The 56,847-nt window shown below is 71.9% G+C and carries 51 protein-coding genes and 1 riboswitch (2 of these 52 cut by a window edge); of the genes, 23 read left to right on the top strand and 28 right to left on the bottom strand.

Annotated features, from left to right (window positions below; translation table 11 throughout):
- Window positions 1-811, top strand: partial view of an AMP-dependent synthetase/ligase gene (locus tag DNK56_RS09970; protein WP_111332551.1) — the 3' end only. 986 nt of this gene lie to the left of the window's left edge; the window shows 811 of its 1,797 coding nt (coding positions 987-1,797); its start codon lies off the left edge, out of view; the stop codon is at window positions 809-811.
- A gap of 11 nt (window positions 812-822) precedes the next feature.
- Here DNK56_RS09970 and DNK56_RS09965 read toward each other — a convergent pair whose 3' ends face one another.
- Window positions 823-1,965 (bottom strand): glycosyltransferase family 4 protein, encoded by a 1,143-nt coding sequence (locus tag DNK56_RS09965; protein ID WP_111335643.1) that lies wholly within the window; start codon window positions 1,963-1,965, stop codon window positions 823-825.
- Window positions 1,966-2,079: 114 nt separating this feature from the next.
- Here DNK56_RS09965 and DNK56_RS09960 point away from each other — a divergent pair, with 114 nt between their 5' ends.
- Entirely contained in the window at window positions 2,080-3,387 is a 1,308-nt protein-coding gene (locus DNK56_RS09960; protein WP_111332548.1) for a glycosyltransferase family 87 protein, read from the top strand.
- On the opposite strand, the gene DNK56_RS09955 is transcribed toward DNK56_RS09960, so the two are convergent.
- From DNK56_RS09955 to DNK56_RS09935, 5 genes are all read right to left on the bottom strand, one after another.
- Entirely contained in the window at window positions 3,344-4,585 is a 1,242-nt protein-coding gene (locus DNK56_RS09955) for a hypothetical protein (RefSeq protein WP_111332546.1), read from the bottom strand. The genes DNK56_RS09960 and DNK56_RS09955 overlap by 44 nt on opposite strands.
- Window positions 4,586-4,613: 28 nt before the next feature.
- Entirely contained in the window at window positions 4,614-5,645 is a 1,032-nt protein-coding gene (locus DNK56_RS09950; RefSeq protein WP_111332543.1) for a C40 family peptidase, read from the bottom strand.
- 236 nt (window positions 5,646-5,881) lie between these two features.
- Window positions 5,882-6,907, bottom strand: a complete 1,026-nt coding sequence (locus DNK56_RS09945) for a C40 family peptidase (RefSeq protein WP_199563803.1) — start codon at window positions 6,905-6,907, stop codon at window positions 5,882-5,884.
- A 286-nt stretch (window positions 6,908-7,193) separates the two neighbouring features.
- The gene (locus DNK56_RS09940) at window positions 7,194-8,555 is read right to left on the bottom strand and encodes an NYN domain-containing protein (protein ID WP_199563849.1); all 1,362 of its coding nucleotides are present in this window, start codon (window positions 8,553-8,555) and stop codon (window positions 7,194-7,196) included.
- Window positions 8,556-8,592: 37 nt separating this feature from the next.
- Window positions 8,593-8,835, bottom strand: coding sequence for a hypothetical protein (locus DNK56_RS09935; RefSeq protein WP_111332536.1), 243 nt, complete (start codon window positions 8,833-8,835; stop codon window positions 8,593-8,595).
- A gap of 160 nt (window positions 8,836-8,995) precedes the next feature.
- Between DNK56_RS09935 and DNK56_RS09930 the strand changes: the two genes are divergently transcribed.
- Window positions 8,996-9,742 (top strand): rhomboid family intramembrane serine protease, encoded by a 747-nt coding sequence (locus DNK56_RS09930; protein ID WP_199563804.1) that lies wholly within the window; start codon window positions 8,996-8,998, stop codon window positions 9,740-9,742.
- The gene (locus DNK56_RS09925; protein ID WP_111332534.1) at window positions 9,739-10,020 is read left to right on the top strand and encodes an Lrp/AsnC family transcriptional regulator; all 282 of its coding nucleotides are present in this window, start codon (window positions 9,739-9,741) and stop codon (window positions 10,018-10,020) included. Before DNK56_RS09930 ends, DNK56_RS09925 begins: the two co-directional genes overlap by 4 nt.
- Window positions 10,021-10,088: 68 nt before the next feature.
- Here the strand turns inward: DNK56_RS09925 and DNK56_RS09920 are convergent, their stop codons facing one another.
- The 6 genes from DNK56_RS09920 to ctaE all read right to left on the bottom strand — a co-directional run bounded on the left by DNK56_RS09920 (window position 10,089) and on the right by ctaE (window position 17,214).
- Window positions 10,089-11,468 (bottom strand): aminotransferase class V-fold PLP-dependent enzyme, encoded by a 1,380-nt coding sequence (locus DNK56_RS09920; RefSeq protein ID WP_111332532.1) that lies wholly within the window; start codon window positions 11,466-11,468, stop codon window positions 10,089-10,091.
- 176 nt (window positions 11,469-11,644) lie between these two features.
- Window positions 11,645-11,762: riboswitch (SAM riboswitch) on the bottom strand.
- A gap of 82 nt (window positions 11,763-11,844) precedes the next feature.
- A complete protein-coding gene (gene trpD, locus DNK56_RS09915; protein ID WP_111332529.1) occupies window positions 11,845-12,909 on the bottom strand; it encodes an anthranilate phosphoribosyltransferase in 1,065 nt (354 codons plus the stop codon).
- Window positions 12,910-13,032: 123 nt separating this feature from the next.
- On the bottom strand, window positions 13,033-14,679 hold the full coding sequence (gene qcrB, locus DNK56_RS09910) for a cytochrome bc1 complex cytochrome b subunit (protein WP_111332527.1): 1,647 nt from the start codon (window positions 14,677-14,679) through the stop codon (window positions 13,033-13,035).
- Window positions 14,676-15,734: a cytochrome bc1 complex Rieske iron-sulfur subunit gene (qcrA, locus tag DNK56_RS09905; RefSeq protein WP_111332525.1), complete on the bottom strand. Its 1,059-nt coding sequence runs from the start codon at window positions 15,732-15,734 to the stop codon at window positions 14,676-14,678. Before qcrA ends, qcrB begins: the two co-directional genes overlap by 4 nt.
- Window positions 15,731-16,540 (bottom strand): cytochrome bc1 complex diheme cytochrome c subunit, encoded by an 810-nt coding sequence (qcrC, locus tag DNK56_RS09900; protein ID WP_111332523.1) that lies wholly within the window; start codon window positions 16,538-16,540, stop codon window positions 15,731-15,733. The genes qcrA and qcrC overlap by 4 nt, the downstream gene beginning before the upstream one ends.
- Before the next feature lie 62 nt (window positions 16,541-16,602).
- On the bottom strand, window positions 16,603-17,214 hold the full coding sequence (gene ctaE / locus DNK56_RS09895; RefSeq protein ID WP_111332521.1) for an aa3-type cytochrome oxidase subunit III: 612 nt from the start codon (window positions 17,212-17,214) through the stop codon (window positions 16,603-16,605).
- 210 nt (window positions 17,215-17,424) lie between these two features.
- Between ctaE and DNK56_RS09890 the strand changes: the two genes are divergently transcribed.
- Window positions 17,425-17,826, top strand: coding sequence for a hypothetical protein (locus tag DNK56_RS09890; RefSeq protein WP_111332519.1), 402 nt, complete (start codon window positions 17,425-17,427; stop codon window positions 17,824-17,826).
- Between the two features lie 36 nt (window positions 17,827-17,862).
- Here the strand turns inward: DNK56_RS09890 and DNK56_RS09885 are convergent, their stop codons facing one another.
- The 4 genes from DNK56_RS09885 to ctaC form a co-directional block, all read right to left on the bottom strand.
- Complete coding sequence (locus tag DNK56_RS09885) at window positions 17,863-19,119, bottom strand: L,D-transpeptidase (protein WP_111332516.1); 1,257 nt, start codon at window positions 19,117-19,119, stop codon at window positions 17,863-17,865.
- 125 nt (window positions 19,120-19,244) lie between these two features.
- Window positions 19,245-19,643: a cytochrome c oxidase subunit 4 gene (locus DNK56_RS09880; RefSeq protein ID WP_111332514.1), complete on the bottom strand. Its 399-nt coding sequence runs from the start codon at window positions 19,641-19,643 to the stop codon at window positions 19,245-19,247.
- Window positions 19,640-21,376: an aa3-type cytochrome oxidase subunit I gene (gene ctaD, locus DNK56_RS09875; protein ID WP_111332512.1), complete on the bottom strand. Its 1,737-nt coding sequence runs from the start codon at window positions 21,374-21,376 to the stop codon at window positions 19,640-19,642. Before ctaD ends, DNK56_RS09880 begins: the two co-directional genes overlap by 4 nt.
- Window positions 21,373-22,335, bottom strand: coding sequence for an aa3-type cytochrome oxidase subunit II (ctaC, locus tag DNK56_RS09870; RefSeq protein WP_111332509.1), 963 nt, complete (start codon window positions 22,333-22,335; stop codon window positions 21,373-21,375). The genes ctaD and ctaC overlap by 4 nt, the downstream gene beginning before the upstream one ends.
- A 261-nt stretch (window positions 22,336-22,596) precedes the next feature.
- Here ctaC and DNK56_RS09865 point away from each other — a divergent pair, with 261 nt between their 5' ends.
- Complete coding sequence (locus tag DNK56_RS09865) at window positions 22,597-24,000, top strand: cysteine desulfurase/sulfurtransferase TusA family protein (RefSeq protein WP_111332506.1); 1,404 nt, start codon at window positions 22,597-22,599, stop codon at window positions 23,998-24,000.
- Between the two features lie 23 nt (window positions 24,001-24,023).
- Here the strand turns inward: DNK56_RS09865 and DNK56_RS09860 are convergent, their stop codons facing one another.
- Window positions 24,024-24,998, bottom strand: a complete 975-nt coding sequence (locus tag DNK56_RS09860; RefSeq protein WP_111332504.1) for a carbohydrate kinase family protein — start codon at window positions 24,996-24,998, stop codon at window positions 24,024-24,026.
- A 154-nt stretch (window positions 24,999-25,152) separates the two neighbouring features.
- Here DNK56_RS09860 and DNK56_RS09855 point away from each other — a divergent pair, with 154 nt between their 5' ends.
- A complete protein-coding gene (locus DNK56_RS09855) occupies window positions 25,153-25,350 on the top strand; it encodes a hypothetical protein (protein ID WP_111332502.1) in 198 nt (65 codons plus the stop codon).
- Between the two features lie 106 nt (window positions 25,351-25,456).
- Window positions 25,457-26,908, top strand: coding sequence for a hypothetical protein (locus tag DNK56_RS09850; RefSeq protein ID WP_111332500.1), 1,452 nt, complete (start codon window positions 25,457-25,459; stop codon window positions 26,906-26,908).
- Between the two features lie 114 nt (window positions 26,909-27,022).
- Here the strand turns inward: DNK56_RS09850 and DNK56_RS09845 are convergent, their stop codons facing one another.
- On the bottom strand, window positions 27,023-27,379 hold the full coding sequence (locus tag DNK56_RS09845; RefSeq protein WP_018103583.1) for an iron-sulfur cluster assembly accessory protein: 357 nt from the start codon (window positions 27,377-27,379) through the stop codon (window positions 27,023-27,025).
- A gap of 234 nt (window positions 27,380-27,613) precedes the next feature.
- Between DNK56_RS09845 and nadA the strand changes: the two genes are divergently transcribed.
- Window positions 27,614-28,810, top strand: a complete 1,197-nt coding sequence (gene nadA / locus DNK56_RS09840) for a quinolinate synthase NadA (protein ID WP_199563805.1) — start codon at window positions 27,614-27,616, stop codon at window positions 28,808-28,810.
- 112 nt (window positions 28,811-28,922) lie between these two features.
- Here the strand turns inward: nadA and DNK56_RS09835 are convergent, their stop codons facing one another.
- The 5 genes from DNK56_RS09835 to DNK56_RS09815 all read right to left on the bottom strand — a co-directional run bounded on the left by DNK56_RS09835 (window position 28,923) and on the right by DNK56_RS09815 (window position 35,830).
- The gene (locus DNK56_RS09835; RefSeq protein ID WP_111332495.1) at window positions 28,923-32,081 is read right to left on the bottom strand and encodes an efflux RND transporter permease subunit; all 3,159 of its coding nucleotides are present in this window, start codon (window positions 32,079-32,081) and stop codon (window positions 28,923-28,925) included.
- A 165-nt stretch (window positions 32,082-32,246) separates the two neighbouring features.
- Complete coding sequence (locus DNK56_RS09830) at window positions 32,247-32,936, bottom strand: response regulator (protein WP_111332493.1); 690 nt, start codon at window positions 32,934-32,936, stop codon at window positions 32,247-32,249.
- Window positions 32,933-34,204: a sensor histidine kinase gene (locus DNK56_RS09825; protein WP_111332491.1), complete on the bottom strand. Its 1,272-nt coding sequence runs from the start codon at window positions 34,202-34,204 to the stop codon at window positions 32,933-32,935. Before DNK56_RS09825 ends, DNK56_RS09830 begins: the two co-directional genes overlap by 4 nt.
- Before the next feature lie 136 nt (window positions 34,205-34,340).
- A complete protein-coding gene (pspAA, locus tag DNK56_RS09820) occupies window positions 34,341-34,619 on the bottom strand; it encodes a PspA-associated protein PspAA (RefSeq protein ID WP_111332489.1) in 279 nt (92 codons plus the stop codon).
- A gap of 44 nt (window positions 34,620-34,663) precedes the next feature.
- The gene (locus DNK56_RS09815) at window positions 34,664-35,830 is read right to left on the bottom strand and encodes an IS630 family transposase (RefSeq protein WP_241989748.1); all 1,167 of its coding nucleotides are present in this window, start codon (window positions 35,828-35,830) and stop codon (window positions 34,664-34,666) included.
- A gap of 87 nt (window positions 35,831-35,917) precedes the next feature.
- Here DNK56_RS09815 and DNK56_RS09810 point away from each other — a divergent pair, with 87 nt between their 5' ends.
- On the top strand, window positions 35,918-36,247 hold the full coding sequence (locus DNK56_RS09810; RefSeq protein ID WP_111330414.1) for a hypothetical protein: 330 nt from the start codon (window positions 35,918-35,920) through the stop codon (window positions 36,245-36,247).
- A gap of 63 nt (window positions 36,248-36,310) precedes the next feature.
- On the opposite strand, the gene DNK56_RS09805 is transcribed toward DNK56_RS09810, so the two are convergent.
- Entirely contained in the window at window positions 36,311-37,087 is a 777-nt protein-coding gene (locus tag DNK56_RS09805; protein WP_111335639.1) for a PspA/IM30 family protein, read from the bottom strand.
- Between the two features lie 274 nt (window positions 37,088-37,361).
- Here DNK56_RS09805 and DNK56_RS09800 point away from each other — a divergent pair, with 274 nt between their 5' ends.
- The 3 genes from DNK56_RS09800 to DNK56_RS09790 all read left to right on the top strand — a co-directional run bounded on the left by DNK56_RS09800 (window position 37,362) and on the right by DNK56_RS09790 (window position 39,975).
- Complete coding sequence (locus tag DNK56_RS09800) at window positions 37,362-37,961, top strand: DUF3043 domain-containing protein (RefSeq protein ID WP_111332486.1); 600 nt, start codon at window positions 37,362-37,364, stop codon at window positions 37,959-37,961.
- 134 nt (window positions 37,962-38,095) lie between these two features.
- Window positions 38,096-38,803, top strand: a complete 708-nt coding sequence (locus tag DNK56_RS09795) for a class I SAM-dependent methyltransferase (protein WP_241989831.1) — start codon at window positions 38,096-38,098, stop codon at window positions 38,801-38,803.
- A gap of 80 nt (window positions 38,804-38,883) precedes the next feature.
- Complete coding sequence (locus DNK56_RS09790) at window positions 38,884-39,975, top strand: S1C family serine protease (RefSeq protein WP_111332481.1); 1,092 nt, start codon at window positions 38,884-38,886, stop codon at window positions 39,973-39,975.
- 93 nt (window positions 39,976-40,068) lie between these two features.
- Here DNK56_RS09790 and DNK56_RS09785 read toward each other — a convergent pair whose 3' ends face one another.
- A complete protein-coding gene (locus DNK56_RS09785) occupies window positions 40,069-40,281 on the bottom strand; it encodes a hypothetical protein (RefSeq protein WP_111332479.1) in 213 nt (70 codons plus the stop codon).
- Between the two features lie 127 nt (window positions 40,282-40,408).
- Here DNK56_RS09785 and DNK56_RS09780 point away from each other — a divergent pair, with 127 nt between their 5' ends.
- Together DNK56_RS09780 and DNK56_RS09775 are read left to right on the top strand one after the other, a co-directional pair.
- Complete coding sequence (locus tag DNK56_RS09780) at window positions 40,409-41,611, top strand: bifunctional adenosylcobinamide kinase/adenosylcobinamide-phosphate guanylyltransferase (protein WP_111332477.1); 1,203 nt, start codon at window positions 40,409-40,411, stop codon at window positions 41,609-41,611.
- Window positions 41,612-41,745: 134 nt separating this feature from the next.
- Window positions 41,746-42,819 carry a nicotinate-nucleotide--dimethylbenzimidazole phosphoribosyltransferase gene (locus DNK56_RS09775; RefSeq protein WP_111332475.1) on the top strand — a complete coding sequence of 358 codons (1,074 nt, stop codon included), beginning with the start codon at window positions 41,746-41,748 and terminating at the stop codon, window positions 42,817-42,819.
- Window positions 42,820-42,837: 18 nt separating this feature from the next.
- On the opposite strand, the gene DNK56_RS09770 is transcribed toward DNK56_RS09775, so the two are convergent.
- Complete coding sequence (locus tag DNK56_RS09770; protein ID WP_111332472.1) at window positions 42,838-43,608, bottom strand: hypothetical protein; 771 nt, start codon at window positions 43,606-43,608, stop codon at window positions 42,838-42,840.
- Between the two features lie 78 nt (window positions 43,609-43,686).
- Here DNK56_RS09770 and DNK56_RS09765 point away from each other — a divergent pair, with 78 nt between their 5' ends.
- Complete coding sequence (locus DNK56_RS09765; protein WP_111332470.1) at window positions 43,687-44,478, top strand: adenosylcobinamide-GDP ribazoletransferase; 792 nt, start codon at window positions 43,687-43,689, stop codon at window positions 44,476-44,478.
- Between the two features lie 92 nt (window positions 44,479-44,570).
- Here the strand turns inward: DNK56_RS09765 and DNK56_RS09760 are convergent, their stop codons facing one another.
- Window positions 44,571-45,449 (bottom strand): endo alpha-1,4 polygalactosaminidase, encoded by an 879-nt coding sequence (locus DNK56_RS09760; RefSeq protein ID WP_111332467.1) that lies wholly within the window; start codon window positions 45,447-45,449, stop codon window positions 44,571-44,573.
- A 246-nt stretch (window positions 45,450-45,695) separates the two neighbouring features.
- Here DNK56_RS09760 and DNK56_RS09755 point away from each other — a divergent pair, with 246 nt between their 5' ends.
- The 7 genes from DNK56_RS09755 (at window position 45,696) to DNK56_RS09725 (ending at window position 56,306) form a co-directional block, all read left to right on the top strand.
- Window positions 45,696-47,249, top strand: coding sequence for a leucyl aminopeptidase (locus DNK56_RS09755; protein ID WP_111332465.1), 1,554 nt, complete (start codon window positions 45,696-45,698; stop codon window positions 47,247-47,249).
- Between the two features lie 486 nt (window positions 47,250-47,735).
- On the top strand, window positions 47,736-49,124 hold the full coding sequence (gene lpdA / locus DNK56_RS09750) for a dihydrolipoyl dehydrogenase (RefSeq protein ID WP_199563806.1): 1,389 nt from the start codon (window positions 47,736-47,738) through the stop codon (window positions 49,122-49,124).
- Window positions 49,125-49,184: 60 nt separating this feature from the next.
- A complete protein-coding gene (sucB, locus tag DNK56_RS09745; protein ID WP_111332460.1) occupies window positions 49,185-50,942 on the top strand; it encodes a 2-oxoglutarate dehydrogenase, E2 component, dihydrolipoamide succinyltransferase in 1,758 nt (585 codons plus the stop codon).
- Between the two features lie 145 nt (window positions 50,943-51,087).
- The gene (locus DNK56_RS09740; RefSeq protein ID WP_111332457.1) at window positions 51,088-51,711 is read left to right on the top strand and encodes a GntR family transcriptional regulator; all 624 of its coding nucleotides are present in this window, start codon (window positions 51,088-51,090) and stop codon (window positions 51,709-51,711) included.
- Window positions 51,712-51,979: 268 nt separating this feature from the next.
- Window positions 51,980-54,649, top strand: coding sequence for a pyruvate dehydrogenase (acetyl-transferring), homodimeric type (gene aceE, locus DNK56_RS09735; RefSeq protein ID WP_111332455.1), 2,670 nt, complete (start codon window positions 51,980-51,982; stop codon window positions 54,647-54,649).
- 95 nt (window positions 54,650-54,744) lie between these two features.
- Complete coding sequence (locus DNK56_RS09730; RefSeq protein ID WP_199563807.1) at window positions 54,745-55,725, top strand: helix-turn-helix transcriptional regulator; 981 nt, start codon at window positions 54,745-54,747, stop codon at window positions 55,723-55,725.
- Between the two features lie 62 nt (window positions 55,726-55,787).
- A complete protein-coding gene (locus tag DNK56_RS09725) occupies window positions 55,788-56,306 on the top strand; it encodes a DUF4240 domain-containing protein (protein ID WP_111332450.1) in 519 nt (172 codons plus the stop codon).
- A gap of 15 nt (window positions 56,307-56,321) precedes the next feature.
- Here the strand turns inward: DNK56_RS09725 and DNK56_RS09720 are convergent, their stop codons facing one another.
- Window positions 56,322-56,847: the 3' portion of a GNAT family N-acetyltransferase gene (locus tag DNK56_RS09720; protein WP_111332448.1), read on the bottom strand. 2 nt of this gene lie beyond the right edge of the window; the window shows 526 of its 528 coding nt (coding positions 3-528); only part of the start codon is in view: it crosses the right edge, with 1 base visible at window position 56,847; it ends in the stop codon at window positions 56,322-56,324.

Below are 56,847 nucleotides of genomic sequence, written 5' to 3'. Positions count from 1 at the left end.
CGACCGGCTGGTCTACGGCAAGCTGCGCGGCGTACTGGGCGGGCGCGGCGAGCACGCGATCTCCGGCGGCGCCCCGCTCGGCGAGCGCCTCGGGCACTTCTACCGGGGCATCGGCTTCACCGTCCTGGAGGGCTACGGGCTGACCGAGTCCTGCGCGGCGACCGCGTTCAACCCGTGGGACCGGCAGAAGATCGGCACGGTCGGCCAGCCGCTGCCCGGTTCCGTGGTGCGCATCGCGGACGACGGCGAGGTGCTGCTCCACGGCGAGCACCTGTTCTCCGGCTACTGGAACAACGAGGCGGCGACGGCCGACGCGCTGGCGGACGGCTGGTTCCACACCGGGGACATCGGCACCCTCGACGAGGACGGCTACCTGGCGATCACCGGCCGCAAGAAGGAGATCATCGTGACGGCGGGCGGCAAGAACGTCGCCCCGGCCGTCATCGAGGACCGCATCCGGGGCCACGCCCTGATCGCGGAGTGCATGGTCGTCGGCGACGGGCGCCCGTTCGTGGGCGCGCTGGTGACGCTGGACGAGGAGTTCCTGGGCCGCTGGGCGGCGGAGCACGGCAAGCCGGCCGGTTCGACCGCGCTGTCGCTGCGCGAGGACGCGGAGCTGCTGGCCGAGGTACAGCGCGCGGTGGACGACGGCAACGCCGCGGTCTCCAAGGCCGAGTCCGTGCGCAAGTTCCGCATCCTGGGCGCGCAGTTCACCGAGGAGGCGGGCCACATCACGCCCTCGCTGAAGCTGAAGCGGAACGTGGTGGCGAAGGACTTCGCGGACGAGGTGGAGGCCATCTACCGCTCGTGACCGTACGGGTGTCAGAGCAGTGCGCGCAGCCGTTCGGCAAGCAGGTCCCAGCGCCACTTCTCCTCGACCCAGGCCCGGCCCCGCTCCCCCATGCGCCGGCGCAGCTCCGCGTCACCGAGCAGCGCCGTGATCCGCTCCGCCGCCTCGCCCGGTTCGCCGCCGCGCACCACCCAGCCGGTCTCGCCGTCCAGCACCGCGTCCGGGGCGCCGCCCGAGTCACCGGCCACCACCGGCAGGCCGGTCGCGGACGCCTCCAGGTAGACGATGCCCAGGCCCTCCACGTCGAGCCCGCCGCGCCGGGTCCGGCAGGGCATCGCGAAGACGTCGCCCGCCCCGTAGTGCGCGGGCAGCTCCGACCAGGGCACCGCGCCGGTGAACCGCACCGAGCCGGCCACCCCGGTGCGCGCGGCCAGCTTGCGCAGCTCGTCCTCGTAGGGCCCGCCGCCCACGATCAGCAGCACCGCGTCCGGCTGGGCGGCCAGGATCGCGGGCAGGGCGAGGATCAGGGTGTCCTGGCCCTTGCGGGGCACCAGCCGGGAGACGCAGACCACGACCGGCCGGTCGGTGAGCCCGAGCCGGGCCCGGACCTCCGCGCCGCCGGAGTCCGGATGGAACGTCTTCTCGTCCACGCCCGGCGGCAGCCGCACCATCCGGCGGGCGGCCGCCGGGGTGAGGGCGGCGGCGATCCGGGAGCGGGTGTACTCGCCGAGGTAGGTCAGCGTGTCGGTGCCCTCGCCGATCCGGCGCAGCAGCTGCCGGGACGCGGGCAGCTGGGCCCAGCCCGCCTCATGGCCGTGCGTGGTGGCGACCAGCCGGCGGGCGCCCGCCTCGCGCAGCGCCGGGCCCATCAGCCCGAGCGGGGCGGCGGCGCCGAACCAGACGGACGCGCAGCCGTGGGCGCGCAGCAGCTCCGCGGCGCGCCGGGTGACGCGCGGGGTGGGCAGCAGCATCGTCGTACGGTCGCGGACGACGGTGAACGGCTGTTCGGCGTCGAAGGCGGCGGTGGCGGCCGCGCCCTCGGCCCCGCGCTTCCAGGTGGAGGCGTAGACGACGACCCGGTCGGGGTCGAGCCGCAGCGCCATGTTGTGCAGGAACGCCTGGATGCCGCCCGGCCTGGGCGGGAAGTCGTTGGTCACGATCAGGGTCTTGTCCATCGCCGCCGACAGTACCGGCCCGGGGGCCGGGCGGCCGTGCCGGATGGCCCGCACACCGGCGCTGCGGGCATCATGGCTGTTTCGTACGGCGTCCACGACGGGTGAGGGCAGGTCATGACGGGTTCCAGCGGCGCGCGTCCGGCGGCCTTCTCGGTCTGGGCGCTCACCAGGGCGGTGCTGCTGCTGTGGGTGAGCAAGGTGATCACCCCGCCGGGGCTCGATGTGACCAGCGATGTGTCGGTGATCTACCACGGCTGGTACGAGGTGCTGCGCTCGGGCACGTATCCGGAGTCGGACGTCACCTGGCAGTACCCGCCGGTCGCGGCCCTGGCGATCCTCTCCCCGGCGCTGCTGCCGTTCCTGGACTACGCCACGGCCTTCTTCATGCTGGCGTTCCTGTGCGACGCGCTGGTCATGGGGCTGCTGCTGCGCGCGAGCCGGGGTCCCGGCCGGCGGACGGCCGGGGTGTGGGTGTGGGTGGCGGGCGTGCCGCTGCTGGGCACCACGGCGTACGCCCGGTACGACGTGATGGTGACGGCCGTCGCGGTGGCGGCGCTGCTGGCCGGGCTGCGACATCCGCGGGTGATGGGGGCGCTGGCCGCGTTCGGGGCGCTGCTGAAGGTGTGGCCGGTGCTGCTGCTGGCCGGGACGGCCCGGGGCCGGGGCACCCGGCTGGCGTGGACGACCGCGGCGGCGGTGGCGGCGGGGCTGCTGCTGGCGTGTGTGGCGGCGGCGCCGGGCGCGCTGGCGTTCCTGGGCTTCCAGCGCGACCGGGGCACCGAGGTGGAGTCGCTGGGGGCGCTGGTCTTCCATGTGTGGCGGCAGTTCGGCTGGGAGGGCCGGGTGGAGCTGCACTACGGCTCGCTGGAGTTCCTGGGCCCGGGGGTGGAGCTGGTGAGCACGCTGGCGCTGGGGCTGAGCCTGGTGGCGTTCGGCTGGCTGCTGCGGTGGCGGCTGCGGGCGCGGACCTTCGGGGTGAGTACGGCGGCGGACGCGGCGTTCACGGCGGTGCTGCTGTTCACCACGACGAGCCGGGTGATCAGCCCGCAGTACATGCTGTGGCTGGTCGGGCTGGCCGCCGTGTGCCTGGTGCTGCGGGAGAGCCGGATGGAGTGGCCGGCCGCGCTGGTGGTGGTGGCCACCGGCGTCACGCAGCTGGAGTTCCCGATCGGCTTCGTCCATGTGGTGTCGAGCGACGCGCACGGCCTGACGCTGATGTTCCTGCGCAACGGGCTGCTGGTCGCCGCCTGCGTGCTGGCCGGCACCCGGCTGTGGCAGGACACCGTACGGGCCCCCGAGGCGGAAGCCGAAGCCCCGGCCGGGGCGCAGGAGGGCGTACCGGGCGGGGTCGTGGAGGAGGCGGCGGGTGCGTCCGCGCTCAGCCGAGCCGACTCCGCAGATACAGCCGCCAGCGCGCCGTGAAGTCCTGCGGGGTGGTGCCGAGCACCTCGTGCAGGGCGTCCTCGACGGCCCCGTCGCGTCCCTGGTGGCCTCCCACGGCCCGGTAGAAGGCGAACAGCCTCTCCTCGCCCCAGTGGTCCGCGATCAGCTCGCAGGCCAGCCAGCCGCCCTCGTACGCCCTCGCCAGCCGGTCCGGGTCCCCGGCGAACGCGAAGTCCTCGTCCTCGGGCAGGGCGGCGGGCCCGTCGCCGGAGCGGACCGCGTCGGCCAGTTCCGGCGCGATCTCCTCGGCGGTGCGCTCCTGGTCCCGGTAGGCCGCCCAGTCCGCGAACCCCTCGGAGAGCCAGGTGGGCGTGGCCGCGGAGGTGCGTTCGCGGGTCGCCACATGGGTGGTCTCGTGGGCGAGGACGACGCGCTGTCCGAACGCGCCGAGCAGGGCGTACGCCTCCGGGTTGACGATCACCCGGTCGGCGGGCGACTCCCCCGAGCCGCCGGTCTCGCCGGTGGTGACGGCCGCTATGCCCCGGTAGTTCGACGCGGGCGACCCGAGGAGTTCACCCATGTCGGCGACGCTGTCCGGCACCAGCACCACCACGCGCCCGGCCCAGCGCTCCGGCCAGGCGGCGGTGACCTCGGGCACCGCCGCGTCGGCCGTGCCGGCGATGGCCTCCAGCTCCTCGCGCGGGCGGCCGACGCCCAGGACCAGGCTGTGCGCCCCGCGCACCACCTCGACGTCGCCCTGCTCCCACAGCTGCCGGACGCTGCCGTCCGCCGCCCGGTCCGCGGTGAGGTACCAGCGGCCGTCCGCCGAGTCGCGTTCCAGGTCGATGATCCGGTCCACGGTGACGGGGGCGCTGTCGTAGCCCTCGATCCGGTAGCCGAGCCGCACGTCGGCGGTGGCCCGGTCGGGGCCGTGCGTGGTCACCCGGGTCGGCCGGTACGTCCAGGACTTCAGCGGCACGTCCGCGAGCCGGGCGATTTCCCGGCGCTGGGCGCCGCGCAGGGCCGTGTCGTCCGGATCGACGACGGCGGCGTAGGCCGCCGCGTCGTGGCGCAGCACGGCGTCGGCGCGCCGGTCGAGGGTGGCGCGGATGTCGCGGGTCGTGGTGCCGGGCGCCTCGTCGGCCGGGGCCGAGCAGCCGGCGGCGCACAGCAGCGCGGCGAGCACGGCACCCGCCGCCCGCCGCCGCCCCGCACGCCTGCGCACCTGTTCGACCACATGACGAGCGTACGGGCAGGGCGCGCGGTCAGACGCGGGTGACCGAGGAGACGGGCATCATGCCCACGGGGTCGTAGCGGACCCGGGCGCCGGGGTACGGGGCGTGGATGACCTGCCCGTTCCCCACGTACATGGCGATGTGGCTCGCGTCCGCGCGGTAGGCGACGAGGTCGCCGGGGCGGGCCTCGGACAGCGGGATCATCCGGCCCGCGTGGCGCTGGGCCTGCGAGGTGCGCGGCAGGCTCACCCCGGCCTGGGCCCACGCCCACTTCATCAGCCCGGAGCAGTCGAAGCCGGAGGGCCCGCTCGCGCCCCACACGTACGGCAGGCCGAGGGCCCGCTGCGCGGCCAGGACGGCGACGGCGGCGCGGGGCGAGCCGGCCGGCAGCCCGGCGAGGAGTCCGGTGCCCGGCGCGCGGCCGTCGCGGGAGGCGCGGGCGTGGGCGGCCCGTTCGGAGTCCGGCAGCGTTCCCAGGAGCTGCCTGGCCCGGGCCAGCTTGTGCTGGACGGTGCGCTTGTGGCGGCCCACGGCCTCCCGGCCGCGCTCCAGGCCGGCCAGTGAGCGGGCGGCCTCGGCGCGGGTCTGGGCGAGCGCCCGGCGGGCCCTGCGCAGTTCGTCGAGGGCGTGGGCGCGGTGGGTACCGGCCAGGGTGACGGCGGCGGCCCGGTCGAGGTAGCTGTCGGGGTCGGAGGTGAGCAGCAGCGCGAGCGAGGGGTCGATGCCGCCGGACCGGTACTCCGCGCGGGCGGCGGAGCCCAGCTCGTCGCCCATGCGGTTGATGCGTTCCTGGGTGCGGGCGGCGCGGTCCTGGGCCCGGTTCACCTCGCCGCGCAGCCGGGCCACGTCCTCGCCGGCCCGGTTGTACCGCTCGGTGGCCCGTTCGGCCTCGGTGTAGAGGCGGTCGACGCGGGCGCCCACGGACTGCGGGGTGTCCTGCGGCTCGGCGTGGGCGCCTGCGGTGCCGAGCGTCGCGGCCGCGGTGGCGGCGGCCGCCGTCAGGGCGCCGGCCCGTGCGCCGCGTCCGGCTCCGGTCTTCTTGGAACGGCGATGGGACCCCACAGGACGCCGCGCTCCCTTCCGCTGTACGCAGACGCGCACGGCCCCTGCCGCCCGGACGGGCGGACCGACGTACGGGAGCCGCACAGCAGCCAGACAGTAACCGCGTGATCACACAGCGGACAAAGACGCGCCGCGCGGCGGGGGTCCACACACAGTGACGCCCCGCCGGTGACCTGTGGTCTCCGACGGGGCGGGCGTCAGTACGGGGCGCGGGAATTCGCCCGTTCGGGCGCGGTTCAGATGCGCACGGCGCCGTAGATGCTGCCGATGGTGCTCATCGATTCGTAGCGGACGTACGCGCCGGGGTACGGGGCGTGCAGGACCTTGCCGTTGCCGGCGTAGAGGCCCACGTGCTCGTTGTTGTTGAAGAAGACCAGGTCGCCGGGCTTGAGCTGGCTGACCCCGATCCGGGTGCCCTGGTTGATCTGGGTGTACGTCGTACGGGTGATGTTGGCGCCGGCCTGGGCATAGGCCCACATGGTCAGGCCCGAGCAGTCGAAGGAGTTGGGGCCGGTGGCGGAGGGGACGTACGGCTTGCCCAGGCGGGTGGCTGCGGCGTCGAGGGCGGCGGCGCCGAGTCCGGACGCGGGCGCCTCGTTGCCGAGTTCGACGCGGGCGCCGGCGGCGCGGCTGGCGCGGGCCTCGTCCTGGCGGATCTTCTCCTGCTCGGCCGCGGTGAGGGTGTTCAGGAGGCGGCGCGCCTCGGCGAGCTTGGCCTGCTGCTTCTTCTTCTTCTCGCCCAGCGTCTTGCGGACGGAGGCGAGGTCACCCAGCTTGTCCTGGGCCTCCTTGCGCTGCTGCGCGAGGGCCCGCTGCTTCTCCTGAACCTTGCTGAGGGCCTCGGTCTGCTTGGCCGTCAGCTGGTCGAGCGCGGACGCCTGGTCGAGGAAGCTGTCCGGGTCGGCGGAGAGGAAGAGCTGCACGGAGGGGTCGATGCCGCCGGAGCGGTACTGCGCGGCGGCGAGGGAACCGAGGCCGGAGCGGAGCTGGTTGAGCTCCTCCTGGCCGCGGGCCACCTTGTCCTGGATCGCGCCGATCTGCTTCTCGAGCTTCTTCTGCTTCTCCTTGGCCCCGTTGTACTGCTCGGTGGCCGCTCCCGCCTGGTGGTAGAGCTCGTCGACCTTCTCCTTGACCTCGCTCTTGGTCGGCTTGGGGTCGGCGTGGGCGGCCTGGGAGGAGAGGGCGACGGCCGCGGCGGCGGTCGCGGTGAGCACGGTCACACGAGTGCGGCTCGGCTGCTTGGGACGACGGTGGGACGCCACGGAGGCGAGCTCCTTCTTCCTCGAGCCGCCTACCGGGCCAGCGGGGGAGACGCATCCCCGGCTCCGTACACGTGACGGACTCGGCGGTTCCTTCGCCGCCACCCCGGATGGGTGAGCGACCGCGCGAAGGTTCGATGCCCGACCATAGTGACCATCTTGTGATCAGTTCAAATCCTCACACGTAAAATCTCGTCACACTCGGCACTTCTTTACCCACACCCCACGGCGTGTAGCGGCGACTTGACGGTCCGTTCCGTGAACTCGGGCCAATTGGTCGCAAGAAGCACTAAACCCGCGAAAGCCGCTTCAGGAGCAAGACGGACGCAACGGGCCTGGCCCCCGCCTTCGCCACCCCGTCGGCCACCTCGCGGTCGGTGGAGACCACCACCACGGGCCGTCCCGGCGGTTCCGCGCGCGCCAGTTGACGGATCAGCTCGTCGGCGGTGACCCCTGGCTTGCTGAACAGCACCCGTACCCCGCGCGGCGGCGCGAGCAGCACCGGCGCGGCCAGCTCCGCCCCGTCGAACACACAGGTCATCTCGGCGCCGGTACGCGCCGCCAGCGACGACAGGCCGCCGAGCAGGCGCAGCCGCTGCTTCTCCAACGGCATCTGCGGATAACCCGTCTTGGTGACGTTGTAGCCGTCCACGATGAGATGGGCCTGCGGCAGCGCCAGGAGTTGGTCGAGCAGCGCCGGATCGGTCTCCGAAAGGGCCCTGGCCGCGATGTCCTTGGGCGACATCCGCCCCGGCTCCACCGCGTCCACCCCGTCCGCGGGCCGCATCGTGGAGGGTGGCAGCGCCAGTTCGCGCCGCAGCCCGCCGGCCGCCTCCAGCACCGTGTCCAGGAGCAGCCGCAGCCGCATGTCCTCGACGGAGCGCCCCTCGCGGGCGGCCCGGCGGCTCGCCTCGACCGACGCCTCCGCCTCCCCCAGCCTCGCCCGCAGCCGCCGGGTCTCGCTCTCGGCGGCGGAGACCCGGGCCGCCGCCTCGGCCCGTACGGTGTCGGTCTCGGCGTGGGCGCGCCGCAGCGCCGCCTCGCCGCGCTTCACCTCGTTGACCGCGCTGCGCAGCTTGCGCTGGACGGAGTCCGCCTCCTTGCGGGCGGCGTCCAGTTCGGCGCGGAGCCGTTCGGTCTCGCTCTTCGTCAGGGCCCTGGCCGCGGCCAGTTCCTCGCGCAGCCGCTCCAGTTCCCGCCGGGTCTCCTCGCCGATCCGCTCGGCGTCGGCCCGCTGGACCTCCTCGCCGGCCGCCGCGACGAGCTTCACCCAGCCGTCCGGCCGCAGTACGTACGCCGCGGCCGCCACGTCCACCGGATCGGCGGCGGCGGGCGGCGCCCCGGCCTCCAGCGCGGCGGCCAGTTCCGGCTGGACCTCCCGGAGACGGTCGCCGATGCGGCGCCGGAACTGCGCGTCGCCCGCCACGGCCGCCGCCATGGCGTTCCCGGCGAACTTGGCCCGCCGGGACGCCGTGAAGCGGGCGTACTGCCTGAGCTGGGCGGGCAGTTCGGTGACCGTCAGACCGCCGAACGCGTCGGAGACCAGCGCGACGACCCGGCGCCGCACCCCTTCGGGCAGCGGGCGGTCGAGCGCCTCCACGGCGTCGCCGGCCCCTTCGGCCGACGCGGCGCCGCTCTCGGGCTGCTCCACCATCCGTCACCCCATGTGTTGTCTCCGCACGGCCCCGTCAGGAGTCGGCGCCCGGCCTGTCCACGAGCTCGATCTGGTCCACCGCGTTGCACCAACGACAGCGAACCGACTCGATGGTCTCACTGACCACCTCGCGTTCCTCGACGCTCGACTCACCGGCCAGGTCGAGATGGATGTACTCGACCACCTTGGAGGAGCGCGTCACGTCGAACCGCGTGAGGTTTCCGCAGAGCGTGCAGCGCCAGCGGGTCGTGTCGGTCGGCTGGGGAACGGTCGTCATCGGTGCGTCCTCTTTCGTCGAGCCGTGAGCTGCCGGACAAGGGTCTCGCGGTGCGCCGTCGAACTGCGGGTGTCCACCCGTCACCCTACGGCCTCGGGGCTTCCCCCCGGCACGGCGAGGCGGTCTGTCCCGTTCGCTCCGCTTGCGTCATGCTCTGTTCATGATCGATCGGCGGGGTGTGGCCGGCAGGCTCCTGCGCGCGGCCGCTTCGGGCGGGCCGCCGGTGACGCACGGGCTCATCGCCCTGTGCTGCGCGCTCTTCGTGGTCAGCCCGCTCTCCGGTTTCGTCCCGGTGCGCGGCGGGGCCGACGCGCTGCTCGCCGCCCAGGCCGGTTACTTCGAACGGTGGGGCGTCATCCCGAGCGAGCTGTGGCAGGGCTCGGCGAGCGCCCTGCTCACCCCGCTGACCGCGCTGTTCGTCCACGGCAGCTGGCTGCACCTGCTGGGGAACATGCTGTTCCTGTTCGTGTTCGGCGCGATGGCCGAGGAGCGCATGGGTCATGTGGAGTTCGCGCTGTTCTACGTCGGCTGCGGCTATCTCGCGCTGCTCGCCTACGCGGCCGCGCACGCCTCGTCCGACCAGACGCTGGTCGGCGCGTCGGGGGCGATCTCGGCGGTGCTGGGCGCGTTCCTCTATCTCTTCCCCCGGGCCAGGGTGACGAGCCTGTTCCCGTTCCTGCTGTTCCTGCCGCTGCGCTTCCCGGCCTGGGTGGTGCTGATCTTCTGGTTCGTGCTCCAGTGGCTGGCCGCCGAGGGCGCCGGAAGCGGTCCTGGGGTGGCCTACCTCGCCCATGTCGTCGGCTTCGCCACCGGCTTCCTCTACGCCTGGGCACGCTACGGCCGCGACCCACGACCCCCTAGAGTGAAAGCTCCAGCCACGGCCACCGAGGGAGAAACACAGCCGTGATCACCGCGATCGTGCTCATCAAAACCAGCGTGGACCGGATTCCCGAGATCGCCGAGGCCATCGCCGCGCTGGACAGCGTCAGCGAGGTCTTCTCGGTCACCGGCACCTACGACCTGATCGCCATGGTCCGGGTGGCCAGGCACGACGACCTCGCCGAGGTCATCCCCGGCCGCATCAGCAAGATTCCCGGCGTCGAGGGGACCGACACCCACGTGGCGTTCCGCACCTACTCGCAGCACGATCTGGAGGCCGCGTTCTCCATCGGCCTGGACGCGTAACGACGTACGACGCGCCCGCCGGGCAAGGACCCCCGTACCCTGCCCGGCGGGCGCGCGCCCGTCCCCCGTCAGCCCCGGTCGGCGGCGTCCCGGTCCGGCACGCAACGGCCGTCCTCGGTGCGGTACTGCCACCGCGCCCCGGAGGTCACCAGTTCCCGGACCGCCCGCAGGAACCGCTCGACGTGCTCGTCCGGCGTCCCGGCGCCGAAGCTGACCCGGATCGCGTTCAGCGACTTCTCCCCCGGCGCCGCCTCCGGCGCACCGCACGCCCCGGCCTCGCCCGGATCGCCGCCGAGCAGGGTGCGCACCAGCGGATGGGCGCAGAAGAGGCCGTCGCGCACCCCGATGCCGTACTCGGCGGAGAGGGCGGCGGCGAAGTGCGAACTGTTCCAGCCCGCCACCACGAACGAGATCACGCCGACCCTCGGCGCCTCGTCGCCGAACAGCGAGAGCACCTTCACCTCGGGCACCTCCGCGAGCCCGGTCAGCACCCGGTCGACGAGGTACTGCTCACGGGCGACCAGCCGGTCGAAGCCGGCCTCGGTGAGCACCTTGCAGGCGGAGGCGATGGCGTGGACGCCGATGACGTTGGGCGAACCGGCCTCGTGGCGGGCCGCGGTGGTGTGCCACTCGACGTCCACACCGCCGTCCGCGCGCCGGGCGACGGTACGGGAGGCGCCCCCGCCGGCCAGGTAGGGCTCGGCGTCGCGGAGCCAGTCGGCCCGGCCGGCCAGCACGCCCGAGCCGAACGGCGCGTACAGCTTGTGCCCGGAGAAGGCGACCCAGTCCACGTCCAGCCCGGCGATGTCCACGGGGTGGTGCGGGGCGAGCTGGGCGGCGTCCAGGACGATGCGGGCGCCGTGGGCGTGCGCGGCGGCGGCCAGGTCCCGGACGGGCCACAGCTCACCGGTGACGTTGGAGGCGCCGGTCACGCAGACGAGGGCGGGGCCGTAGGGGTCGCGGTCGGCGAGGGCCCGCTCCAGGGTGGCGACGGCCTGGGCGGGGGTGCGCGGGGCGTTCAGATACGTCACCCGGGCGTCGCGCCAGGGCAGCAGCGAGGCGTGGTGCTCGGTCTCGAAGACGAAGACCTCGCAGCCGGCGGGCAGCGCCCCGGCCAGCAGGTTCAGCGAGTCGGTGGTGGACCGGGTGAACACCACCTGGTCGTCGGGGCGGCACCCCAGGAACTCCGCCACGGTGGCCCGGCCGGCCTCGAACAGGTCGGTGGACAGCTGCGAGAGGTAGCCGGCGCCCCGGTGGACGCTGCCGTAGTACGGGGCGTAGGCGGCCACGTCGTCCCACACCCGCTTCAGCGCCGGAGCGCTCGCCGCGTAGTCCAGCGCGGCGTAGCCGACCTCGCCGCCGGTGACGAGCGGCACGAGGACATCCTCGCCCAGAACCGGCAGAGGCGCACAAATGGACTGGTCGGCGGCAGCGGTGAAGACGGACATGGCGAACTCCCGTGAGAGGCAGGCGAATTCCGCGTGCCGGCGGATACACGGCAGCACGGAGTGAAAGTGAGGAGAGGGGTGCGGAGGAGGGCGTGAAGCCCTAACGCATTCGCTGACTCACAGGAGGCTCCTTGAGGACCAAGGACCCCACGGGTGGACGTCGCACGACGTCGAGGGGTCCGCGCTTGCCGCAGACCTCGCTGCCTGCGGCCCGGTCTTCACCCGGGGCACCCCGCCACGGACGGAGGGTTGCCGGACAGCGGGCCGGGGCCGTAGTCGCTGTCACTCATGACCTGGTCGGTATCTTGCCACATGTACGGGAACGCGCAAGGCGCAGTCCATGATCCGGACTGCGCCTCGCCCCACATCCGTACGCTCAGGCGTTGCTGGCGACCACCCAGCGCTCCAGCGCGCGTTCGGCGGCACCGGAGTCGACGGCCTCGGCGGCCCGCGCCATACCGGCCCGGATCTGCTCGGTCAGCGTGCCCTCGCCCGGGTTCAGGGCGACCAGCGCCGCCGCCGAGTTGAGCAGCACGGCGTCCCGTACGGGCCCGGTCTCCCCGGCCAGCAGCCGGCGGGCCACATCGGCGTTGTACGAGGCGTCGGCGCCGCGCAGCGCCTCGACCGGGACCAGGTCGATGCCGACGTCGCGCGGGTCGAAGGACTCCTCGCGCACCGCGCCGTCCCGCGCCACCCACACCCGCGAGGTCGCCGTGGTGGTCAGCTCGTCCAGCCCGTCGTCGCCCCGGAAGACCAGGGCGGAGTTGCCGCGCTCGGCGAGCACTCCGGCGACGATGGGGGCCATCCGCAGATCGGCCACCCCGATCGCCTGCGAGCGCACCCGGGCCGGGTTGGTGAGCGGGCCCAGGATGTTGAACGTGGTCGGCGCGCCCAGCTCCGAGCGCGCCTTGGCCGCGTGGCGCAGGGCGGGGTGGAACTTCACCGCGAAGCAGAAGGTGATGCCCGCCTCCTCGGCCACCTCCACGACACGACGCGGGGTCAGCTCCAGGTTGACGCCGAGCTTGCCCAGGACGTCGGACGAGCCGCTGGCCGACGAGGCGGAGCGGCTGCCGTGCTTGACGACCTTGGCGCCGGTCCCGGCCAGGACGATGGCGGACATGGTGGAGATGTTGACGGTCTTGGCCATGTCGCCGCCGGTGCCGACGATGTCCACGGTGCGGCCGGGCACCTCGATGGTCGTGGCGTGCTCGTACATCGCGCGGACCAGGCCGGTGACCTCGGTGACCGTCTCGCCCTTGGCGCGCAGGGCCACCGCGAAGCCGGCGATCTGGGCGTCGGTGGCCTCGCCGCTCATGATGCGGTCCATGGCCCAGGCGGTGGCGTCGGCGCTCAGGTCCTCGCCGCGCAGCAGGGGGGCGAGCACGCCGGGCCAGGTGCGGGCCGCCACGCTGTCGCCGCCGTCCGGGGTCACAACGTTCATGGTCCGCTCCTGGGGGTCCACTGCCGATAGGGATCGTGGTCCACCCTATCGAGCGACGGGGACGGCAAAGAGCCCCGTCCATGGTCTGGACGGGGCTCTCGCCGTGGCGATCAGAACGGGTGATCAGTGGTGGCCGTGGCCGCTGGTGATCTCCTTGTACTCCTCGGCGGTGGGCTTGGCGATCTGGCTGTGCTCGCCGTACAGGCTCCTGCTGAGCCGTGCCCGCAGCTTCTGGAGCGCGGAGACCTTGCGCCGCACACCGTTCTCGTCGACCTCGGGGCCGATTTCGAGCGGCTCGTACTGCTCGTGCGCGGTGAGCTTGTGCAGCATCTCCGGCGACAGCGGCTCGTGGACCTCGACGAACTCACCGTGCGGCAGGCGCTTGATGAGCCCGGACTCGCGGCCGTGCAGCACCTTCTCCTTGTCGCGGCGCTGGAGGCCGAGGCAGATCCGCCGCGTGACGATGAACGCCACGACCGGACCGACGAAGAAGGCGATGCGGACGAACCAGCTGATCGCGTTCAGCGAGAGGCTGAAGTGCGTCGCCCAGATGTCGTTGCCGCCGCCGACCAGCATGACGAAGTAGATCGTCACCCAGGAGACACCGAGCGCCGTCCGGGTCGGAGCGTTGCGCGGCTTGTCCAGGATGTGGTGCTCGCGCTTGTCGCCGGTGATCCAGGACTCGATGAACGGCCAGAGCGCCAGGACACCCAGGACCAGGCCGAACAGCACCAGCGGGATGAAGACGCCCAGGACCAGCGTGTGGCCCCACAGGTTGATCTCCCAGCCCGGCATGACGCGGACGAAGCCCTCGGCGAAGCCCATGTACCAGTCCGGCTGGGCGCCCGTGGACACCTGGTCGGGACGGTACGGGCCGATCGACCAGATCGGGTTGATCGTGGCGACCGCCGCCATGATGGCGATGAAGCCGAAGACCAGGAAGAAGAACCCGCCGGCCTTCGCCATGTACACCGGGAGCAGCGGCATGCCGACGACGTTCTTGTTCGTCTTTCCGGGGCCCGCGAACTGCGTGTGCTTGTGGTAGAAGACCAGGATCAGGTGGCCGACCACGAGCCCGAGCATGATGCCCGGCAGCAGCAGGATGTGGATCGAGTAGAACCTCGCGATGATGTCGTCGCCGGGGAACTCCCCGCCGAACAGGAACATCGAGATGTACGTACCGACGATCGGCGTCGCCAGGATCGCGCCCTGGGTGAAGCGGACACCCGTGCCCGAGAGCAGGTCGTCCGGCAGCGAGTAACCGGTGAAGCCGGTGAACATGCCGAGGACGAACAGCAGGAAGCCGAACAGCCAGTTGATCTCGCGCGGCTTGCGGTACGCACCGGTGAAGAACACCCGGAACATGTGCACGAACATGCCCGCGAGGAACACGATCGCGGCCCAGTGGTGGATCTGCCGGACGAGCAGACCACCGCGGACGTCGAAGCTGATGTCCAGCGTCGAGGCGTACGCCTCGGACATCCGGATGCCCTGCATGGGCTCGTACGGGCCGTGGTAGACGACCTCGGCCATGCTCGGCTGGAAGAACAGCGTCAGATACACACCCGTGAGGATGATGATGATGAAGCTGTAGAGGCAGATCTCCCCGAGCATGAAGGACCAGTGGTCCGGGAAGATCTTCCGCATGTTGGCCTTGGCGAGGGAGTAGATCCCCAGCCGGCCGTCGGCCCAGTCGGCCACCCGCTCACCGGCGGGTGCCTTGCGGTTGCCCGACGCGGGGGCGTCGGGTGTGTTCGTCGCAGTACTCATCCGCGCTCCCAGAATGCAGGACCGACGGGCTCTTCGAAGTCGCCGAGCGCTTCGAGGTTGCCCTCGCTGTTCACGCCGATCCGCAGCTGCGGGAGGGCGTGACCGGCCGGACCGAAGATGACGCGGGCGCCGTCGGCAAGGTCGAAGGTGGACTGGTGGCACGGGCAGAGCACGTGGTGCGTCTGCTGCTCGTAGAGGCTGATCGGGCAGCCGACGTGGGTGCAGATCTTCGAGAAGGCCACGATGCCCTCGTGGGCCCACTCGCGCTCGCGCTTGTCCTTGATGTCGTCCGGCTCGATGCGGACGATCATCAGCGCGGCCTTGGCGATCTGCGACTGGAAGTCGTGCGCGTCCTCCTCCAGGCCCTCGGGCATGGCGAAGGTGAGCGAACCGACGACGACGTCCTCGGGACGCAGCGGCTGCATGGTGTTCATGTTGACGAGCTGCTTGCCCTTGGCCCACAGGGTCTTGCGGAGCTTGTCCTCCGGCAGCGGACCCAGGTCGCGCAGCAGCACCACACCGGAGAGCGGCACCAGGGCCAGCGCGCCGAACATGGTGTTGCGGATCAGCTTGCGCCGGCCGAGCGCCGACTCACGGGCGCCGTCGGCGAAGTCGGACAGGACCTTCGCCTTGACCTCGGGAGAGGCCTCGATCGGGTGCCGGTCGTCGGCGACCTCGACGTCGGACATCAGGGTGCGCGCCCAGTGGACGGCACCGGCGCCGATCAGGAAGAGCGCCAGCCCCAGGGAAAGACCCAGGGAGAAGTTGAGCGCGCTCACGTGCCCGATCGGGAAGATGTAGACGATCTTGTCGACCGGGAAGATGACGTAGGAGGCGATGAACGCCACCGTCGCCAGCATGGACAACAGGAACATCAGCGCGACGGTGCGCTCGGAGCGCTTCGCGGCCCGCTCGTCGATGTCCTGGATGCGCGGCCGGTGGGCCGGCAGTCCCGGATCGGCGAACGGGTCGTCGTGCGCCCTGGCCACCGCGTCGTGCGCGGCGTCGCCCTGCTCGTCGGGCAGGTTCTCTTCTGGAATCTCTTGGCTACTCATGACTTCTTGGCCTTAGCGGTGTGGGCCGCGACCCAGACGGCGATTGCGATCAGACCACCCAGGCCGAAGATCCAGCCGAACAGACCCTCGCTGACCGGACCCAGACCACCGAGGCTGAGACCGCCGGGGGATGCCGTGTCGGAGCTGTTGACGGTCTTGACGTAGGCGATGATGTCCCGCTTCTGCTTCTCGGGCATCGTCGAGTCGGGGAAGGACGGCATGTTCTGCGGGCCGGTGACCATGGCCTCGTAGAGGTGCTTCGGGCTCACACCCTCCAGGTCCGGCGCGTACTTGCCGTCCGTCAGGGCCCCGCCCCGGCCGGTGAAGTTGTGGCACTGCGCGCAGTTGGTGCGGAAGAGCTCGCCACCCTTGGCGATGTCCGCACCCGCCGGGTCGACCTGGCTCTTGGTCGGGACGACCGGACCGGCGCCGAGCGACGCGACGTACGCCGCGAGCTGGTCGATCTCGGCCTGGCTGTAGATGACCTTCTTCTTGGGCACCTGGGCGCCCGGCTGCTGCGCGGGCATCCGGCCGGTGCCGACCTGGAAGTCCACGGCGGCGGAGCCCACGCCGACAAGCTGGGGCCCGTCGGTGGTCCCCTGACCGCCGGTCCCGTGGCAGCTGGCGCAACCGACGGAGTACAGCTTCTTGCCCTCTTCGATGGCGAGGGACTGGGCGGTGTCGTCGGCCTGTGCCTTGCTCGCGGGCGCAAACGCGGCGTACAGCCCCCCGGTGGCCGCCAGCGCGAGGAGTAGTACGACGACCGCCGCCAACGGATGGCGTCGTCGTGCGGAGAGCTTTTTCACGGATTACCCCGGTGTCAGGATCTTCTGCGTCGATGCTGGATGTGGTTCGGGCTCGGGCCCGGTTACTTGATCATGTAGATCGTGGCGAAGAGGCCGATCCACACGACATCGACGAAGTGCCAGTAATAGGACACGACGATGGCAGCGGTCGCCTGGTCATGGGTGAACCTCTTGGCCGCGTACGTCCTGCCCAGGACGAACAGGAAGGCGATGAGACCGCCTGTCACATGCAGACCGTGGAAGCCGGTGGTCAGGTAGAACACCGAGCCGTACGGGTCGGAGGACAGCGAGAGGCCGTCCTTCTTCACCAGCTCCGTGTACTCGAAGATCTGGCCTCCGATGAAGATCGAACCCATCACGAAAGTGATCACGAACCAGGCACGGAGCTTCTTCACATCGCCCCGCTCCGCGGCGAAGACGCCGAGCTGGCAGGTGAGTGAGGAGAGAACCAGGATCGTGGTGTTCGTCGCCGCGAACGGGAAGTTCAGGGCGGACGCCATTTCCTCCCAGTGCTCTGGTCCGGTCACCGATCGCAGGGTGAAGTACATCGCGAAGAGGGCCGCGAAGAACATCAGCTCGGAGCTCAACCAGATGATGGTTCCGACGCTGGTGAGGTTCGGTCGATTGACCGACGGGTGCGCGTGCCCGGTATCTACTGTCGTTGCTGTCGCCACGCCGACATTATGTCGGTCGCTTATCCCGCCCTCACTCCGGGGGGTGCCGTTCGGTGTGTCAGGGGTGTGTGTCCTGCCCGAACGGCCCAGGGAAGCCGGGTACGAACCGGTGCTGACACGCTGTCGGTCGGAGTACGATCCGCGCATCGGAGGGTGCCCGTACGGCGGGTGCCCCGAGTGCCCCGAAGACACGGATGTCACGGAGGAACCATGCAGCCGACCGCCACGGTCCTGGTCTACAGCGACAACGCGCACACCCGTGAGCAGGTGAGGCTGGCAGCAGGGCGCAGGCCCGCCGCGGACGTGCCGCAGGTGCAGTTCCTGGAGTGCGCCACCCTGCCGGCCGTCCTGGAGGCCCTGGACCGCGGGGGTGTGGACGTCTGCGTGCTGGACGGCGAGACCGCCCCGGCGGGCGGCATGGGCGTCTGCCGGCAGATCAAGGACGAGATCTTCCGCTGCCCGCCGGTCCTGGTGCTCATCGGGCGCCCGCAGGACGCCTGGCTGGCCACCTGGAGCCGTGCGGACGCCGCTGTGACGCTGCCGGTGGAGCCGGTGGAGTTCGCCGACTCCCTGGCCTCCCTGCTGCGTTCCCGGCTCTCCGTGGGGGCCTGAGCCCCCTCCGCATGCGGTGCGGCGCGCCCCCGGTCGTCAGACGCGGGGGCGCAGCCGTGCCGCCCGGACCTTGTCGACCCTCGGCGCCGTGGTGTCGTTGTGCAGGGCGCTGCCCTGCTGCCACTTGGCCCAGGACAGGTTCCAGTCGCCGTAGCCGTTGTCGAAGGGCGTCATGGTCTCGCCGTCGCTGCCGACGACGCTGACGATGTCGCCCTTGCGCACGGTGTTGTAGAACCACTCGGCCTCGCCGGTGCTCATGCCCGTGCAGCCGTGGCTCACGTTGGCGTAGCCCTGCGAGCCGGTGGACCAGGGCGCCGCGTGCACGTATTCGCCGCTCCAGGTCACCCGCGTGGCGTAGTAGACGTCGAGGTCGTACGAGTCCGGTGAGCCGGCCGCGATGCCGATGGACTCCCCGCGCATACGTACGAGGTACTCCTTCTCCAGTACGACCTTGACGCCGTTGCGCGTGTCGAAGCCCGGTTTGCCGGTGGTGACTGGAATGGTGTTGATCACTTCCCCGTTGCGGAGCACGGTCATGACGTGCTCGGCGGCGTCGGTGACGGCTTCGATGCGGTCGCCGGTGGTGATCTTCAGCGGCTTCGCGGGCGCCCCGTAGAGCGCGTTGGTCACCTTGATGCCGGTGAGGTTGCTGCTGACCTCGATGCCGGCATTCGTCGGCCAGTACTCCTTGGGCCGGTAGTGCAGCGTCTTGTCGTCGACCCAGTACCAGGACCCGGTGACCGCGGGCGTGGAGCGCACCTTGAGGCCGCGCTCGACGGTGGCGCGGGATGCGTTGTCGGTGACCGGGGCGCTGAGCGTGGCCGTGAGCGGCTGCCCGACGCCGTAGGTGCCCGCCTGCGGGCCGAAGGTGACCTTGAGGAACTTGGTGGCGCGCGCCGTGTCGAACGACATCGTGCGGGTGCCCGGGGCCCCGTCGTCGTCCTCCATGCGGACTTTGACGGTGTAACGGGTGCCTGCGGCCAGCGGGGCCGTCGAGTGCCAGCGGAGCCCGTCCGCGTCGAGTTCGCCCGCCAGATGGCGTCCTGCGGCGTCCACGGCCGTGACGTCGGTGATCCGTCCGTCGTCGGCGTCGACCCGGACCTCCAGCGGTTTGTCGGGGTCGACCTTCTTGCCGCCGTCCGGCGTGTTGAAGGAGATCTCGCCGGCCGCGTCGAACGGCTGGGCCGAGAGGGGGTGACCATCGGAATCCCCGCAGCCCGCCGCCCCGGCGACCAGAGTCGCGGCCAGCAGAGTGCAGCTCACTACGGGACGGATGCGTGGCGTGTGGTTCATGAACTCACGCTAAGAACATTCGTCCGTTTCAGCGCGCGGGACGACTGCAAACGGGGGGCCGACACTTCGCGGTGGAAGTGTCGGCCCCCCGTCAGGTGGAGCGGTGTGCTAGTGGCCTCGCGGCCTTACTGAGTGCGGTTCTCACCGTGGTAGTACTCGAACACCCAGCCGAAGATGCTGATCAGGATGATCGGCATCGAGAAGTACATCAGCCACCAGCCGACGGCGATGCTGAGAAAGGCGAACGCGCCGCCGATCGCCAGCGCGAGCGGCTGCCAGCTGTGCGGGGAGAAGAACCCCACCTCGCCGGCCTCGTCGGCCACGTCGGCTTCCTTGTTGTCCTGCGCCATGGCGTCGACCCGCCGGGCCGTGAAGGCCAGGTAGAAGCCGACCATGATGCTCAGGCCGAACGCGAGGAACAGGGCGGTGGTACCGACCGGCTCCTTCGACCAGACCCCGTACGTGATGGCCATGACCAGCATGAACACCGAGAGGCCGAGGAACATCTTGCCCTGGATCTTCACTTGCCCGCCTCCTTGCCGCCGGCGAGGGCCTTGTCGTCATCGGCGGCGTGGTCGAGCTGCTCCAGCGCGGTGATCTCCGGGTGGTGCAGGTCGAACGCCGGGGATTCCGAACGGATGCGGGGCAGCGTGAGGAAGTTGTGCCGGGGCGGCGGGCAGGAGGTCGCCCACTCCAGCGAACGGCCGTAGCCCCACGGGTCGTCGACCTCGACCTTCTTGCCGTACTTCGCGGTCTTCCAGATGTTGTAGAAGAACGGCAGGATCGACAGGCCGAGCAGGAACGAGGAGATCGTCGAGATCGTGTTCAGCGCGGTGAAGCCGTCCGCGGCCAGGTAGTCCGCGTACCGGCGCGGCATGCCCTCGGCGCCCAGCCAGTGCTGGACCAGGAACGTGCCGTGGAAGCCGATGAACAGCGTCCAGAAGGTGATCTTGCCGAGCCGCTCGTCCAGCATCTTGCCGGTGAACTTCGGCCACCAGAAGTGGAAGCCGGAGAACATCGCGAACACCACGGTGCCGAAGACCACGTAGTGGAAGTGCGCCACCACGAAGTACGAGTCGGAGACGTGGAAGTCCATCGGCGGCGAGGCCAGGATGACACCGGTCAGACCACCGAAGGTGAAGGTGATCAGGAAGCCGATCGCCCAGAGCATCGGTGTCTCGAAGGACAACGAGCCCTTCCACATCGTTCCGATCCAGTTGAAGAACTTCACCCCGGTGGGTACCGCGATGAGGAACGTCATGAAGGAGAAGAACGGTAGGAGCACACCGCCGGTGACATACATGTGGTGGGCCCACACGGTCACCGAGAGGCCGGCGATGGAAATCGTCGCGGCCACCAGGCCGATGTATCCGAACATCGGCTTGCGGCTGAATACCGGGATGACTTCGGAAATGATTCCGAAGAACGGCAGGGCGATGATGTACACCTCTGGATGGCCGAAGAACCAGAAGAGGTGTTGCCACAGCAGCGCGCCGCCATTGGCCGCGTCGAAGATATGGGCACCGAACTTGCGGTCCGCCTCCAGGGCGAACAGCGCGGCCGCCAGGACCGGGAAGGCCAGCAGGACCAGCACACCGGTCAGCAGGACGTTCCAGGTGAAGATCGGCATGCGGAACATCGTCATGCCGGGCGCGCGCATGCAGATGATCGTGGTGATGAAGTTGACCGAACCGAGGATCGTACCGAACCCGGAGAAGGTCAGACCCATGATCCACATGTCGGCGCCGACACCCGGCGAGCGGACGGCGTCCGAGAGCGGGGCGTAGGCGAACCAGCCGAAGTCGGCCGCACCCTGGGGGGTGAGGAACCCGGCCACCGCGATGAGCGAGCCGAAGAGGTACAGCCAGTACGCGAACATGTTCAGCCGCGGGAACGCCACGTCGGGCGCGCCGATCTGCAGCGGCATGATCCAGTTCGCGAACCCGGCGAACAGCGGCGTCGCGAACATCAGCAGCATGATCGTGCCGTGCATCGTGAACGCCTGGTTGAACTGCTCGTTCGACATGATCTGCGTGCCCGGACGGGCCAGCTCGGCGCGCATGAAGAGCGCCATCAGACCGCCGATGCAGAAGAACGCGAACGAGGTGACCAGGTACATCGTGCCGATCGTCTTGTGGTCAGTGGTGGTCAGCCACTTGATGACGACGTTTCCCGGCTGCTTGCGCCGGACCGGCAGTTCGTCCTCGTACGAGTCGTCTGCTGGCGCGGCACCCTGGGGTTCGTTGAGGATGCTCACAGTTTGTTCGTCTCCGCATTCCTGGCCGGGTCAGTCTGCTCGATGCCGGCCGGCACGTAGCCCGTCTGACCCTTCTCCGCCAGCTCCTTGAGGTGCGCCTGGTAGCGCTCCGGGGAGACGACCTTGACGTTGAAGAGCATCCGGGAGTGGTCGACGCCGCAGAGCTCGGCGCACTTGCCCAGGAAGGTGCCCTCCTGGGTGGCGGTCACCTCGAAGGCGTTGGTGTGGCCCGGAATGACGTCCTGCTTCATGAGGAACGGCACCACCCAGAAGGAGTGGATGACGTCACGCGAAGTCAGGATGAAACGGACCTTCTCCCCCTTGGGCAGCCACAGGGTCGGGCCGGGGTTGCCCGTCTGGGGGTTCCGGTCTCCCGGGATACCGGCGTCGTACACGCCGTCGGCACCCTTGGGGAAGGCCTTCTGGAACCGGTCCGGAATGGCATCGAGTTCCTTGGGGATCTCGTTGCCCGTGGTGGCGGAGCCGTCCACGTCCTCGATGTAGTTGAAGGCCCAGCTCCACTGGTAGCCGACCACGTTGATGGTGTGGGCCGGCTTGTCGGAGAGCGAGAGGAGCTTCGTCTCGTCCCGTGCGGTGAAGTAGAACAACACCGAGACGATGATCAGGGGGACCACGGTGTACAGCGCCTCGATGGGCATGTTGTACCGGGTCTGCGGAGGTACCTCCACCTTGGTGCGGCTGCGCCGGTGGAAGATGACGCTCCACAGGATCAGACCCCAGACAAGCACGCCCGTGGCGAGCGCTGCCGCCCACGAGCCCTGCCAGAGGGAAAGAATCCGTGGGGCCTCTTCCGTTACCGGCGTAGGCATTCCAAGGCGGGGGAAGTCCTTGTACGTGCAACCGGTGGCGGTCGCCAGGATCAGGCCCGCAGTCAGCACCTGCGGCAGCTTCCGCCGCATCGGGCGCCGCGACGAGCGGTCGGAGCCGTTGGGACTCACGTAGCGCCTTCCCGAGAGTCTCGCCCGCACGGTCGGCGCGGCCGTGTCGCTGGTCGGTCGCCGGCCCTGTACGGGCAGGGGTTTGGATGTTTATGCGGACCAAACCCTACTGGACGCCATTTGGGGTCGCGCGGGGAGGGTGCCCAACGCGCCGCCCGACTCCCCGAAGGGGTGGAATATGCGCCTCCGACCGCCATCTGACGCCCCCTCTCCCGCCCCCGGCCCGGCCGGTCGTGGCCGGGGGCGGGCTAGCGTGGCCGGATGCCCTACTTCGACGCGGCGTCCGCCGCCCCCCTGCATCCCGTCGCCCGCCAGGCCCTGCTTGCCGCGCTGGACGAGGGCTGGGCCGATCCGGCCCGGCTGTACCGCGAGGGGCGGCGAGCCCGGCTGCTGCTGGACGCCGCGCGGGAGGCGGCCGCGGAGGGCGTCGGCTGCCGTCCGGACGAGCTGACGTTCACTCCTTCGGGCACCCGCGCGGTGCACGCCGGAATTTCCGGGGCGCTCGCGGGACGTCGGCGTGTCGGCCGCCATCTGGTGGTGTCGGCGGTCGAACACTCGTCGGTGCTCCACTCCGCTGCGGACCACGAGGACCGGGGCGGCACGGTGAGCCGGGTGCCGGTGGAGCGGACCGGGGCGGTGGACGCGGGGACGTACGGGCAGGCGCTGCGCGAGGACACCGCGCTGGCCTGTCTGCAGTCGGCCAGCCACGAGGTCGGCACCGAGCAGCCGGTGGCCGACGTGGCCGCGCTCTGCCGGTCGGCCGGGGTGCCGCTCCTTGTGGACGCCGCCCAGTCGCTGGCCTGGGGGCCGGTGCCGGAGGGCTGGTCGCTGCTGGCGGGCAGCGCGCACAAGTGGGGCGGGCCGGCCGGGGTCGGGCTGCTCGCGGTGCGCAAGGGTGTCCGGTTCGCGCCCCGGGGGCCGTCCGACGAGCGGGAGTCGGGGCGGGCGCCGGGCTTCGAGAACCTGCCGGCGATCGTCGCGGCGGCCGCGTCGCTGCGGGCGGTGCGGGCGGAGGCGGCCGCCGAGTCGGTGCGGCTGCGGGCGCTGGTGGACCGGCTGCGGACCCGGGTGCCCGAACTGGTGCCCGATGTGGAGGTGGTCGGCGACCCGGTGCGGCGGCTGCCGCATCTGCTCACCTTCTCCTGTCTCTATGTCGATGGGGAGACATTGCTCCAGGAGCTGGACCGGGCCGGTTTCTCCGTGTCGTCCGGTTCGTCCTGCACCAGCAGCACGCTGACGCCGAGCCATGTGCTCAAGGCGATGGGGGTGCTGTCGGAGGGCAACGTGCGGGTCTCGCTGCCGGTGGGCACCGCGGAGGAGGACGTCGACCGCTTCCTGGCCGTGCTGCCGGGCCTGGTCGCCGGGGTGCGCGAGAAGCTGGCGGCGCCCGCGGCGGCCCCCTCCCCCGCGCCGGTCTCCGTGCCGGCCCCCGCCCCGGCCGACTCGCTGGTGCTCGACACACTGGGCAAGCGGTGCCCCGTTCCGGTGATCGAACTCGCAAAGGTGATCGGAGGGGTACCCGTGGGCGCCACGGTGACCGTGCTCTCCGACGACGAGGCGGCCCGGCTCGACATCCCCGCCTGGTGCGCGATGCGGGAGCAGGAGTACGTGGGCGAGGAGCCGGCGGACCGGGGCGCGGCCCATGTGGTCCGCCGGCTCTCCTGAGACGGTGCGCCGGGCCCGGTGCGTCAGGCCAGGTGCGTACGGACCTCGGCGGCGGCCTCGTGGCCGTACGCCTTGGTGAAGCGGTCCATGAAGTGGGCGCGGTGCAGGGTGTACTCCTGGGTGCCGACCGTCTCGATCACGAGCGTGGCGAGCATGCAGCCCACCTGGGCGGCCCGCTCCAGGCCGACGCCCCAGGCGAGGCCGGAGAGGAAACCGGCGCGGAAGGCGTCGCCGACGCCGGTGGGGTCGGCCTTGACGTTCTCCTCGGGGCAGCCGACCTCGATGGGCTCCTCGCCGACCCGCTCGATGCGCACGCCCTGTGCGCCGAGCGTGGTGACCCGGTGGCCGACCCTGGCCAGGATCTCCTCGTCGGTCCAGCCGGTCTTGGACTCGATGAGCCCCTTCTCGTACTCGTTGGAGAAGAGGTACGTGGCGCCTTCGAGGAGGATGCGGATCTCGTCGCCGTCCATGCGGGCGATCTGCTGCGAGAAGTCCGCGGCGAACGGGATGCCGCGGGTGCGGCACTCCTCGGTGTGCCGGAGCATGCCCTCGGGGTCGTCGGCGCCGATGGAGACGAGGTCGAGGCCGCCCACCCGGTCGGCGACGGCCTTCAGCTCGATGAGCCGGGCCTCGCTCATGGCGCCGGTGTAGAAGGAGCCGATCTGGTTGTGGTCGGCGTCGGTGGTGCAGACGAAGCGGGCGGTGTGCAGGACCTCGGAGATCCGCACCGAGCCGGTGTCCACGCCGTGCCGGTCGAGCCAGGCGCGGTACTCGTCGAAGTCCGAGCCGGCCGCGCCGACCAGGATCGGCCGGGCGCCGAGCAGGCCCATGCCGAAGCAGATGTTGGCGGCGACCCCTCCCCGGCGCACGTCCAGGTTGTCGACCAGGAAGGAGAGGGAGACCGTGTGCAGCTGGTCCGCGACCAGCTGGTCGGCGAAGCGGCCGGGGAAGGTCATGAGGTGGTCGGTGGCGATGGAGCCGGTGACTGCGATACGCACGGAGACTGCTCCTGCGGGGGTCGGGGGGAACGGGTGTCCGCGTCCCTCGGGTGGAGTGACACCTCACGCTACCCGCTCGCCCGCACCCCGAAGCGGAAAAACTACCCGATAGTAGGGCTTTCTTCCCCGGCGTCGCGGTGCTTACGGTGCGATCATGTCGAACCACATCGCCCCGCACGAGTCCGAGTCGGGTCTGGCCGAGCTGCGCGGAGACTGCGCGCGGATGGCTCCGCACTGGGCGGCACCCGCCCGGACCGTCCCCGCCCGCGTGGCACCCGCCCTGATCAACGGGGTGACCGTACCGCCCGCCTCGGCCCGGATGATCGACGCGACGGCCGAATACGGGATCTGACGGGAACCGCGCGCCCCACCGCTCCGTCCCAGCCATGTCCGCCCCGCGCGGCGGACCGTGTGCCGGCCCCGGCATACGACGGCGATGCAGGCGAAGGAGCGATCCGGTGAGCACCGAGCGACCCGACAACGACGTGACCACCACCCGGCGGCGTTCCCCGCTGGTCGCGGCCTCGGTGGCGGCCGCCGTCCTGCTGGCCGGTGGCGGCGGCGCGTACTGGGCCGCGACCGCGGCGGACGGCGGCGACGGCGGCCCGAGGACGACCTCGGCGGCCAGTGATCCGGCCGCTCCCCCGCCGCTGCGGCTGGACGGCGTGTACATGCCGCTCGGCGAACCCTCCGGGCCGCCGCGGGGCATCGCTCCCGGCGAGCCCGATCCGAGCGGTGGCCGGGTGGTCTACCGGGCGACCGGGAAGCTGCCGGACGGCCCGGACGAGGCCGCCGTCCGGCGCGCCGGGGGCACGGTCACGGCCGCCGACGTGGCCCGGCTCGCGAAGGCGCTCGGTCTGCCGGGCACCCCGCAGTCGGAGGCCACGTACTGGAAGGTGGGCTCGGACGGGGACGGCTCGGGTCCGCTGCTGCGGGTGAACAAGCAGGCGCCCGGCACCTGGACCTTCACCCGGTTCGGCAGCGGGGGCACGGACAACTGCAAGAAGGGGCCCGTCTGCTCGGGCGGCGGGGTCGCGCCGGGCGGTTCGGGGCAGCCGGTGGACGAGAGGACCGCGAAGGCCGCCGCCGCTCCGGTGCTCCAGGCGGCGGGCCAGTCCGGCGCGGCGCTCGACGCCGGTCAGCTGATGGGCTCCGCGCGGGTGGTGAACGCCGATCCGGTGGTGGACGGGCTGCCGACGTACGGCTGGACGACCGGTGTCCAGGTCGGCCCGGACGGCACGGTGGTCGGTGGTTCGGGGCGGCTGAAGGCGCCGGAGAAGGGGGACACCTATCCGGTGATCGGCGCGCAGGAGGCGCTGGACCGGCTGAACGCCGCGCAGGCCCCCGCCGGGGGGATCGGCGGTTGTGCCTCGCCGGCCCCGCTGGAGAACGGAACGGATTCCTCCGGGGCCCGGTGCGGGGTGACGAGCGGTGAGCCGCGTCCGGCGACGACGGTGCCGGTGGAGAAGGCGGTCTTCGGGCTGGCCGCGCACACGACGGGCGGTGAGCAGGTGCTCGTGCCGTCCTGGATCTTCTCGGTGAAGCCGGCCGGCGGCGCGGGCGACACGGTGACGCAGGTGGCGGTGGACCCGGAGTACCTGGCGCGGGAGCCGTCGCCGGGCACCTCGCCGGACGGTGACGCCACGGCGAAGGCGCGCGCGGTCCGCTCGTACAGCGCGGACGGGCGGTCCCTGGCGGTGACGTTCTGGGGCGGCGCGTGCGCCACGTACACGGTGGACGCGGACGAGAACGGCGGCGAGGTCCGGGTGACGGTGCGGGAGAAGAAGGACCCCGGCAAGGTCTGTGTGCTGGTCGCGAAGGAGCAGACCCGTACGGTGACGCTGGAGCGGCCGCTGGACGGGCGGAAGGTGATCGACGCGGAGTCGGGCTCCGTGGTGCCGCGCGCCTGAGCCTCCGGCGCGTACGGCGGCGCGGCGCGACGCACGCGTACGGCCGCACGGCATGGCGAAGCGGCGGTGGCCCCGGGACCGGAGTCCCGGGGCCACCGCCGCTTCGGCTGCGGGTCAGCTGAAGGAGTCGCCGCAGGCGCAGGAACCCGTGGCGTTCGGGTTGTCGATGGTGAAGCCCTGCTTCTCGATGGTGTCGACGAAGTCCACCGAGGCGCCGCCCAGGTACGGGGCGCTCATGCGGTCGGTGACGACCTTGACGCCGTCGAAGTCCTTGACGACGTCGCCGTCGAGGGAGCGCTCGTCGAAGAAGAGCTGGTAGCGCAGGCCCGAGCAGCCGCCGGGCTGAACGGCGACGCGAAGCGCCAGGTCGTCACGGCCTTCCTGCTCCAGCAGGGCCTTGACCTTGGCTGCGGCGGCGTCGGACAGGAGGATGCCGTCGCTCACGGTGGTGGTCTCGTCCGATACGGACATCTGCTTCTCTCCCGGTTTGTACGGAGACTGCTTGCCGACGTTGCAACCGTCGGGGCCGCGGATTCATTCCGGGCCGAGCGCTTGCCTGTTCCCTTCATGCTCGCACACCCGTCCTGCGGGCGGACGCGTCACATTGACGCTTTCGGCATCGTCAAAGTGACGTGAAGCGGCTATGATAGATAGCGTCAATTAGACGAAAAGGCTTTCTCCACAGAGAAGTCCGCAGAAGAAAGGGTGCGTGACGTGACCACGGCCCACCCCGTCCAGGATCTCGATGTCCAGCCGACACCCCTGGCCCTGCTCCTGCTCGGCCGCGACGCCGACCCGCGGAGCGAGCGCGGTGTCGAGTGCCCCGGCGACCTGCCATCCCCGTCCGACCCGGACCTGGTGGAGCGGGCCCGCGCGGCCAAGGAGAAGCTGGGCGAGAAGGTCTTCGTCCTCGGGCACCACTACCAGCGCGACGAGGTCATCCAGTTCGCCGATGTGACCGGTGACTCCTTCAAGCTCGCGCGCGACGCCGCGGCCCGCCCGGAGGCGGAGTACATCGTCTTCTGCGGTGTGCACTTCATGGCCGAGTCGGCGGACATCCTGACCAACGACGCCCAGCAGGTCGTGCTGCCCGACCTCGCGGCCGGCTGCTCGATGGCCGACATGGCCACCGCCGAGCAGGTCGCCGAGTGCTGGGACGTGCTGACCGACGCGGGCGTCGCCGAGCAGGTCGTGCCCGTCTCGTACATGAACTCCTCGGCCGACATCAAGGCGTTCACCGGCCGGCACGGCGGCACGATCTGCACGTCGTCCAACGCGAAGCGCGCCCTGGAGTGGGCCTTCGAGCAGGGAGACAAGGTCCTCTTCCTGCCCGACCAGCACCTGGGCCGCAACACCGCCGTCCGCGACATGGGCATGTCCCTGGAGGACTGCGTCCTCTACAACCCGCACAAGCCGAACGGCGGGCTGACCGCCGAGGAGCTGCGGAACGCGAAGATGATCCTGTGGCGCGGCCACTGCTCGGTGCACGGCCGCTTCTCGGTCGACTCCGTCAACGACGTGCGCGAGCGCATACCCGGCGTCAACGTCCTGGTGCACCCGGAGTGCAAGCACGAGGTCGTGGCCGCCGCGGACTACGTCGGCTCGACGGAGTACATCATCAAGGCCCTGGAGGCGGCTCCGGCCGGCTCCAAGTGGGCGATCGGCACCGAGCTGAACCTCGTACGCCGCCTGGCGAACCGTTTCGCTCCCGAGGGCAAGGAGATCGTCTTCCTCGACAAGACGGTCTGCTTCTGCTCCACGATGAACCGCATCGACCTGCCCCACCTGGTGTGGACCCTGGAGTCCCTCGCCGAGGGCAAGGCGGTCAACCGGATCGTGGTGGACCCGGAGACGGAGAAGTACGCGAAGCTGGCGCTGGAGCGGATGCTGGCGCTGCCGTAGCGGCGGCCCGCGCGCGCCGGCCGGCCGTGCTGCGGCCCGTCCGCCCGTCCGCCCGTCCGCCGTATGACGAAGGGGCTCCGACACCGTGTGTGTCGGAGCCCCTTCGCGGGTGTCAGGCCTTCGCCGGCTCGGGTTCGCCGGTCGTGGCGTCCTGCTCGGCGGCCGGAGCCGGGAGACCGGCCTTCGCGGCGCGCTTGGCCTCCCTCTTCTTCCGGCGGCGCTCCTTGCGGAGTTCCACGATGGTGTAGAGCGTCGGCACCAGAAGGAGCGTCAGCAGGGTCGAGGTGATCAGACCGCCGATGACGACGACGGCCAGCGGCTGCGAGATGAAGCCGCCCTCGCCGGTGACGCCGAGCGCCATCGGGAGCAGGGCGAAGATCGTCGCCAGGGCCGTCATCAGGATCGGGCGCAGCCGGTGGCGGCCGCCCTCGACGACCGCTTCGACCACGCCCAGGCCCTGGGCCCGGTACTGGTTGATGAGGTCGATCAGCACGATCGCGTTGGTCACCACGATGCCGATGAGCATCAGCATGCCGATCATCGCCGCGACGCCCATCGGGGTGCCGGTGACGAGGAGCAGTCCGATCGCGCCGGTGGCGGCGAACGGGATGGAGACCAGCAGGATCAGCGGCTGGATCAGCGACCGGAAGGTGGCGACCAGCAGCATGAAGACGATCGCGATGGCGGCCAGCATGGCCAGGCTGAGCTTGATGAGCGCGTCCTGCTGGTCCTCGGAGACCCCGCCGATGGTGGCGGTGGCGCCGTCCGGGAGGTCCAGGGCCTCGATCTTCTCGCGCAGCTCGTTGCTGACGTCACCGGTGTTGTCGCCGGTGGGCCGGGCGGTGACCGTGGCGGCACGCTGCCCGTCGATCCGGGTGGTGGAGACCGGCCCGGGGACCAGCTTCACATCGGCGATGGTGCCCAGCTCGACGCCGCCGCCCAGCGGAAGGTTCCTCAGCTCCGCCATGGTGGTGGCCGGGTGGGCGGACGTGACGACGACATCGCGCTCGGTGTCGTCCATGATCGCCTTGCCGGCCGGGGTGCCCTTCACCGCGGCGGCGACGGCCGCGCCGAGCGTGGCCTGGGTGTAACCGGCGTCCGCCGCCTTGGCGTTGGCCGTGACCGCGATGCGCTTGACGCTCTCCGCCAGGTCGCTCTCGACGTCCGTGGCCTCCTTGAGCTTGGTCATCTCCACCCGTACGGCTTCGGTCGCCTTCTTCAGCGTGTCCGCGTCGGCGGCCTTGACGACGACGCTCAGGTTCTGGCTGCCGAAGCCGTCGCCCGCGCTGATGGTGGTGTCACCGACGCCGTCGAGGCCGGCGAGGCCGTCCTCGATGCGGTCCTGGGCGTCCTCGAAGTCGGCGGCGTCCTTGAGGGTGACCTGATAGGTGGCCTGGTTGGCTCCCGTGCCGCCGCCGAAGGCGGCCATGAAGCCGGAGGAGCCCACGGTGACCTGGTAGTCCTTGACGCCCTTGTCGTCGGCGAGGAGCTTCTCGACCTTCTTGGCGGCGTCGTCGGCGGCCGACAGGCTGGTGCCCGGCGCCAGTTCCTGCTTGATGGACAGGGTGTCCTGCTCGCCCGGGTCGAAGAAGGTGAACTTCAGCAGCGGGGCCATGCCGAAGGTGCCGATCAGCACGACGGCGGCGATGGCCAGGCTGACGAGACGACGCCGGGTGGCGAACCGCAGCACCGGGAGGTAGATCCGCTGGAGCCGGCTGCGGGCCTCCTTCTCCTCGGCCTCGCGCCGCGCCTTCTCCGGGTCCGTGTCGGTGCCCTTGGGGGCGCGCAGGAACCAGTACGAGAGGACGGGGACGACGGTCAGCGAGACGAGCAGCGAGGCCAGCAGGGCCGCCGTGACGGTCAGCGAGAACGGGCCGAAGAGCTGTCCGACCATGCCGCCGACGAGACCGATCGGCAGGAAGACGGCGACCGTGGTGAGGGTGGAGGAGGTGACCGCGCCGGCCACCTCCTTGACCGCGGTGATGATCGCCGACTGGCGCTCCTCGCCGTAGCCGAGGTGGCGCTTGATGTTCTCCAGGACGACGATCGAGTCGTCCACGACCCGGCCGATCGCGATGGTGAGCGCGCCCAGGGTGAGCATGTTCAGCGACAGGTCGCGGGTCCACAGCACGATGAGCGCGAGGACCACGGACAGCGGGATGGAGACCGCGGTGACCAGGGTCGAGCGCAGGGACGCCAGGAAGACCAGGATCACGATGACCGCGAAGGCCAGGCCGAGCGCGCCCTCGGTGGTCAGGCCGGAGATCGCCTTGGAGACGGCCGGGCCCTGGTCGGAGACGACGGTCAGTTCGGCACCGGAGCCGAGGTCCTTGCGCAGGTCCGGCAGCTTGTCCTGGACGGCCTCCGAGATGGCGACGGCACTGCCGTCCTTGTCCATGGTCGCCAGCACGGCGAGGCTCGGGCGGCCGTTGGTGCGGGTGATGGAGTCCGCGGCGGCGGGCTCCTGCTTCACGGTGGCGATGTCGCCGAGGCGGACCGGCTTGCCGGGCTTGCCGTCGGCCGGGTTCTGGCCGGTGACCCGCAGGTCCTGGATCTGCTCCAGCGAGGTGAAGGCGCCGCCGACCTGGACGGTGCGGCTCTTGCCGGACTCGGAGAAGGCGCCGGCGGGGACGGTCGCGCCGCCCGCCTGGAGGGCCTGGGCGAGCGAGACCGCGTTCAGTCCGGCGGCGGCGAGCTTCTTGTCGTCCGGGGTGACGGAGATCTGGAGGTCGCGCACCCCGTCCACGGAGACCTGGCCGACGCCGTCGATGTCCTCCAGGGCGGGGACGACGGTGCGGTCCAGCTGGTCGGCGAGCGCCTGCTGGTCCTTGTCCGAGGTGACGGCGAGGACGACGGTCGGGATGTCGTCCGTCGAGCCGGCGATGACCTGCGGGTCGACGTCCTGCGGCAGCTGGGCGCGGGCCCGGTTCACGGCCTGCTGGATGTCGGCGACGAGCTGCTTGGTGCCCTCGTCGCCGAAGTCGAAGGTGGCCATGATGAGGGCGTTGCCCTCGCTGGCGGTCGAGGTGAGGCCGGTGACCCCGTCGACGGCCTTGATGGAGTTCTCGAGCGGTTCGACGACCTGCTTCTGCACGACATCGGGGGACGCACCCTGGTAGGGCGCCAGCACCGACACCATCGGGAGCTCGATGGTGGGCAGCAACTGCTGTTTGAGCTGCGGGATCGCGATCGCGCCGAAGACGAGGGCGACGATCGAGATCAGCCCGATCAGGGCCCTTTGCGCGAGGCTGAATCTGGACAGCCAGGACATGGGTGGGTCTCTCTTCCGTGGCGTACGCGGCAGGTGGGCGGGTGACTCGGGGGACGGACCCGGCCCACCTATACGATCGCCGATCACCGGGGCGGAAATCCTCGGCCCCAGGGTCGCTTTCCGGGGCCGTGCATACCGCAGGTGGAGTACACCCCGGTTGCACCTTCACTCCACCCGTGGGCGCACCAGGCCCGATTCGTAGGCGATTACCACCAGTTGCGCGCGGTCCCGGGCGCCCAGCTTCGCCATCGCCCGGTTCACATGGGTCTTGACGGTGAGTGGGCTGACGGCCAGTCGCTCCGCGATCTCGTCGTTGGACAGCCCGCCCGCGACCAGGACCAGTACCTCGCGCTCCCGTGTGGTGAGGGCCGCCAGCCGATCCGAGTACTCCGCCGCGCCCGGCCCCTCGCCGGTGCCGCCCTGGGCGAGGAAGGTGGCGATCAGGCCCTTGGTCGCGGCCGGTGAGAGCAGCGCCTCGCCGCCCGCGGCGATCCGGATCGCGTTCAGGAGTTCGTCCGGTTCGGCGCCCTTGCCGAGGAAGCCCGAGGCCCCGGCGCGCAGCGACTGCACCACGTACTCGTCGACCTCGAAGGTGGTGAGCATGACCACGCGGACGTCCGCGAGGTCCGGGTCGGCGCTGATCATGCGGGTGGCGGTCAGGCCGTCGGTGCCGGGCATCCGGATGTCCATCAGCACCACGTCGGGCCGCTCGGCGCGGGCCACCTCCACGGCCTGTGTCCCGTCCGCCGCCTCCCCCACGACCCGCATGTCGGGCTCCGAGTCGACCAGTACCCGGAACGCGCTGCGCAGCAGCGCCTGGTCGTCGGCGAGCAGGACCTTGATGGCCGGTGTCATGCGTTCTCCCCCGTCCGGTCCGGCGCGCCCGGCCGACCGGGCTCCTGCGCGCGGGCCTCGACGGGCAGGATCGCATGGACGCGGAACCCGCCCCCGTAGCGGGGACCGGCGGTGAGGGTGCCGCCCAGCGCGGTGACGCGTTCGCGCATGCCGAGCAGGCCGTGGCCGCCGCCGGGCGCCGGGGGGTCTGCCGCGGAGCCGGGTCCGCGGCCGTTGTCCAGGACCATGACCTCGGCGGTGCTGCCGACCCGTACGACGCTGACCTCGGCCCTGGCGCCCGGACCGGCGTGCTTGCGGACGTTGGTCAGGGCCTCCTGGATCACCCGGTACGCGGCCAGGTCGACGGCGGAGGGCAGCGGCGGGTCGTCGCAGGCCGAGCAGGCCACCTCGACGGGCAGCCCGGCCTGCCGCACGCCCGCCACGAGTTCGCCGAGGACCGCGAGGCCGGGGGCCGGTTCGGTGGGGGCCTCCGGGTCGCCGGACTGGCGCAGCAGGCCCACGGTGGCGCGGAGTTCGTTGAGGGCGGAGCGGCTGGCCTCGCGGACATGGGCGAGGGCCTGTTTGGCCTGGTCGGGGCGCTTGTCCATGACGTGTGCGGCGACTCCGGCCTGCACGTTGACGAGGGCGATGTGGTGGGCGACGACGTCGTGCAGGTCGCGGGCGATGCGCAGGCGTTCCTCGGCGACCCGGCGGCGGGCCTCCTCCTCGCGGGTGCGTTCGGCGCGTTCGGCGCGTTCCCGGATGGCGTCCACGAACGCGCGGCGGGAGCGGACCGCGTCGCCCGCCGCCCCGGCCATCCCGGTCCAGGCGAAGACGCCCAGGTTCTCCTGGCTGTACCAGGGCGGGGAGCCGAAGAGCATGGCGGCGGCGGTGAGCGCGGCCATGGTGAGCAGCCCGACCCGCCAGGTGGTGGGCCGGTCGGTGCGGGCGGCGACGGTGTACAGGGCGATGACCGCGCTCATCACGACGGGGGCGGGCGGGTCGGCGGTGACCAGTTCGACGACGGTCAGCGCGCCGGTGGCGGCGAGTACGGCCAGGGGTTCGCGGCGCCGCCTGATCAGGGCCAGGGCACTCAGCACCATCAGGAACAGGCTGCTGGCGGCGGGGGTGCGGGCGCCGAAGGCGGGCCCGTCGGGGCCGCCCGGATCGACGAACGAGCCGATGATCATGGCCACGAGCACGGCCAGGGCGAGCGCGGCGTCCAGCGCGAGGGGATGGCCGCGCAGCCAGGTGCGGATGCGCAGGACACCGGTTCCGAGGGTGGTCACGTCCAGCTACGTTACGGCGTGTCGCGCGCGGGCAGGTCCGGGTCGGCGGCGGGAGCGGGGCCGGGGACGCCGGTGCCCCGCGTCCGGCGGGCGGGCGCGGGGCACCGGGTGCGGGTGCCGGGAAAGCCTCCGGATGTCAGCCGGGGATCAGGCCGTCGTCGCTGAGCATGGCGCGTACCTCGTCGAGGGTGGCGTCCGGCGACGGCAGGATGAGCTCGGACGGCTCCAGGGAGTCGTCCGGCAGAGGTGTGCCGAGTTCGCGCACGCGGGCCAGGAGTGCGTGGAGCGTGGTGCGGAAGCCCGGTCCGTCACCGCTCTCCATCTCGGCCAGCAGGGCGTCGTCGAGCTTGTCGAGCTCGGCGAGATGACTGTCGGCCAGGACTGCCTGGCCCTCCCCCATGATCCGTACGATCATGTCGCTGCCTTAGTGGTCGGCTCCGTAAGTCCTTCGGGGGTTGATCATGGTGCCGGGGCGGCGGAGGATTCTTCGTGTCGGCCGGCGGGGTGCTGGTCGAGTCTGGCCAGCAGATCGTCCAGGTCGGAGGTGGTGAACTTCCACTGGAACGGCTGTGCCGTGGCGTTGTAGCGGTCTTCGAATTCTCGGAGCCGGTCTGTGACCTGGGTGAGGTCGGTGAAGTCGTTGGGCGAGACGACCTTGCGCTGGACGACGGAGAAGTAGATTTCCACTTGGTTCAGCCAGGAGGCGTGCACCGGGGTGTGGACCAGGACCGCGTTCGGGAACGCGTCCGACAGTCGGTCGGCGGCCTTCTTGCCGCGGTGGGAGGAGCCGTTGTCGACGATCCAGAACACGCGTTTCGCGCTGGCGTAGGGCTCGCGGGTCATGACCTGGGTGACCAGGTTCATGAACGGGGTGATGCCGGTGGTCGGCTCGCAGCGGCCGGACACTTTCGCGGAGTGGACGTCGTAGGCGGCCAGGTAGGCCAGGGCGCCGCCGCGCCGGTAGGTGTGGTTCACGCGCATCGCGCGGGCCCGGCCGGGCGGCAGGGTCGGATGACAGCGGCAGCGGGCCTGGATGGAGGTCTTCTCGTCCGCGCTGATGACGTACTCGTCGTCGCCGAGCGGGACGCCCCGCCAGGTACGGGCATACAGGTCCAGTACACGCTCGGCCTTCGGACGGAAGTCCGGGTCGGTGACGAAGATCCAGGATTGGTACTGCCACGGTTTGATCGCGTCGTCGCCCAGCCAGCGACGGACAGTGGAGGCGGAGATCGAGCTGGCGATGGACCGGGCGACGACTTCGCGGGCAAGCTCCGGGCACGACCAACGCGCCAGCGGCACCCCTGTCTCGGCGGGCAGCCGGCAGGCCAGAGCCTTGACCTGGGCGGCCTGGAGCGCGGTGAACGAGGGGGGCCTGCCCGACCGGTCGAGGTCGCCCAGCCCGGCGAGCCCGTGCTCGGCGAACCGGCCGCGCCAGCGGCGGACCGTGTCCAGATGCAGACCCGTCTCCCGGGCGATGCGCGCGTTGGCGCGTCCGCGCGCCGCGTGCAGCACCACCTGCGCGCGCATCCGCAGCCGGTACTCGGTCTTGTGGCCGTAGGCCATCAGCTTCAGTCGCTCGCGCTCGGCGGCGCGCAGGGTGATCGTGCGGGCGACGGCAACAGGCAATGCAGGCGGGCCAATCCGGAGAAGTGGATCACAACAGGCCGAAGCTTGCCGTATCCGGTCCGTGGCCCCTCGGGCAGGATGGGCGCCATGCCCACGCCCTCGGAACACACCCGCCTCTCGCTGGAAGCCCGCCTCGGCGAGCAGGCCCGCGCCGTCTGGCCCCAGATTGCGCAGTTGCATGTCCGACACCGCGGAGCGTTCGCCTACGTGGAGGCCGAACTGGCCGACGGCGAACGGGTCAAGCTGATGCGACTGCGCTACACCGGCACCGTCAGCAAGAGGTGGGGCTTCGCCCCCTACTACGCCAGTGGCGACCGCTACGAAGACTCCCTGCTGCCCACCGGCAGCCCCACCGGCACCCCCGCGGAGGCGCTCGACTGCGCCTGCGAGCTCCACATCGCTGCAGTCGACATCTGACCCACTACCAGGCACAACGCCGGATCCGAAGTCAACCCCCGAAGGACTTACGGAGCCGACCACTTAGTTCTTGTCGAATTTGTGGGACTGGTTGTTCTGCTGCCGGGCGTCCTGGGGGCCGCCCTCGATCGCCTGCTGCGAGGAGGAGCCGCCGGCCAGTTCGGCCTTCATGCGCTGGAGTTCCAGCTCCACATCCGTACCACCGGAGATCCGGTCCAGCTCGGCGGCGATGTCGTCCTTCGCCGTGCCGGTCGGGTCGTCGAGGGCGCCGGAGGCGAGCAGCTCGTCGATCGCGCCGGCGCGGGCCTGCATCTGCTGCGTCTTGTCCTCGGCCCGCTGGATGGCCAGGCCGACGTCGCCCATCTCCTCGGAGATGCCGGAGAACGCCTCGCCGATCCGGGTCTGTGCCTGGGCCGCGGTGTAGGTGGCCTTGATGGTCTCCTTCTTGGTGCGGAAGGCGTCCACCTTGGCCTGGAGCCGCTGGGCCGCGAGGGTGAGCTTCTCCTCCTCGCCCTGCAGCGTGGTGTGCTGCGTCTCCAGGTCGGTGACCTGCTGCTGGAGGGCGGCGCGGCGGGACAGCGCCTCGCGCGCCAGGTCCTCGCGGCCCAGCGCGAGGGCCTTGCGGCCCTGGTCCTCCAGCTTGGTGGACTGGCCCTGCAGCTGGTTCAGCTGCAGTTCGAGCCGCTTGCGCGAGGTCGCCACGTCGGCGACGCCGCGGCGCACCTTCTGCAGCAACTCCAGCTGCTTCTGGTACGAGTAATCGAGGGTCTCGCGCGGATCTTCGGCCCGGTCAAGGGCCTTGTTTGCTTTCGCGCGGAAGATCATCCCCATACGCTTCATGACACCGCTCATGGGCTTCGCGCGCCCCCTTCTGGCTCAACTGGGCTCCGGCACTCCAACAGAACCCACAGTACGGGCCCTGTCTCTATTACCGCACTGTTCGGGTGCGGATGGGCTCCTCCCCAAGGACGACTGTGTCCCCGGACCGATCAGGCCCAAGGAGTAGGTGACGCCCGTATCACCCGTCCATACACGGACAAGGACGCGGGCCGTTGCCGGATCGTTCCCGGCCGGCCTGCGGGTACCGGCCGCCGACCCCGTACCCTTGGGCCTTGTGTTCCGTAGCCGCTCCAAGGAAGAGAAGGCCCCCACCGACAAGGTGACGGCGGACCTCTCCAAGACGCCCCGCGACCCCGAGGCCCCCAAGGGTCGCCCCACCCCCAAGCGCAGCGAGGCCCAGTCGCAGCGCCGCCGCGCCTCCAGTGGCGCGCCGCTTGACCGCAAGGCGGCCATGCGGCGCCAGCGCGAAGCGCGGCGCGCGGACCTGGCCAAGCAGCGGGAGGCGCTCGCCAACGGTGACGAGCGCTATCTGCCGGCGCGCGACAAGGGGCCGGTGCGCCGCTTCGTCCGCGACTACGTGGACTCGCGCTTCTGCATCGCGGAGTACTTCCTGCCGCTCGCCGTGATCATTCTGATCCTGAGCGTGATCCAGGTGCGGGGCATCCAGAACATCTCGCTGCTGCTCTGGCTGATCGTGATCGTGCTGATCGTGATCGACTCCGTCGGGCTGGGCTTCCGCATGCGCGCGCAGCTGCGGACCCGGTTCCCGGACACCCCGAAGCGCGGCGCGGTGGCCTACGGGCTGATGCGTACGCTCCAGATGCGTCGGCTCCGGCTGCCGAAGCCGCAGGTCAAGCGCGGAGAGCGGCCCTGAGTACGGAGCCGTCCGGCCCGGTCGGCGATGGTTTCGCCGACCGGCCGACCGCTGCCGTCGCGGGCTTCACCGGGGCCTCCGGGGCGTGGACCAAAGGGCTCTCCGGGCTGCGCAACACCGTGCGCCAGGAGCTGGTGGCCCGGCAGCTGGACGAGCAGATCGCGGCGCGCTTCCCGGTGGGGCAGCGGCTGCGCATCCTGGACGTCGGCATGGGCCAGGGCACCCAGGCGCTGCGCCTGGCGCGCGCCGGGCACACGGTGACCGGCCTGGAGTCCGATCCGGAGATGCTGCGGATCGCCCGTGAGGCGCTGGGCGGCGAGCCGGCCGGCATCCGTGAGCGGGTGCGGCTGATCGAGGGCAACGGCCAGGACACCGGGGTCCATTTCCTGCCCGGCAGTTTCGACGTGGTCCTGTGCCACGGCGTACTGATGTACGTCCAGGAGCCGGACGCCATGGTGGCGGGGCTGGCCCGGATGCTGGCGCCGGGCGGGCTGCTGTCCCTGCTGGTACGGAACGCGGACGCACTGGCGATGCGGCCGGGCACGGCCGGGGACTGGGAAGGGGCGCTGGCGGCGTTCGACAGCGACCACTACACCAACCGGCTCGGCCTGTCCGTGCGCGCGGACCGGCTCGACGCGCTGACGGCGACGCTCGCCTCGATCGCGGCGCCGCTGCACGCCTGGTACGGGGTGCGGATCTTCACGGACAACGTGAGCAACGACGTGGAGCTGCCGCCGGCCGCGGAGCTGGAGCGGGTGCTCGCGGCGGAGGACCGGGCCGGCCGGACGGACCCGTACCGCGGGGTGGCGGCGCTGCTGCATCTGTGCGGCGTACGGGGGTAGGGCGCGGCAGGTCGGGCCCGGGGTGACCCCACGGGTGCGCTCAACGGGCCGACCGTCAGGGCAAAAGCAATAATCCGGACATGGATGTCCTTCACTCCCGCCGTCGTGCGCGCCGGCTGATGCTGCCCCTGTCCGCCGGTTTCTGCGCGATCGCGCTGGTGAGCGGCTGTTCCTCCGCGCAGGCCCCCGCTCCGGGGCCGGACGCGACGGCGTCCGGTTCGGCGCAGCCCGGTCCGGCCGCGAAGGCCGCCGGTGATCTCCAGAGCGAGTACCAGACCGCCATCAACGACGTGCTGCCCTCGGTCGTGCAGATCGACGCGTCCGAGAGCCTCGGCTCCGGCGTCGTCTACGACACCAAGGGACATATCGTCACCAACGCGCATGTCGTCGGTGACGAGAAGTCCTTCAAGGTCACGGTGGCCACCGGCGAGAAGGTTCTCAAGGCGACGCTGGTCGCCGCCTATCCGGAGCAGGACCTGGCGGTCATCGCGCTCGACGACGTGCCGGACGGGCTGCGGCCCGCGAAGTTCGGCGACTCGGAGAAGGTCGCCGTGGGGCAGATCGTGCTGGCGATGGGTTCGCCGCTGGGCCTGTCCAGCAGCGTCACCCAGGGCATCGTCTCGGCGCTCGGCCGGACGGTCAGCGAGAGCAGGACGGCCGGCGGCACCGGGGCGACCATCGCGAACATGGTGCAGACCTCGGCGGCGATCAACCCCGGCAACAGCGGGGGCGCCCTGGTCGATCTGAACAGCGAGGTCATCGGCATCCCGACGCTCGCCGCGTCCGATCCGCAGATGGGCGACAGCGCGGCGCCGGGCATCGGCTTCGCCATCCCGGCGTCGATGGTGCGGACGGTCGCGGACCAGATCATCAAGGACGGCAAGGTCACCGACTCGGGCCGGGCGGCGCTCGACATCACCGGCCGCACGGTCGTCAACGACGACTACCGCCCGGCGGGCGTCGCGATCGTCAACGTCCAGAAGGGCGGCGCGGCGGCCGACGCGGGCCTGCGCGCCGGCGACATCATCACCGGGGTCGGCGACGCGAAGATCACCACCATCACCTCGCTCGCCGAGGCCCTGGCCGCCGAGAAGCCGGGCCAGGAGGTGCGCGTGACGTACATGCGCGGGAACGCGAAGAAGACGGCGAAGGTCACGCTCGGCGAGATCTGACGGGTGTGCCGGGCGCCGGACGGCGTCCCGCACGGCGACGGCCGGCCGGCGGGTCCACGGGGACCCGCCGACCGGCCGTCGCATGGCCCGGGGTCAGTCCGCCGAGTCGGCGTGCAGGCTCATCGGGCCGTAGATCTTCGTGGTGTCCTCGAAGAGCGTGACCTGGTCCGCCCCGCCGTCCAGGAGCTGCTTCCAGTACTCGCCGATCCAGGATTCCGCGTCACCCTGGGTCGGGAACTCCTCCGGCTGCAGGGCCGGCTCCGTCTCCGTACCGTCGGACTTCTCGAACCGCCACGTCCACGCCATGTCCGCCTCCTGGGTATGTCGTTCCAGTCGGCAGCCTAGTGCTTCCCACCAGCGGGGGAAGGGCGTCTCGGACGGTTCGCCGCCCCCACGGCGCGCACCCCGCGCGGGGACGCGGCAGGATCGGAGCGTGGAACTGACTCTGCTCGGCACCGGAGCCCCCGACGGGCTGCCGCGGCCCGACTGCCCCTGCGCCGCGTGCGCCCTCGCCCGCGGCTCCGCCGGCCGGGCCGCGACCGCTCTCCTGGTGGACGACGCGCTGCTGCTCGACCTGACGCCCGGCGCGGTGTTCGCCGCCGCCCGCGCGGGCCGCTCGCTCACCGCCGTACGCCAGGTGCTGCTGACCCACCCCCACGACGGGCCCGCCGTCGAACTGCCCGCCGGGCTGCCTCCGGCGGGCCGGGTGCCGGACGGGCGGGAGCTGACGCTGATCAGCGGGCACCGGGTACGGGCGGTGCCGATGGACGCGCCCGGTACGGGGTACGAGGTGATCTCGCCCGAGGGCGCCCGGCTGCTGTACCTGCCGCCGGGCGGCGCGCCGGCCGGGCTCGCGGAGCCGGTGGCGCAGCCGTACGACCTGGTCGCCCTGGACCTCGTCGGACGGCCCGACGCCGTGGCGCGGCTGCGGGCCGCCGGGGCGGTCGGGTCCGCCACCGAGCTGATCGCCGTCCATCTGGGCCACGACGCGCCGCCCGCCCCGGAGCTGGAGCGCCGGCTCGCCGCGGCCGGGGCGCGGGCCGTGCCGGACGGCACGACGCTGACGGTCGGCGGCTTCCGCGAGCCCGCCCCGCTCCCCCGGCGCACCCTGATCACCGGGGGCGCGCGCTCCGGGAAGTCCGTCGAGGCGGAACGCCGGCTGGAGACGTACCCGGAGGTGGTGTACGTGGCGACCGGCGGCGGGCGCGACGGGGACGCCGAGTGGGCGGCCCGGGTCGGGCTGCACCGGGAGCGGCGGCCGGCGAGCTGGCGCACCGAGGAGACCTGCGCGCTGACGGAGCTGCTGGCCGCGGACGGGCCGCCGCTGCTGATCGACTGCCTGTCGCTGTGGCTGACGCACCTGATGGACCGGGTGGGTGCCTGGGACGACGTGACCTGGGCGGAGGGCGGGGAGCGGGCGCTGCGGGCGCGCACGGCGGAGCTGGTCGCCGCCGTGCGCGGGACCCGGCGCACGGTCGTCATGGTGACCAACGAGACCGGCTCGGGCGTGGTTCCGGCGACGGCGTCCGGCCGGCGCTTCCGGGACGAGCTGGGCCGGCTGAACGCGGCGGTGTCCGGCGAGTGCGAGCAGGTGCTGCTGGTGGTGGCGGGCCAGGCGGTGCCGCTGCGCGGCTGAGCGGGAGCGGTGGGCCCGCAGGCGGCCCGCTCCGGCCGGGCCGGGGCGGAAAGGGCGGCGGGTACTGTTCCGCAGTGGGCCCGTGACGGGCTCGACGGACCATCCCCCGTATCTATCCCGCGAGGCAGAACCCCGTGAATCTGGACGACTTCTCCGATCTGATCGAACGCCCGGACGGGGGCGTACGGCGCGATGCCGAGGAACGCCGGGAGCGGTTGAGCGTGCCGGTGGGCGCCCTCGGGCGGCTGGACGAGCTGGGTGAGTGGTTGTCCGCGGCGCAGCAGGCGGCTCCGGTGCGGACGATCGAGCAGCCGCGCGTGGTGCTGTTCGCGGGCGACCACGGGGTGGCGCGGCTCGATGTGTCGGGGCGGAAGGCCGGCACCGCGCACGAGCTGGTGCGGGCCACGCTGGAGGGCGCGACCCCGCTGGCGGTCCTGGCCCGCCGGTACGCCGTGCCGGTGCGGATCGTGGACGCCGGTCTCGACTGCGATCCGGAGCTGCTGCCGGAGGCCGTCGTGCGCACCCGGGTGCGGCGGGGCAGCGGGCGGATCGACGTCGAGGACGCGCTGACGGCCGACGAGGCCCGGGCCGCGGTGCGGCTCGGCATGACGGTGGCCGACGAGGAGGCCGACTCGGGCACCGATCTGGTGGTGCTCGGCGACCTCAGCGTGGGCGGTACGACGGCGGCGGCGACGCTGATCGCCGCGCTGTGCGGCACGGACGCCTCGGTGGTGACCGGGCGCGGTGGCGCGGGCATCGACGACCTGGCGTGGATGCGCAAGTGCGCGGCGATCCGCGACGCGCTGCGCCGGGCCCGGCCGGTCCTGGGCGACCAGCTGGAGCTGCTGGCGACGGTGGGCGGCGCCGATCTGGCCGCGATGACCGGCTTCCTGCTCCAGTGCGCGGTGCGGCGGCTGCCGGTGATCCTGGACGGTGTGGTCGGGGCGGCGGCCGCGCTGGTCGGCCAGCGGGCCGCGTTCCGGGCGCCGGACTGGTGGCTGGCGGGCCAGGCGAGCGGTGAGCCGGCGCAGGCGAAGGCGCTCGACCGGATGGCGCTCAACCCGGTGCTCGACCACGGGGTGATCGTCGGCGAGGGGTGCGGGGCGCTGCTCGCCCTCCCGCTCGTCCAGGCCGCGGCGGCGCTGGCGGCGGAGCTGCCCGAGCGCGAGCCGGAGGCGGAGGCCGCCGAGGACGGGGCCGCGGGCTGATGGCGGCGCTCGCCGCGGTCACGGCTGGGGCGGCGGGGGCGGCGGGGCGGGGACCCGGTCCGGCGCCCCGCCGATGAGGTCCTGGAACCTGCGGCGCGGCCCGGCCCAGCGGACGTCGTGGTGGTAGGCGCGCAGCACCGCGCGGGAGCGGGCCCGGTGCCGGCCGCGGTAGAACCGCTTGGCCCACGGCGAGGTCGGCCGGGCCAGCCGTACCGCCCCGACCAGGGCCACGAAGGGAACCAGGGTGCCGACCACCGCCATCCTGGCCTTCCCCTTGAACAGGGTGATCAGGACGAAGCAGAAGTTGATGACGACGGTGACCACCGCGCCCGCCCTGCCCTGCTGCTGATCGTCGCTCAGATCGTCCACGCCCAGCGGCGAGAACCCGCCGAGCACCAGCAGCACCAGGGCCGCCGTGAGCACGACGACCTCCACGCTCCGGCGGCCCTCCTCCGTCCAGTACACGTCGTCCAGATGCAGGATCAGCGCGAACTCGTCCAGGACCAGCCCCGCGCCCACGCCGAAGACGACCGCGCACAGGGCGGCCGCGACGCCGTGCTGCCCGCAGGCGACCGCGCCGAAGCCGCCGACGACGCTCAGCACCACGCCGGGCACCACGTGGTGGATGTGGACGCCGCCGGGCGTGATGTCGCGGAACGGGCCCTTCCCGGCCCGGATCATCCGGGTGATGAACCGGGTCACGGCGAAGGTCAGCACGAAGGCGGTCAGGGCGAGGAGCAGCGGAAGTTTCCCCGGCTCGACGAAGTTGCGCTCGAACCAGTGACCCATCCCACCACTCCCGGTCATCCGCTTCTGCCCCGTTGTGCGGCATTTCGGACAATCTAGCGGCCGGGCGCACCGATTAGCCTGCGCGCCGTGACCTCCTCCCTCGACAGCCACGGCCTGCGGTTCGCCTTCGGCACCCTGACCGTGCTCCCCGTCCGCGTGACCCGCTGGGACCGGGAGGCCGCGCGGGCCGGGATGCTGTGCGCGCCGGTGGCCGGGCTGGTGGTGGGCCTGCTCGCGGCGGTGCCGGGCAGCCTGCTGCTGTGGGGCGGCGCGGGCCCGCTGCTCGCCGCGGTGGCCTCGGCGGCCGTGCCCGCCGTGCTCACCCGGGGGCTCCATCTGGACGGTCTCGCGGACACCGCGGACGGCCTGGGCAGCGGCAAGCCGGCCGGTGACGCGCTGCGGATCATGAAGCAGTCGGACATCGGCCCGTTCGGCGTGATCACCCTGCTGTTCGTGCTGCTGGCGCAGGTGGCGGTGCTTCAGCAGGAGTACGCGCGGGGCTGGGCGCACGGCGCGGTGGCGGCCGCGGTCGCGGCGGTCGTCGCCCGGCTCGCGCTGACCCTGGCCTCGCGGCGCGGGGTGCCGGCGGCCCGGCCGGAGGGCCTGGGCGCGGCGGTCGCCGGAACGGTTCCGGTGGCCGGTGCGGTGGCGGTCGGGCTCGTGGTGGTGGCCGGCTGCGCGGGGGCGGGGGCGCTGACCGGCGGGTACGGGGCGCTGCGCTGCGGCCTGGGCGCGGTGGCCGCGGTGGCGGTGGCGGAGCTGCTGCTGCGGCACTGCGTGCGGCGGTTCGGCGGGGTGACCGGCGATGTGTTCGGGGCGCTCGCGGAGACGGCGGCGACGGTGGCGCTGGTGGCGCTGGCACTGGGCTGACGGCTGACGCGTTTCCCGGCCGGGCGGGGCGCGAAACCCGGCGCGTCCCGCGGGGCTTCCCGGACCGGTGGGGCGCGAAACCCGGCGCCCCGTCAGTCCGCGTCCGCCGCGCAGGACTCGCGCGACGCGTCCAGTGCGTACTCCTTGCGCAGCGAGCTGAGCCCCAGCTTCCGGGACTGTGCGCAGAACCGCTCGGCGGGCAGCTCGTACTCGACGTGGAACACCGCCTTGCCCGCCTTCACGAACGGGGTGAGCTCCTCGCACTCGTCGTACTGCGCGCACTGCTCGTTGACCGCGAAGTCGAAGTCCCCGACCAGCTCCGGAATCTGCGGCAGGTCGTTCTTGAGGCCGGCGGCCATGCCGTGGCGGTGGACCAGGCGGGCGATCAGACGGTTGTAGCGGAGCTGGTCGGCGGCGGTCAGCGGGAAGCCGCTCTCGTTGCGGTAGCCGTCCATGTTGTCCGGCTCGACCGCGTCGAACCCCTTGTCGGCGCACATCTCGATCCGGGACTCCATCAGCGGCTCCAGGACGTCGGTGCGCCGGATGTCGAGCCAGCGCTCGCCCTTCCAGCCGTTGCCCTTCCCGAGGAGCGCGGTGGGGAAACGGGCCGCGTCCGGGCGGAAGTCCTCCCAGGCGCCGGTGGACAGGTAGCAGATGACCTTGCGGCCCTCGCGGTGCAGCGCGGCGACCTCGGCCGCCGTCCGGTCGAAGCCGTCGATGTCGTACACCGGGGCGTCCACGGTGGTGTCGAGCCGGCCCGACAGCTGCCACTGCCAGTCGGTGCCGGGCTCCGGCTGCCAGCGCTGCCGCGCGGGCTGGGCGGACGCCCCGGCTCCGGCGTCCTCGCCCGCCGGGGCGCCGTCCCGGTCCCGGGCGCAGCCCGCGAGCAGCGTGAGCAGTGCCAGTGCCAGTGCGCCGCAGGCGAGGGCGCCGCGCGCCCCGCCCACCCGTGCGGCCGTACGGTCGCGCATCGTTCCCCCCGTGTCCGCCCCGAGCCCGGGGCCACCGGGACGATCTTCCCGGAACCCCCACCGTACGTCGGCCGGGGAACAGCCGTGCGACCGCTACGGCCCGCCGCCGTGAGCGGGCAGCAAAGGCGCGCGTAGGCTCATTCCCGGCACATTGCGACGGCGTCTACGATGCGCCGGGCCCGGTCGGCCACCCCTCGACCACTACAGGGCCGGAAAAGAACTCAACGGAAGCGAGATTTCACCACCGTGACTGCTCTCACTCTCAGCACCGCCGGTGCGGCGACGCTGCGCGCCGACGCCCTCGTCGTGGGCGTCGCCAAGAGCGCTGGATCCAAGTCCGCGGACGTCGTCCTCGCACCGGGCGCCGAGGCCGTGGACAAGGCGTTCGGCGGGAAGCTCGCCGCCGTCCTGTCGACCCTGGGCGCCTCGGGTGCCGAGGGCGAGCTGACGAAGGTCCCGGCTCCGGACGGCCTCAAGGCCCCGGTCGTCATCGCGGTCGGCCTCGGCAAGGCCCCCGAGAAGGACGGCACGTACGACGCCGAGGCGCTGCGCCGGGCCGCCGGTGCCGCCGCCCGTTCGCTGGCCGGGGCGAAGAAGGCCGGCTTCGCGCTGCCCATCGGCTCCGTCGAGGACGCCGAGGCGATCGCGGAGGGCGCGCTGCTCGGCGCGTACGCCTTCATCGCCTACCAGGCCGGCGAGAACAAGCTCGCGCCGAAGGGTGCCGAGCCCGCGGGTGCCAAGCCGGCGCTGGCCGAGGTCGCCGTACTCGGCGCCAAGCCGCGCGACAAGGCGTTCAAGGCCGCCGCCGAGCGCGCGATCGCCCTCGCCGAGGAGATCAACCGCGCCCGCGACCTGGTCAACACCCCGCCCAACGACCTGTACCCCGAGTCCTTCGCCGCCGTGGCCTCCGCCGCCGGCAAGGAGCACGGCATCAAGGTGCAGGTGCTGGACGAGAAGGCGCTCGTCAAGGGCGGCTACGGCGGCATCCTCGGCGTCGGCCAGGGCGCGACCCGCGGCCCGCGCCTGGTGAAGCTCGCCTACACGCACCCGAAGGCGGAGAAGACCCTGGCCCTCGTCGGCAAGGGCATCACCTACGACTCGGGCGGCATCTCGCTGAAGCCGGCCGGTCACAACGAGACGATGAAGTGCGACATGGCCGGCGCCGCCGCCGTGTTCGCGACCGTCGTCACGGCCGCCCGTCTGGGCCTGCGGGTCAACGTCACCGGCTGGCTGGCCCTCGCCGAGAACATGCCGTCGGGCAGCGCCACCCGCCCCGGCGACGTGCTGCGCATGTACAGCGGCAAGACCGTCGAGGTGCTCAACACCGACGCCGAGGGCCGGCTCGTCATGGCCGACGCGCTCACCCGCGCCTCGGAGGAGAACCCGGACGCGCTCGTCGACGTGGCGACCCTGACCGGCGCCATGGTGCTGGCGCTGGGCAACCGCACCTTCGGCATCATGTCCAACGACGACGCCTTCCGTACCTCGATCCACGAGATCGCGGAGGAGGTCGGCGAGGCGTCCTGGCCGATGCCGCTCCCGGCCGACCTGCGCAAGGGCATGGACTCGCCGACCGCCGACATCGCCAACATGGGCGAGCGGATGGGCGGCGGCCTGGTGGCCGGCCTGTTCCTGAAGGAGTTCGTCGGCGAGGGCATCGCCTGGGCCCACCTGGACATCGCGGGCCCCGCCTTCCACGAGGGCGCCCCGTACGGATACACGCCGAAGGGCGGCACCGGTTCCGCCGTCCGCACCCTGGTCAAGCTGGCGGAGCGCACCGCCGACGGCGACCTCGGCTGAGGCCGGCCGGCCTCTGTACGGCCCCGGGCATACGTCCGGGGCCGTAGGGCCCTTCGTTCGGACCAGGCCGGATCAGGGAGCGGGCTCTGGTGTCGTGCATCGCAAGGCGGAGGAATGAGGCAACGCGGAGCGTTGTTGATTGACGACAACGCCGCGAGGTGCGGCACCAGAGCCCGCGAGCCCGGCCTGGTCCGAACGAAGGGCCCTGTGTGTTTGACCCATGGCACCGCGTCCGGGCGGGGTGGTTTCGCTCTTGACGAAATCCCCTGTCCGGCACGCAGCGGTTATCCACCGGGACGGACGATCATCCGCCCCGGACACGGGCCCCGCGTCCCGCTCACCGTCAACAAATGCGAAGATGGGTTCTCGGCAGGACAGGGCCCCCACCACAGGGCCGAAGACAAAGCGGCCGCACACCAGCCGACCGGCCGGTAACACCCCGAGGACGGGGCCCGGCGTACGGCGCACATGCATGGAGGACGTGACGTGGCGAACGACGCCAGCACCGTTTTCGACCTAGTGATCCTCGGCGGTGGTAGCGGCGGGTACGCCGCGGCCCTGCGCGGAGCGCAGCTGGGCCTGGACGTCGCTCTGATCGAGAAGGGCAAGGTCGGCGGCACCTGCCTGCACAACGGCTGCATCCCCACGAAGGCCCTGCTGCACGCGGGCGAGATCGCGGACCAGGCCCGCGAAGCCGCCCAGTTCGGTGTCCAGGCCACCTTCGAGGGCATCGACATGGCGGCCGTCCACAAGTACAAGGACGACGTGATCTCCGGCCTGTACAAGGGTCTGCAGGGTCTCGTCGCCTCCCGCAAGGTGCACTACATCGAGGGTGAGGGCCGCCTCTCCTCCCCCACCTCGGTGGACGTGAACGGCCAGCGCGTCCAGGGCCGCCACGTGCTGCTCGCGACCGGCTCCGTGCCGAAGTCGCTGCCGGGCCTGGAGATCGACGGCAACCGCATCATCTCCTCGGACCACGCGCTGAAGCTGGACCGCGTCCCGAAGTCGGCGATCGTGCTGGGCGGCGGCGTCATCGGCGTCGAGTTCGCCTCGGCGTGGACCTCCTTCGGCACCGACGTGACGATCGTCGAGGGCCTCAAGCACCTCGTCCCGGTCGAGGACGAGAACAGCTCCAAGCTCCTTGAGCGCGCCTTCCGCAAGCGCGGCATCAAGTTCAACCTCGGCACGTTCTTCCAGAGCGCCGAGTACACGCAGGACGGCGTCAAGGTCACCCTCGCCGACGGCAAGACCTTCGAGGCGGAGGTGCTGCTGGTCGCGATCGGCCGCGGCCCGGTCTCGCAGGGCCTGGGTTACGAGGAGGCCGGGGTCGCCATGGACCGCGGCTACGTCCTGGTCGACGAGTACATGCGGACCAACGTGGAGACGATCTCCGCCGTGGGCGACCTGGTCCCCACGCTCCAGCTCGCGCACGTCGGCTTCGCCGAGGGCATCCTCGTCGCGGAGCGGCTGGCCGGTCTCAAGACCGTCCCGATCGACTACGACGGCGTGCCGCGCGTGACGTACTGCCACCCCGAGGTCGCCTCCGTCGGCATCACCGAGGCCAAGGCCAAGGAGCTCTACGGCGCGGACAAGGTCGTCGCCCTCAAGTACAACCTCGCCGGCAACGGCAAGAGCAAGATCCTCAAGACCGCGGGCGAGATCAAGCTCGTCCAGGTCAAGGACGGTGCGGTGGTCGGCGTCCACATGGTCGGTGACCGTATGGGCGAGCAGGTCGGCGAAGCCCAGCTGATCTACAACTGGGAGGCGCTGCCGGCCGAGGTCGCCCAGCTCATCCACGCCCACCCGACCCAGAGCGAGGCGCTCGGCGAGGCCCACCTGGCCCTGGCCGGCAAGCCCCTGCACTCCCACGACTGACCGGTCGACCGGGCGCGACGACCGACCACTTCCGCATTTTCGTAAGGAGCAACTGAAACCATGTCGGTTTCCGTAACCCTTCCGGCGCTCGGCGAGAGCGTCACCGAGGGCACTGTCACCCGCTGGCTGAAGGCCGAGGGCGAGCGCGTCGAGGCCGACGAGCCGTTGCTCGAGGTCTCGACCGACAAGGTCGACACCGAGATCCCCGCCCCCGCCTCCGGCATCCTGTCGTCCATCAAGGTCGCCGAGGACGAGACCGTCGAGGTCGGCGCCGAGCTGGCCGTCATCGACGACGGCTCGGGCGCCCCGGCCGCCGCCGAGGCCCCTGCCGCGGAGGCCCCCGCCGCCGAGGCCGCCCCGGCCCCGGCTCCGGCCGCCGAGACCCCCGCCCCGGCCCCCGCGGCCGAGGCTCCCGCCGCCGCTCCGGCCGGTGGTGCCTCCGGCACCGACGTCACCCTGCCGGCGCTCGGCGAGAGCGTCACCGAGGGCACCGTCACCCGCTGGCTGAAGGAGGTCGGCGAGGAGGTCGCGGAGGACGAGCCGCTGCTCGAGGTCTCCACGGACAAGGTGGACACCGAGATTCCCGCCCCGGTCGCCGGTGTACTGCTGGAGATCGTGGTCGGTGAGGACGAGACCGCCGAGGTCGGCGCCAAGCTCGCCGTCATCGGTGCGCCCGGTGCCGCCCCGGCCGCCCCGGCCGCCGCGCCGGCTCCGGCCGCGCCCGCCCCGGCCCCCGCCGCTCCGGCTCCGGCCCCCGCCGCCCCCGCGCCGGCCGCTGCCCCGGCGCCCGCCGCTCCGGCGCCCGCCCCGGCCGCCCCGGCCCCGGCACCCGCCGCCGCTCCGGCTCCGGCTCCGGCCGCCGCCGCTCCGGTCGCGACCTCCGGTGACGACGGTGCGTACGTCACGCCGCTGGTCCGCAAGCTCGCCGCCGAGAACGGCGTCGACCTGGGCGCGGTCAAGGGCACCGGCGTCGGTGGCCGTATCCGCAAGCAGGACGTCGTGGCCGCAGCGGAGGCCGCCAAGGCCGCCGCCGCTGCCCCGGCGCCCGCCGCCGCCGCTCCGAGCGCCTCCAAGGCGCCGAAGCTGGAGGCGTCCCCGCTGCGCGGTCAGACGGTCAAGATGACCCGCATGCGCAAGGTCATCGGCGACAACATGATGAAGGCGCTGCACTCGCAGGCCCAGCTGACCTCGGTCGTCGAGGTCGACGTCACCAAGCTGATGAAGCTGCGCGCCCGCGCGAAGGACGCGTTCGCGGCCCGTGAGGGCGTCAAGCTCTCCCCGATGCCGTTCTACGTCAAGGCCGCCGCCCAGGCGCTGAAGGCCCACCCGGTCGTCAACGCCCGGATCAACGAGGACGAAGGCACGATCACGTACTTCGACTCGGAGAACATCGGCATCGCCGTGGACGCCGAGAAGGGCCTGATGACCCCGGTCATCAAGGGCGCGGGCGACCTCAACATCGCCGGCATCTCGAAGAAGACCGCCGAGCTGGCCGGCAAGGCCCGCGGTGGCGGCCTGACCCCGGACGACATGTCCGGTGCCACCTTCACCATCAGCAACACCGGCTCGCGCGGTGCGCTGTTCGACACCGTCATCGTGCCGCCGAACCAGGCCGCCATCCTGGGCATCGGCGCCACCGTGAAGCGTCCCGCGGTCATCGAGACCGAGGAGGGCACCGTGATCGGTGTCCGCGACATGACGTACCTGTCGCTCTCCTACGACCACCGTCTGGTGGACGGCGCGGACGCCGCCCGCTACCTGACCGCGGTCAAGGCGATCCTGGAGGCCGGCGAGTTCGAGGTCGAGCTCGGCCTGTAACCGGCTCGGCCTGTAACCAGCCTCACGATCGGCGCCCCCGTCCGGAACCCTCCCGGACGGGGGCGCCGCCGTATTGTCTAGACACCCGGTCGCCACGGCCACTGTGCCCGGCGCAGGCGTACCGGTCTGTCCGAAGGAGCCCGTCATGACCCCGCCCGTCGTCCACTCGCTGCGCGAACAGATCCGCGAGCACATCGTGGAGGGGATCGTGAGCGGGCGCTGGAAGCCGGGCGAGCGGATCGTGGAGCGGCGCATCGCCACGGAGCTGGAGGTCAGCCAGACGCCCGTGCGCGAGGCGCTGCGGGAGCTGGAGACGCTGCGGCTGATCGAGTCGGCGCCCAACAAGGGCGTCCGGGTCCGCAACCTCACCGCCGCCGACCTGGAGGAGAGCTACCCCGTACGGGCCGGCCTGGAGCAGATCGCGGCCGAGCTGGCGGCTCCGGGGCTCGGCGAGGACTGCTCGCTGCTGGCCCCGCACGTGAGCGCGCTGTACGAGGCGGACCGGCTGGCGGACGGCGAGGCGCAGGTGCGGCACACGGTGGGCTTCCACCGGGAGATGGTGCGGGCGGCGGGCAACGCGGTGCTGCTGCACACCTGGGAGGGGCTGGGCATCGAGGTGTTCACGGCGCTGTCGATCCGCTGGCTGGGCACGGTGCAGAAGTCGTACGCGGAGGAGCACGAGGCCCTCATCGACGCGTTCCTGCGCAAGGACCCGGACATCGGCACCCTGGTCAAGGCGCATGTGCTGGGCTGCGCGCCGCGCGCCTGAGCCCCCGGACAGGCTGGTGCGCATCTGTCATGGAGGGCGCTCTCCTGTGCGGACGGGTGCCCTTTTTGACGGTTAAATCCCGTCACTCGGTGCCCTGTTTCCTGGCACCCCATGCCACTTTTCTTCATATCGAGAAGTTTTGCCTTTCATCCTTTGATCGATCATCGATCGGCGTCTTACAGTTCACTTCGCGGGCCCACCGGCCCCATCGCCCTGTCCTGCCAGTCAGGGACTTCTCCACCCCCCTCCTCACCGGAAGGCGGCGATCATGACCGACCCCGTTGGAAAGCTTCCGAGCGAGCTCGACCAGCTCCCGGACCGCGACCCGGAGGAGACCGCCGAATGGGCGGCCTCCCTGGATGCCGTCACCAAGGCCGCGGGCCCGCACCGTGCCGCCTACCTGATGCGGCGCTCGCTCGAGCACGCCGAGGGCGCCGGTCTCGCGCTGCCCAAGCTCCTGGAGACCGACTACGTCAACTCCATCCCCACCGCCGCCGAGCCCGAGTTCGACGGCGACCTGGAGATGGAGTCCCGGATCACCGCGTGGAACCGCTGGAACGCGGCCGCCATGGTCACCCGCGGCTCGCGCTTCGGCGTCGGCGGCCACATCGCCACCTTCGCCTCGGCGGCCTGGCTGTACGAGACCGGCTTCAACCACTTCTTCCACGGCAAGGAGGGCGAGGGCTCCGGCGACCAGCTGTACATCCAGGGCCACGCCTCCCCCGGCATCTACGCCCGCGCCTTCCTCGACGGCCGGCTCAGCGAGCAGCAGCTCGACAACTTCCGCCAGGAGGCGGGCGGCAACGGCCTGCCGTCCTACCCGCACCCGCGGCGGCTGCCCTGGCTGTGGGAGTTCCCCACCGTCTCCATGGGCCTCGGCCCGCTCTCGGCGATCTACCAGGCGCGCTTCAACCGCTACCTGGCCAACCGCAACATCAAGGACACGTCGAACTCGCACGTCTGGGCCTTCCTCGGCGACGGCGAGATGGACGAGCCCGAGTCGACGGCCGCCCTCGCCCTCGCGGCCCGCGAGCAGCTCGACAACCTGACCTTCGTCATCAACTGCAACCTGCAGCGCCTCGACGGCCCGGTCCGCGCCAACTTCCGCGTGGTCCAGGAGTTGGAGGGCGCCTTCCGCGGCGCCGGCTGGAACGTCGTCAAGACGCTCTGGGGCACCGCCTGGGACGAGCTGTTCCAGCTCGACACCACGGGCGCGCTGGTACGCCGGCTCCGCGAGGTACCGGACGCGCAGTTCCAGACGTACGCCACCCGCGACGTCGCCTACATCCGCGAGCACTTCTTCGGCGCCGAGCCCGCCCTCGCCGAGCTGGCGAAACTGCTCACCGACGCCAAGATCGCCGAGTGTTTCCACACCTCGCGCGGCGGCCACGAGGCCCGCAAGGTCTACGCGGCGTACAAGGCGGCCCTGGAGCACAAGGGCGCGCCCACCGTGATCCTGGCGCAGACCGTCAAGGGCTACACCCTGGGTCCGGGCTTCGAGTCCCGCAACGCCAACCACCAGATGAAGAAGCTGGACGGCAAGCAGTTCCGCGCCATGCGCGACCTGCTGGAGCTGCCGATCCCGGACTCCAGGCTGGACGAGCACCTGGTGCCCTACGCCCACCCCGGCGCCGACTCGCCCGAGGTCCGCTACCTCCAGGAGCGGCGCGCCGCCCTCGGCGGCCCCGCCCCGGCCCGCCGGGTGCACGCGGTCGCGCTGCCGACGCCCGAGGAGCGCGCGTTCGCCGCGCTGAAGAAGGGCTCCGGCAAGCAGGAGCTGGCCACCACCATGGCCTTCGTCCGCCTGGTCAAGGACCTGATGCGGGACAAGGAGACCGGCAGGCGCTGGGTGCCGATCGTCCCCGACGAGGCCCGCACCTTCGGCATGGAGGCGCTGTTCCCGTCGGCCGGCATCTACTCGCCGCTGGGCCAGACGTACGACCCGGTCGACCGCGACCAGCTGATGTACTACAAGGAAGCCAAGGACGGCCAGGTCCTCAACGAGGGCATCACCGAGGCCGGCGCCATGGCCGACTTCATCGCCGCCGCCACGTCGTACGCGACGCACGGCGAGCCGATGATCCCGTTCTACATCTTCTACTCGATGTTCGGCTGGCAGCGTACGGGCGACCAGTTCTGGCAGCTCGGCGACCAGCTCGGCCGCGGCTTCGTGGTCGGCGCGACCGCCGGCCGGACGACCCTGACGGGCGAGGGCCTCCAGCACGCGGACGGCCACTCGCACCTGATCGCGTCCACCAACCCGGCCTCGCTCAACTACGACCCGGCGTTCGCGTACGAGATCGCGGTGATCGTCCAGGACGGTCTGCGCCGGATGTACGGCCCCGACGCCGAGGACGTCTTCTACTACCTGACGGTCTACAACGAGCCGAAGCAGCAGCCCGCGATGCCGGCAGGCGTCGAGGAGGGCATCGTCAAGGGCCTGTACCGCTTCAAGGAGGGCACGCCCGCCAGGGCGAACGGCCCGCGTGCCCAGCTGCTGGCCTCCGGTACGGCGATCCACTGGGCCCTGGAGGCCCAGGAGCTGCTGGCCGCCGACTGGGGTGTCACGGCCGACGTCTGGTCCGCGACCTCCTGGGGCGAGCTGCGCCGCGAGGCGCTGGAGTGCGACGAGGCACTGCTCCGCGGCGAGCAGCGCACGCCGTACGTGACGCAGGTCCTGGAGGGCGCTCCGGGCCCGGTCGTCGCGGTCAGCGACTGGATGCGCGCGGTGCCGGACCAGATCAGCCAGTGGGTCGAGCAGGACTGGACCTCGCTCGGCACGGACGGCTTCGGCATCTCCGAGACCCGTGACGCGGCCCGCCGCTACTTCGGCGTGGACGCCCAGTCCGTCGTGGTCGCGACCCTGGCCCAGCTGGCCCGGCGCGGCGAGGTGCCGGCGACGACGGTCAAGGAGGCGCGGGACCGCTACGGTCTCTGAGCCCACGCACCGCTGAGCCCGCCGTACGCCCTCGGGGTGTCCGGCGGGCTCACCGCGTTCCGGGGCCGCCCGGCGCGGCGGCCACAATGGGCCGTATGCGTGCTGCCCGGCTGATCCGTATGGTGCTGCTCCTCCAGGCGCGCCCCGGCATGACCGCCGCCGAGCTCTCCCGTGAGCTGGGGGTGTCCGAGCGGACCGTCACCCGGGACGCCGGGGCCCTCTCCGACGCGGGCATCCCGGTGTACGCGGAGCGGGGGCGGGCCGGCGGCTACCGGCTCGTCGGCGGCTATCGCACCGGGCTGACCGGGCTCGCGCGGGACGAGGCGGAGGCGCTGTTCCTGTCCGGGCTGCCCTCCGCGCTGCGCGAGATGGGGCTCGCGGACGCCGCGTCCGCCGCCCGGCTCAAGGTGTCGGCGGCGCTGACCCCGGCGCTCCGGGACGCCCCGGCGGGGGCCGGCCGGCGCTTCCATCTGGACGCGCCCGGCTGGTACCAGGAGCCGGTGGCGCCCGAGCTGCTGCCCGCCGTGGCCGACGCGGTCCGGCGCGACCGGTTGCTGCTGGCCCGCTACCGGCGGCCGGGCCGGGACACCGGGCCGGAGCGGGAGCTGGCCCCGTACGGGCTCGTGCTCAAGGCGGGCGTCTGGTACCTGTGCGCCCGCACGGACGACGGCTTCCGGGTCTTCCGCGTCGACCGGTTCACCGCCGTGTCGGTTTCCGGCCTCCCTTTCGTCCGGGACGAGGGTTTCGACCTGCCCGCGTTCTGGGAAGAGCGCGCGGCCGCGTTCGCCCGCTCCCTGCTGCGTACGAAGGTGCGGCTGCGGCTCTCGCCGGAGGCGGTGCGCAGGCTGCCGCAGGTGGTGGACCGGGCCGCCGCCGGCGACGCGCTGGAGTCGGCCGGGCCGCCGGACGGCGACGGGTGGGTCGCGGTCACCCTGGCGGTGGAGTCCCCGGACGTGGCCTACGGCCAGCTGCTGGGCCTCGGACCGGAGTTGGAGGTGCTGGAGCCGGCCGCCCTGCGGGAGCGGTTCGCGAGGGCCGCCGCCCGGCTGCACGCCCTGTACGGGGACACGCCCTGACGGCTTCGTTCGGCTGTCCGGGCGTGCGGCTCCCGCCGCCGGGGCGGATGCTGGGATGCGTGATGGACGAGACGGAGTTCTGGGAGCTGGTCGACAGCACCCGCGAGGCCGCCGGCGGCGACCCCGAGGACCATGCCGACCTGCTGGTCGAACGGCTGGTGCGGCTCGATCCGGAATCCGTGCTGGACTTCTCCCGGCACTTCGAGTCCCGTGTCAACCGCGCCTACCGCTGGGACCTGTGGGCGGCCGGCGCCGTGCTGCTCGGCGGCGCGAGCGACGACGCCTTCGACTCCTTCCGCTGCTGGCTGATCGGCCGGGGCCGGGAGGTGTTCGAGGGCGCGGTGCACGACCCGGACAGCCTGGCCGGGCTGCTCGGCTCCTTCGACGAGGAACTGGACGGCGACGGCGAGGAGCTGGGGTACGCGGCCGACGAGGCGTACGAACAGCTCACCGGGGTCCTCGCGCCGGACCTGGGGCTGCCGCCGCAGCCCGGCGAGCCGGAGGGCACCCCGCTCGACCTGGACGACGACGCGGCGCTCGCCACCCGGCTGCCCATGCTCTGGGAGCGGTACGGAAGCTGAGGCGCTCCGCACGTCTCACGGCGCGAGCGGGCGGCCCATCATCACATCGTCCACGTACCGCCCGTTCAGGAAGAACTCGCCCGGCAGCACGCCCTCGACGGTGAACCCCTCCGACTCGTACAGCGCGCGGGCGGGCGCGTTGTGGCCGAGGACCCGCAGGGTCATCCGGTTCGCCCCCTCGCCGCGCGCCGCGACGCAGGCCGCGCGGATCAGGGCGCGCCCGACGCCCCGGCCGCGCGCCCGGTGCGCCACGGCCAGGCCCTGGATCTGCCGTACGTGCGTGTTGCAGGGCAGCGGGGTGGGCGGCACGAAGCGGATGTAGCCGGCCGGCTCCGGCTCCCCCGCCGCGCCGGGCATCTCCGCCACCAGGATCTCCCGCGGCGGATGGCGCTCGTCGAAGAAGGGGGCGTACGGGGGCTGCGGGCGGGGCTGCACCGCGTGCAGGGTCGACCAGGTGGCCCGGTCCAGCTCGCCGAGTGCGGGTCCGTCGCCGGCCACGGCGCGGCGGACGACGGGCGGGGCGGGTATCGCGGATGCGCTC

Origin of the sequence: Streptomyces sp. AC1-42W (assembly GCF_003248355.1) — a bacterium.
In the GTDB taxonomy this organism is placed as follows: domain Bacteria; phylum Actinomycetota; class Actinomycetes; order Streptomycetales; family Streptomycetaceae; genus Streptomyces.
The sequence above is the reverse complement of the archived record's forward strand: the minus strand, read 5'-3'. Positions and strand labels throughout refer to the sequence as shown.

What these genes read in the sequence shown, in the direction of transcription:
- DNK56_RS09790 (WP_111332481.1), top strand. Translation starts at nt 38,884, where the DNA reads ATGGATGTCCTTCACTCCCGCCGTCGTGCGCGCCGGCTGATGCTGCCC.
- DNK56_RS09785 (WP_111332479.1), bottom strand. Translation starts at nt 40,281, where the DNA reads ATGGCGTGGACGTGGCGGTTCGAGAAGTCCGACGGTACGGAGACGGAG.
- DNK56_RS09960 (WP_111332548.1), top strand. Translation starts at nt 2,080, where the DNA reads ATGACGGGTTCCAGCGGCGCGCGTCCGGCGGCCTTCTCGGTCTGGGCG.
- DNK56_RS09930 (WP_199563804.1), top strand. Translation starts at nt 8,996, where the DNA reads ATGATCGATCGGCGGGGTGTGGCCGGCAGGCTCCTGCGCGCGGCCGCT.
- pspAA (WP_111332489.1), bottom strand. Translation starts at nt 34,619, where the DNA reads ATGATCGTACGGATCATGGGGGAGGGCCAGGCAGTCCTGGCCGACAGT.
- DNK56_RS09855 (WP_111332502.1), top strand. Translation starts at nt 25,153, where the DNA reads ATGTCGAACCACATCGCCCCGCACGAGTCCGAGTCGGGTCTGGCCGAG.
- trpD (WP_111332529.1), bottom strand. Translation starts at nt 12,909, where the DNA reads ATGAACGTTGTGACCCCGGACGGCGGCGACAGCGTGGCGGCCCGCACC.
- DNK56_RS09845 (WP_018103583.1), bottom strand. Translation starts at nt 27,379, where the DNA reads ATGTCCGTATCGGACGAGACCACCACCGTGAGCGACGGCATCCTCCTG.
- DNK56_RS09830 (WP_111332493.1), bottom strand. Translation starts at nt 32,936, where the DNA reads ATGACACCGGCCATCAAGGTCCTGCTCGCCGACGACCAGGCGCTGCTG.
- sucB (WP_111332460.1), top strand. Translation starts at nt 49,185, where the DNA reads ATGTCGGTTTCCGTAACCCTTCCGGCGCTCGGCGAGAGCGTCACCGAG.
- aceE (WP_111332455.1), top strand. Translation starts at nt 51,980, where the DNA reads ATGACCGACCCCGTTGGAAAGCTTCCGAGCGAGCTCGACCAGCTCCCG.
- DNK56_RS09760 (WP_111332467.1), bottom strand. Translation starts at nt 45,449, where the DNA reads ATGCGCGACCGTACGGCCGCACGGGTGGGCGGGGCGCGCGGCGCCCTC.
- qcrA (WP_111332525.1), bottom strand. Translation starts at nt 15,734, where the DNA reads ATGAGTAGCCAAGAGATTCCAGAAGAGAACCTGCCCGACGAGCAGGGC.
- DNK56_RS09865 (WP_111332506.1), top strand. Translation starts at nt 22,597, where the DNA reads ATGCCCTACTTCGACGCGGCGTCCGCCGCCCCCCTGCATCCCGTCGCC.
- DNK56_RS09965 (WP_111335643.1), bottom strand. Translation starts at nt 1,965, where the DNA reads ATGGACAAGACCCTGATCGTGACCAACGACTTCCCGCCCAGGCCGGGC.
- DNK56_RS09730 (WP_199563807.1), top strand. Translation starts at nt 54,745, where the DNA reads ATGCGTGCTGCCCGGCTGATCCGTATGGTGCTGCTCCTCCAGGCGCGC.
- DNK56_RS09890 (WP_111332519.1), top strand. Translation starts at nt 17,425, where the DNA reads ATGCAGCCGACCGCCACGGTCCTGGTCTACAGCGACAACGCGCACACC.
- DNK56_RS09805 (WP_111335639.1), bottom strand. Translation starts at nt 37,087, where the DNA reads ATGAAGCGTATGGGGATGATCTTCCGCGCGAAAGCAAACAAGGCCCTT.
- DNK56_RS09725 (WP_111332450.1), top strand. Translation starts at nt 55,788, where the DNA reads ATGGACGAGACGGAGTTCTGGGAGCTGGTCGACAGCACCCGCGAGGCC.
- DNK56_RS09770 (WP_111332472.1), bottom strand. Translation starts at nt 43,608, where the DNA reads ATGGGTCACTGGTTCGAGCGCAACTTCGTCGAGCCGGGGAAACTTCCG.
- DNK56_RS09920 (WP_111332532.1), bottom strand. Translation starts at nt 11,468, where the DNA reads ATGTCCGTCTTCACCGCTGCCGCCGACCAGTCCATTTGTGCGCCTCTG.
- DNK56_RS09740 (WP_111332457.1), top strand. Translation starts at nt 51,088, where the DNA reads ATGACCCCGCCCGTCGTCCACTCGCTGCGCGAACAGATCCGCGAGCAC.
- DNK56_RS09835 (WP_111332495.1), bottom strand. Translation starts at nt 32,081, where the DNA reads ATGTCCTGGCTGTCCAGATTCAGCCTCGCGCAAAGGGCCCTGATCGGG.
- DNK56_RS09935 (WP_111332536.1), bottom strand. Translation starts at nt 8,835, where the DNA reads ATGACGACCGTTCCCCAGCCGACCGACACGACCCGCTGGCGCTGCACG.
- DNK56_RS09885 (WP_111332516.1), bottom strand. Translation starts at nt 19,119, where the DNA reads ATGAACCACACGCCACGCATCCGTCCCGTAGTGAGCTGCACTCTGCTG.
- qcrB (WP_111332527.1), bottom strand. Translation starts at nt 14,679, where the DNA reads ATGAGTACTGCGACGAACACACCCGACGCCCCCGCGTCGGGCAACCGC.
- DNK56_RS09810 (WP_111330414.1), top strand. Translation starts at nt 35,918, where the DNA reads ATGCCCACGCCCTCGGAACACACCCGCCTCTCGCTGGAAGCCCGCCTC.